The sequence below is a fragment of the Streptomyces sp. NPDC002476 genome (genome assembly GCF_042889785.1).
In the GTDB taxonomy this organism is placed as follows: domain Bacteria; phylum Actinomycetota; class Actinomycetes; order Streptomycetales; family Streptomycetaceae; genus Streptomyces.
In genome coordinates this window covers 1-57387 of sequence record NZ_JBIARH010000043.1, presented here as the reverse complement: position 1 = coordinate 57387, position 57387 = coordinate 1, and the positions used below count along the sequence as shown (strand labels likewise).

Genomic DNA, 57387 nt, shown 5'->3' with positions numbered 1-57387 from the left:
CCGCCGAGCCGAAGAAACTCCGCTACCGGCTGCTGCACGCAGCCGCTCGCATCACCCGGGGCGGTCGCCGCCTCCATCTGCGCATCTCCGCAACCCGGCCCTGGCGAAACGAGCTGACCAGCGCATTCGTACGCCTCGCGGCACTGCCCCGGCCAGCCACCTGAAGCACGACAGCCCCCCTGCCCGCCCACGACCCGAGGAACCCTGGAGCACCCGACCCGCGCGTCGGGCCACGGCCATGCCCGCAGACAAGGAGCAACCGAACCACCACTGCACACCAACTCAGACAGGCTCAGCCACTCGAAGCGAAACAGGGAGGCTTGTAGCAGGTCAGTGCGGCGGCGAGACCAAGGAAGGCGAGGAAGTGGGAGCCTTTTCGCTCGTATCGGACGGTGAGGCGGCGGTAGCCGAAGAGCCAGGCGATGGACCGCTCGATCTTCCAGCGGTGCCGGCCGAGCCGTTCGCCGGACTCGATGCCGGGCCGGGCGATTCGTGGGGTGAGGCCCCGCTCACGCAGCCAGGCGAGGTGCTCGGCGGAGAAGTACGCCTTGTCGGCGCGGAGTTTGACCGATCGGCGCCGCCGTGGCCCGCGCCGGGAGCGGATGGCGGGTATGCCGCGGATCAGCGGCTTGAGGGCGAGGCTGTCGTGCATGTTCGCGCCGGACACTGCGACTGCGAGCGGGATGCCCTGGGCATCGGACAGCACGTGCAGCTTGCTGCCCTTCTTGCCGCGATCGACCGGATTCGGCCCGGTCAGCGAACCCCCCTTTTCGCCCGCACCGACGCGGCGTCCACGATCGCCGAGGCCCAGTCGATCTCACCCCTGGCGCCGAGTTCGTCCAGCACCGCCCGGTGGAGCCGACGCCACAGCCCCGCCCGGGTCCACGCGGTGAACCGGCGATGCACCGTTGCAGGCGACACCCCGAACGTCTCCGGCAGATGCCGCCAGGCACACCCGCTGGTCAGCACGTACACGACCGCCGTGAGCACAGCCCGCTCGTCACACGGAGCAGTCCCGTCGCCCTGCGGACGGGAGTTGAACGACGGCAGCAACGGAGCGACCAGTTCCCACAACCCGTCAGGAACCAGCCGCTGCGACAGATCAGCACTCACGAACAGACATCATGCCGCAGCTCACGCCATCACCACGTGAGACAACCTTTTAGTACGCGACTTCCGGTTCGCGCTTCATCCAGATGTTGCCGGTGGGGGTCTCCGTTGTTGCGTTGTCGGACCATCCGGCCTGTTTCCGCTGCGCTCTTCGATATGCACGACGAATGAAACGCCTTACCTCGCCCCCCCGAAGGCGCTATGGGTGATATCTACCGTAAACTCTCTTTTAGTTCCTCCGCGCCACCCAACGCACCGAAATGCAACCGCCATTTGATCCCCAACACCATGACGAGGGACACTACCTGGCGGATGCGTGTTCCCGACCGAGCGGGACTCACTTCGGCATCCTCCCGTGCAGGTCATCGGAGGCCATTCACCCAACGACTACTGGGCAGTTGACCTCAGGGTTTCGTGGTAGCGTCCTCGTTCGGAGGGACAGAGCAACCTGAAAGGGAAATCGTGAACACGGAGAAGATCGCCGCTCGCCGCCTCTCATTGGAAGAGGTGACGAAGCTCGACATGAAGGACAGGCTCTTCGTTTCCGCCGACACGGCAGAACTCAAGCTTCCCGGCTGCTATGTCCCTGCTTTTCTGACCAAGTCCGGTGAGGATTTCGAGGGTGGCTCGATCACGGCGAGAACCGTATTCCAGGAAGAGGTCTCCTGCCTTCCCGACGACGAGAATGAAGCCGGAATCTACTTGGCCGACGAGAACGGCTCGGTGACCATCGAGGTCCTCCAGTCCGCCGGCGTCGTGCTGGACCTGGCACTTTTCGTCCCTAGTGGGGACAAGGGGGCCCTCACGGCCCTTTACGCTGCGGCCCGGCAGGCGTTCGGCGCCGACATCGTGCAGATCTGGCGCCAGGGCCTCAAGGAGGTTCCCGACGTGAAGGTCGACATCTTCGAGGAGCAGATTCCCCGGGGGCGCAAGGGGAGCGACAGCCCCAAGCGTGACCGTCGCGCGATCGACACCTACCCCACCCGTGCGGACTTCATCGAGTTCACCGCGGGGTGGAAGCCGGTCGTTGAGATTCACAGGCCGATTGTTGACGACACCCCGACCATCTGAGGCGGCGTTGCCTCTCGTTCTCGGCCTGAGAGAACGCCGAGAACGCATGCGCCGCACCCGGTCGACCCCTGAGCGGCCCAGGGAGTCGTCGAAAAATAACTCACGAACGCCGAAGCGCCGTTCCACTCGATGACCTCGCGAGACAGCCCGCCTGACCAAGATCAAAGCCTCAAGTTATTCTGCGACAGCCCTCAGGGCTTCGGTGTAGTCGAGTGACGTCCACTTCGTGCTCAGGCAAGGCCGAGGAGCGTGAGGGGTCGGCGGGCGCCACGCGCATTGCGGCGACGGCCGGAGGCGATGTTCTTCGCGCCGTTCAGTCGCAGGGGGGCGACCGCGAGGTTGCGTCAGGTCGCCATAGCGCGGGGTGCCCTGTCGGTCCACCACCGCGCACGCGGTCAGGTCGAGGACGACGGCCGGCGCGTGCCGCACTCCTCGCAGCCGGATCATCTGCTATCAGCCCGAACGCCCAGCCCAGCCGCTCATCCCAGGCACGGGGAGCAACGGCGCAGGTGGTGCGAGTGGTACGGCCTCCCGGGACCCTCCCCGCGCGCGGGGAGGGTCCGCGGACCACCCGGCGCTCTGGCCTCGGAAGGACCGCTTTCTGCATGTGCGGGGGTGGTCCGATGGGTGCCCCCGCGGGCGCGGGGGCGTCATGGCATGAGTTCCTGGGGCTTCGCGCTGCTCCGATCCTCAGCGCGGCCAGGCGGCCGGAGTGTTCGGCGGCAGCGAGATCTCGTCCAGTCGCAGCCACTGTTCCTGGCCGCTCTGATCCGACAGGCGGAACCGCACGTCCTGTTCCTCGTCCGACTCGTACGGGGCGTCTCCGACTGCCTGCAGCAGGGCGTGCAGCCTCGGGTGAGGGGCCTGCATCGCCCGGTCGCGTACGCTCTCGGCGCGCAGGGCAGCCAGCGTGAGGGAGGCGGTGTTCACGCCGGTACGCCGGTGACCGTCGGCGTGGGCGATCGCTTCCGGGTGTTCCACGATGGAGGCCAGGGCCTCGGGGCCGACGACGGTGTACGTCAGCACCAGGTCTCCGCGCTGCAGCATCACCTGCGCTCCCGGCTCTACCAGCGAGCCGTCCTCGCGCGTCGACATGGCCACCTTGCCGACCATCGGGCCCATGCCGATCGTCCGGACCTCGTCGAACTGCTCGATCGTCGGGTCCACGAACCGCTCGGAGTCGGGGAGCACCAGGGCGCAGTGCCCGTTCCACGAGGTTCCGGTCCAGGTCGGTGTGAGCGAGCCGTAGAGGGTTCCGGTGCCGTTCTTCTTCCGGATGGCCACGGTGACCGGCAGGAGTTCGGCCCGCACTCCCAGCTGGCCGTAGGCGTTGCGCAGCGTCAGGCACGCATCGACGCAGATGTTCGCCGGCGCGCGGCCGTCGGAGAGGGCCGCCCACAGGAAGGGCAGCACCAGTTCCACGATCTGGTCCGGCTTCGCGTGCTCCAGCATCCGTGCCATGTGATCGATGCTCCCCGGCAGTGCCGGAGCTGCCCTGTGTGGACGCGGTACAGAGGGACGGGAGACCCGTTTCTGCGGTGTCCGGGCGAGGCGAGTGCCGGCAACGGAACTGGCGGTGCTCACCTCGCGTGAGACCGGCTCGATATTCACTGTCGGACCCCTTGCTATATCGGTTCCCCCAGTTACCGGCCCCGCACAGCAATCCCGGCGCCCCAGCTACGCTCGTCACGAGTATCCGGCGCTGCCGATCCCGACCACCGACATCACGATCAACCCAGCCGACCAGAGCGCGCGCAACATGCCCCAGACGATTCTGGTGGCTGAGGGCGCCCCGTCGTTCCCAGATCCCATCAGCGCCTGGCGCGGGACGACCAGCCGGATCGTCGCTCCCTTCAAGTCGCCTGCCACTCCTGCGCCGAGCGACCTGACCACTCGACCCAGTCTGGATCATCGAGCACCAGCTCGGGGTCGGTGATGCCGGCGGCCTCAAGGAAAACGACCAGATCGTGGTCCGAGTAGGCCGTGCCGAGGACTTCGTCGCACCCGCGAGTGCATACGGTGACGCGTCGGCCACCAACCGCCGAAGGCTGGTGCACGACGATCGGAGCAGTATGTCCACCCGCCACCCCTTCAGGGTGCCCTCGACCGCACACCAGGACCACTTGGGGGCGAAGGAGCGGGCCAGGGAGCCGCATGAGTCGATCCCCCTCACCGGCCGTCCGATCCGCCGTGAGCGTGACTCTCGATCGCCGCACGAGATCATCAACGGCGCGGCGCTCCCGACGCAGTCGGCAATCTGTCTGACGGTGGGGGGATGGAGGCCGAGCAGGCGATCGATGAGCTGTATCAGGTGTGGCCGGGCGAATTCGTGGCCGCCCGTACGGACCGCGCGTCCGAAGCCCAGATGGCGAAGGATGCGGCCCTGGCACGACGGATCGCCAAGCTTCACCGGCCGACGCTCCTCCCCCTGATCGCCCAGCCGGCCGCCATGGGCGCCCTGCCCACCCTGCGTGCCGCCACCGACCCCACCGTCACCGGGGGCCAGTACTACGGCCCCGGCGGCATGGGCGGAACCCGCGGACACCCGCGGCTCGTGACCTCCAGCAAGAAGTCCCACGACACCGCCCTCCAGCAGCGCCTGTGGGCGGCGTCCGAGCAGCTCACCGACGTCAACCTGCCCGACAAGACGCCTGACACCCCATCAGAACGAGCGTCACGAGCGTCATTCCAGCGTCAAGATATCGCCCGTAACGCCCACACCGCACATAATGCGCACGCACAAAACCGCAGGTCAGGAGCCCTTCACGGCCGGTTCAAGGATCGCGACGCACTCCACATGGTGCGTCATCGGAAAAGCATCATCCGGAAGGGGAGCTGACATACCCGCAGCTCAGGCATTGCTTTCGGTGCACCTAGCGGGCTCTGCAGGCACCGACAGCGTCAAACGAGCGTCACGCCTCATCCCGACTCCGACTGCGGGACAGGTCAACGAGCGCCAGCGTTGGAAGGCATTGCCGACGGTCCCTGGGGGAGAGTCTGCACCAGAGGCTTGAACGTGGCGCCACGACCAAGATCCGTCCCTGATCCTCTGCAGGCTCCCCTCCGTTTACACCGCGAGGCTGCGGACTCGTGCCCTGGTGAGTGCGACGTAGAGCGAGCGGTGGGCTTCGTCGGCGGGGTCGAGACCCTTCCGGAGCACAGCCGCGTCGGACTCTTCCAGCCTGACCCCGACCCTGTCCCACTCCTTGCCCTTCGCCTGGTGGCATGTCAGGCCGGGAACGAGTCGCTTATGCGCGTCCTCCAGCCGTATGCGCAGATTGCCGAGAGCCTTGCGCGGTGTCCGCTTCTGGCTCTCAGGCCGCTCGATGTGCGTCTTGGTGACCACGCTGTCCGCCAAGGCGGTCCAGATTTCGCTGAGGTCATCCTGGCTCGCCAGGCGCTGAAGAGCAGCCTGTAGGTCCGGACGCAGCTGCTCGAACGTTTCGGCTTCTTCAATGCCCAGGGTGGTCCGGGCGTCGGTGAGGAACGCGGCAGGCAGGCCGAAGGAGCTCTGGGTGAGTTCGTTGAGAAGCAAGGTGCACACGGCTTCCTGGAACGGTCCTGACGGCTGCTTGACGGCCAGCGGGAGGACATGGGGGTCTCCGTCCCACAGCGTCTTCCACCGCCGTGCGAGGACGATATCGACGTCGCGTGCCACCCCTACGGGAAGGACCACGCGCTCTCTACGGCGCAGTAGACGTGCCAGTGACGCCTGGTCACTGCTGTCGTGCCACCTGAACGATGTCTGAAGTTCGCCGCGTTCGAATCCCAGTAGCTCGATGAGCCGGCGCACGCTCTCCGGGCGTGCGCCACGAAAGGCGTAGAGGGCCTGCCAAGGGTCTCCCACCAGAGTGACGGCGAGTCCCGCTTCCGCCGCGGTGCGGATGATCTCCACGTCCAGGTCGTTCGCGTCGTAGACCTCGTCGACAAGCAGGGACCTGATCGTCCTGGCGAAGTAGGTCGACACGTGGGCGCGGATATCGTCAATGCCGAGGGCCCCGTGCAGGACCTCACGTACGTTCTCGTGTGTGCACCATCCTCTGTTGACCGCAGCGGCGAAGTCCGCTGGCCTTATGTGGTTGTCCGGCTTCGCCTCTGGCAGGTAGGTGGTGCTGACCTGGGTGCCCGCCAGGCAGAGAGCGGGCTTCGCGATAGTGCGGATGGTGGGAAAGTGAGTCCGCCATGTGTCCAGCACCTCCAGTTCCTCGTGGCCGCCTGGCCACTGGAGGAACCCAGACCGCAGGAGGTGGGTGAGTAGGTCGTTCAGGATGGTGTCGAGCGTGACGATGCGATGGGGCCATGCCAGGGCCGAAGGACCCCACTGCCGAACCACGCGGCTGCGTATCTCCTCGGTGGCCGAGCGAGTGAAGCTGACCGCCACGACCGCTCGGTGATCGATTGTGCGCGCGAAGCGGTGCAGGCCGAAACGCTGGTGCGAGACGGTCGTCTTCCCGGAGCCGGGAAGTGCCTCTACGTAGACAAGGCGGTCAGGGCTTGCGGCAGTGAGGAGTTGTTCCGGCGTGAGAGCGCGGGTGCCAGGCCAGCGACTACTCATCGGCAACCGTCATCCGACGTGTGACTGTCGGCCAGCCCCCGCGGGAGGGCTGCCAGTATCGGAGTTCCTCCCATGGCGGTGCATCCGGATCCGGCGCGTCAGAGTCCGGAGGGTCCGGGATCGGTTCGTCTCCGGTTGTTTCCGCCCACTCCCTCTCTTCCTTCTGCCAATCGTCCGGCCAGTGCAATTCCTCAGCATCATCGGCCTGTTGCTCGCCTGTGTTCCGTTCGCCGTCCAGCACGAGCCAGTCCGGCTCATCAATGGACTCATGGGGGTCGGTCTCATCGGCCGGGTCGGGCGGGTACAGAAACTCGAACAGCCGCCGGATGTGGTCGGGCACGATCGGAAGGCTCGACGCCTGCTCGGGACCTGCTTCGTTGGCCTCTGCCAGGAGGCCGGCGAAGGCAAGCGCGAAGTCGCCCTTCTTGCTGGAACCCCGCCCTGCCGGGACGCCGGGCTGCCCGTCCTTGCCCTTCCGCGCACTGCGGAACAGTTCGTACACCGTCCGAGCCGTCACGAGCGGCTCGTCCAGGTCAGCCTCGCGCAGGGCGGCCGCGATCAAGTGCTCGTTACCCTCGGTGATCGATGGTTCCAAGGTCGGATGGCTGACGAAGGCATCGACGACCGAGGGGTCGTGCTCAGGAAGCCAAGTCGGCTTCCTGAGCTCCTTGTTCTCGAACGGTAGGTCGCTGTCGACGAGGATCGCCAGTTTGGTACACAGTTCCTTGCCCCGAGTTGCCAAGAGATGCACCGGCCACTGCCCGACCTTCCACCCCATGTGCACAATGCTGAGTGCGTCGATGAATGCGTGCTTGCCCGCGTCCCCTCCGGCCCAGGTCCTGCCGAACTCCCTTAGGACGGCGGCGTCGGTGACCCCCTCAACCAGGACGAGGCGGTCGGCGAAGAGGGCGGCGGACCGACTCGCGTCCAGATGGAGCCGCGTCTTCCGCAGCGTGATGTCGCGGTGCTTCGCCGGCACGACGTCGGCGACGGTGCGGCACACTCTCCCCTGCGCCGTCTGGCGCACGACGATGAGTTCCTCGGGGGCGCAGGATGTGATGACGTCCGTCGCGTGGCTGGAAAGGATGACCTGCAGCTCCGGCCTCTTCTTGACGGTTCTACGCAAGTACCGGACGAGAGCGTGCTGCAGCTGCGGGTGGAGGTGCGCCTCAGGCTCCTCAATGACGACCGTCGCGTGGAAGGGCTTCGTACCGAAGAAGGAGTCCTCCTCCGACTCGGCATCAGCCTGTGCCTGTTGGAGGTTCAGGGTCGCCTGCTGGATCTGCTCAATCTCTGTGGGGGGCGGCTGGTCGGGAGCATCCTGGTGAGACCGGGCGGTGTCCTGGGGAAGTTCGGTGGAGTCCGGTATTGCTGCCAGGATCACGGCGATATGCAGCAGGTTGACGTACCCCAGCCCGGACACTTCAAGAGGCCGAGCGAATCTGCGTCCCTCCATGACAGCGAGCATGACTTCCAGCACGCGAGCCAAGTAGGTATCGTCGATGACCTGCCCACGTATGTACGACCACTGGCGACTCACCCCAGCCGACAGGTCCGTGAGGTAGCCGCCGATCCTCTTCTCGACGGCGTCGATGATGCTCTCCTTGGCCAGCTCCTCGAGCAGCTGGGAGGCCCGCGCCCGGAGCCCCACGAGGTTCCGGGTCCCGTTCAGGCGCTGCTGTTCAGCACGGAGCAGCTCAACCAGGATCCGTGCCTCGCGGCGCGCCAGTTCGTCCAGAGGATGACGCCAGGCTGGCAGGTAGATCAGCTTGTACGGGTCCAGGTCCAAGGACCTGCCGTGGGCCGTGTCAATCTTCGGGGTGACGCTGCCGAGCCTGCGACTCAGCGTGACACCCCAGGTCTGAGCGACATCCCCAAGGCGCTGGTGGCTGACCTCGTGCAACTGACGTCCGAGACGACCTTCCCCGGTGAGGCTATCACCCAGCCGGTACTCCACCTTGATGGTGCGGGTGGATCTCTCGGGTGCGAGCGTGGCGGAACCGTACCTCGGCAGGGCTGGGAAGCGAGAGCCAGGATGAGATAGGTAGAGCGCATCCGTGAGCGTTGTCTTTCCGGCGCCGTTGGCTCCGATCAGCACGCTGAAACGGCCAGGTATATGGCAGACCATCTCGCCGTCTGCGCTCGCCCGAAACCCGCTCACTGCGATACGACTCAGGTGCACCATGCCCCCCATGGACAAGAAGTACGTGAGTAGTCATCATCGCCCCGAGCACTGACAACGCTCTTTCTCTTGCGATCACTTACGGTCTGGACGTGCCTGAGCTCCATCGAACGCAGGATGGCTCCACGCGCCCCCTGCGAGATGATCTTCCTTACAGTCCATCCAAGGACACTCGACACAGGCCGACTGTGAGCGTCCACCTGAGCAGGCAAACGCCTCTGCCCCGTCCGTGCCGGACGGGGCAGAGGCTCGCTCATGCGGCGCCGGTCAGCGGAACATCCATGCGCTCCCAGGCCCCGAGCACAGCCTTGTGGGCGTCCGGCTGCAGGTGGGCGTAGCGCTGGGTGGTCTGGAAGCTTTCGTGGCCCAGGAGGTGCTGGACCTCGTAGAGGGAGACTCCCTTCTGAACGAGCCACGAGGCGCAGGTGTGGCGCATGGAGTGGGGCGGATAGTGCGGGACGGGGATCTGCTCCCCGTCGGTGTCGAAGTAGTGGGCGCTCTCGATCGCCGGCCACCAGGTCTGGCGGCGCCAGTTGCCGTCGTCGAGCCGACGGCCGGCGCGCCCCTTGGTGACAGTGGTGAAGACCAGGGCGTCACGGTCGAGCGGGTGGACGTGTCGCTCGAGGGCGTCCAGGACGTGGGACGGGAGCGGGACTTCCCGGCGGCTCCTCGAACTTTTGGGGTACTCCTTGATGCCGCTCTTGGTATTGACCTCCACCACGAACAGGCGGGAACGGCGCTGGTCGATCCGATGACGGTGCAGGCCGGCGAGTTCGCCCCAGCGCAGGCCCGTGTAGAAGCCGAGCAGGCACATGGTGCGCCACGGGGCCGGGAGCTCGTCGACAATGCTCTGCGCCTGGTCGAGGGTGAACCACTGCGGCGGCTTGACCGCGATCTGCGGCAGGTCGATGTTCCGGCAGGGGCTGACCGCGATGACATCGTCGTCGACGGCCGCCCGCATGATGGACGACAGCAGGTTGTACGCCCTCTTGATCGCGGATGCCCCGACCCCCTTCTCCACCAGTCCGCGGATCCAGCTCTGGACGTCCATGCGGGTGACGGCCCGCATCTCCCAGTCGGCCCAGTGGGGCAGCACGTGGTCCTTGATGCTGGAGGCATCACCGCGCAGCGTGTGGGGCTCGACGACGCGGGCCTGCCACCAGCGGTCGTGCCACTCACGGAACGCCGTCTCGCCCGCTCGGGGATCCCGCATGCTTCCGCGGGCGGACTGGGTCTCCATCTCGGTACCCCAGGCGCGGGCCTGTGCCTTGAGGGGAAACGACTCGCTGAACCGGTCTCCAGCCCGGTTGCGAACGGTCGCCTGCCATTTGCCGGACTTCAACTTCCGGAGGTACGTGGTTCCGTTCCTTCCTGTTTCGCGTGCGGAGGGACTTCGTCCTGGTCAACGGCGGCGCACGGGCGGCGCGACTGCCCGGCTGTTGATGAAGTCATCCAGGCTCGCGGCGGGGACACGGACGCGAGAGCGAGCCGGTCCCGTGCGCAGGTCGACGACGGGCAGCTCGCCAGCGGCGATGAAGCGGTAGACCGTTCGGCGGTCGACGTCCAGGGCTGCGGCGACGGCGGGTATGGACAGCAGGCGCAGGGCCATGGGCGGTTCCTTTGCGTGAGAAAGAGCGACGGGAATTGAGAGATCCAGCCGGGGCGGGAGGCAACAAGCCCGGGCGATGCTGCGAGATCTTCGAGTAGGGCTTTTACGTACGGCCGAGATCTCCGAGCGGAGCAGAAGAGGAAGCGAGCGGAGTTACGTGTGCGCGGCGGGGAATCCGAGAATGGCACGTATGCCAATCGAGCAAGGTGTCCTCTGGGGAGGTGGGCAGTCTTCTGGCAGGGCCGGTACGACGGGCGTTCCGGGACCCACAATCATCCGAAGAATCGCCGGTTAGGCTAACCGCCGATCGTCGGCTATGTTCCGCCCGCGCCGACCGCTTCCAAGTGCGTGCGACGGCCGGCGAGAAGGGCCTGCGGGAGCGATTCCGAGGGCTGTGGCAATGGCGACGAGGTCGTCGATGTCGCAGCGGCGGACGGTGCGTTCGATGCGGGAGAGGGCGGTGAAGGTCATGGGCTGGCCGAGGGCGGTGACTCTGGCGGCGAGCTGGCGCTGGGAGTAGCCGCAGGCGGTGCGGGCGCGTTCGATGGCGTGGGCGGCGGCGTGTCCGGCGGGTCCGATTTCGAGGGGGCGTGGCGGCATGGGTGGTGTTGTAGCTTGCGCGTCGGCCCCTCTGGAAGGGTATTCATGTCTGCCGTGAGCGATGCGGATCGCACGGTGTTTTCCGGCGGCTATTTCGTCAACCGGGATTTCGGGTCTACATCCACCGGGCCATGGGCGAAACGACTTGTGCATGATTCCAGAACCAAGTCTGGACTTTCGCACACCGGGTGTGGCTGTGTTGTCCATGCACCCTGGCGTCGCCGGATTCCCTGCCCCTCTCCCTGATTTCGAATGGTGGTCGATCGACATCGCCCGTATCCGCACCATCAAGCCCGAGGCGTTCGCGTCGGAGTCCCTCGCATCCGTGTCCCTGTCCGCCGAGCGGACCTTCTTCGGCCTGCTCACCCAGGCCGACGACCAGGGCCGCTGCCGCGACCAGGCCGCGGTCATCGCCGGCCAGTTGTGGTCGCTGCGCCGCGAGCACGGCCCGGTGGAGGTCGAGGACGACCTCACCCAGCTCGGTGGGGCCGGGCTGATCTGCCGCTACGAGGGCGACGACGGCAAGCGGTACCTGCACATCGTCACCTTTGCCAAGCACCAGAAGATCAACCGCCCGAGCGGAGTGCGCAATCCGCCGTGCCCGCACCACGATCTCGGTGTTCCGCGTGAGCCCTCACCGCGGGTGCCCGGAGCGGTCACGGAGCCCTCCGTGACTCGGGCGGGAGGACTCACGGAGACCTCCATGAGCGGCGAATCCGCAGGTCAGGGCGGATTCCGTGAGTCCTCGCCGCAGACGCGGGGAGGACTCACGGAGCCTGCAGTGAGCCCTCACGGTCCGGATCTAGGACCTAGGAACAGGGATCTAGGAACTACCCCGTTGGGGGGCGCGAGCGCCCCCGCGCCGCAGACCGTCTCGGCGAAGGACCTGATAGGCGAGTACGCCGCCGCGTGTGCCCACCACCCGCCCCGGGACGTCCTGGGCCAGCTCGGCGTGCAGGTGCGCAGGCTCCTCGGCGAGGGCATCGACCCCACTCACATACGGTCGGGTCTCGCACGGCATCGTGCCAAGGGCCTGCACCCGAGCACTCTGCCCAGCCTGGTGCACGAGGCCATGAACTCCACCGCCTCCGCGCCCGCCGCCCACCGGCCGTGGACCAACCCCGCCGATGTCGCCGCCGCCTACGGAGGTGACCTGTGACCGCCACCCTCACCCGGGACCCGCACCAGGTCGGCCGGATCACCGACCGCCTCGGCGCCATCCTGACCCAGCGGGGCATCGGCCCCGCCGCCACCGCGCACGAGCCGCCGTCGGAGCCCGTCACCGCGCTGGAGCTGGCCGATGCCCGCATCCCCGCCCGCTACCGGCGCGCCCTGACCGACCACCCCCACGTCACCGCCTGGGTGGACGAGATCGCCCGCGCCGGCCGCCCCGGACCGGCAGGCGCACCGGGAATCTCGGAGGGCTCGTCCCTGCTGATCGCCGGCCCCACCGGCACCGGCAAGACCCACCAGGCGTACGGCGCCATCCGCGCTCTCCTCGCCGCCGGGGTCCGCCTGCGCTGGGAGGCTGTCACCGCCGCCGACCTGTACGCCCGCCTGCGTCCACGCTCCGGCTTCGACAGCGAACGCGAGCTGCAGACCCTGGCCAAGTGCCCGCTGCTGCTCCTGGACGACCTCGGAGCGGCCAAGACGAGCGAGTGGACCGAGGAGCTCACCTACCGGCTGATCAACCACCGGTACGAGCACCTGCGCCCCACCCTGATCACTACCAATCTCCCCACCGCCGAACTACGCACCGCCCTCGGGGACCGCGTCGCCTCCCGCCTCGCCGAGATGACCGAACGCGTCATCCTCGACGGCCCCGACCGCAGACGCCACCCCGCAGCCTGACCTCCCGGGCCGCCCTCCTGCCTGCACCCGGGGCACTGGAACACCGTGCTCGCCCCGGTCCCCGGCCTGCGGGGTCCCGACAGGTCCAGCGGAGACCGTATGCGGGGACCGAACCCGTCGAAAACGGGGACCGTCCCCCTGACGACCTGTCGGTCCCCGGTCCCTGTCGGGGACCGGCCCCGACGCATGTTGGGGACCGGGCTCCAGCCAGAGGCCGCGACAGAAGCGGGACCGGGGACCGTGAGGACCTGCACCAGGGAACCGCCGAGGCCCGAGGAACGGGGCCCAACCCGCCCGTCACAGGCACGAAACTGCTACTCAGGGCGCCACAAGGCTGGTCCTCGCGCCCGTCCCCTACATCGGTCCCTGGGGATTTCGCACGCCGGGACCGCCCTGCTCGGTACTCGACGGAGCGAGGTGTCACCGAGGCAGGGGCACCGACCCGGGGACCGAGCAAGGCGGAGACCGCCCCCACTACAAGACGGTTCCCGATACGGGACCGGCCGCTGGGGACCGAAGCCTCGTGGGGACCGGTCCCCAGGGGACCGGGGACCGCGGCGGGGACGAGGGGTCAAAGGGTCAGGAACGGGGACCGAGCACGGCGCCCTGCGCAGGCGACGGCGGAACCTGCAGATGTCCAACTCAGCTGCGCTTCTTCACCGCGTGCACACCCTCACCAACCATCCGCAAAACGACGAAAAACACGGAGACCAGACATGCATAACCCGCACCACGAAGTCCCCTCCACGCAGCAGGAGATGACCACCCCAGCCCCAGGCGGAGCAAGGTATGGCGTTGGACCGTCCAAGGGCCGGTCCCACGCGGAAGCCTCCGCCCCAGGAGTGGCGGAGACGGGTCCCCGGCGCGAGGGCGCACCGGGGGCAGGGGGTGTGCGTGCGGCCGACGAGGCCGCGCTGCACCGAGTCGCCCGCCGCCGGGCCCGCCAGGACGTGCAGCGCATAGAGCGTGTCGACGTCCGCTACAGCGTCGACGAGAAGCAGGCGATCCTCGCCGAGGCCCGCCGCCACAACCTGGCCGGCGCCCATCTTGTCGGTGCCATCGTCATGGCCCACCTGCACGGTGACCTCGCCCTGCCCGAGCAGCGCACCGCCATCGACGACCTGATCGACGAGTACGCCGCGCTGCGTATCCAGCTCGCCAGGATCGGCACGAACGCGAACCAGATCGCCCACCGCCTCAACGCCGGCGGTGAGGCACACCCTGTGGACGCTGCCGTGCTCGCCGAGGCCCGCCAACTCGTGGCAGCAGTGAGGCAGACGGTCACGGCGGTCGACACCGCCGCCGATGTGGCCGCCACAAACTGCCGGGCGGCCTGATTGATCGCGAACATCGTCAAGCCCGGCCACAAGACCCGAGGCGTCCTGAACTACCTCTATGGCCCCGGCCGCGCCAACGAGCACACCGACCCGCACCTCGTCGCCTCCTTCGACGGCTTCGCCCCCGACCCTGGCCGCAGCCCCGCCGCCACCCTCGCCCAGCTCGCCGACGTCCTCGACCTGCGGGTCAAGCAGGCCGGTCCGAAGGCGCCGGAGAACCACGTCTGGCACTGCTCGATCCGCGCCGCTCCCGAAGACCGCCGCCTGACCGACGACGAGTGGGCCACCATCGCCCGCCGCGTCCTCGACGCCACCGGCATCGCCCCCGTCGGCGACTCCGACGCCTGCCGCTGGGTCGCCGTCCGCCACGCCGACGACCACATCCACATCGTCGCCACCAAGGTCCGAGGCGACCTCCGCTCGCCCCGCAACTGGAACGACTTCCTGCGCGCCGACAAGGAACTCGTCGCCATCGAGAAGAAATATGGCCTACGCCAGGTCCCGCGCGGCGACCGTACCGCCGCCAAGCGCCCCACCCGCGCCGAGCAGGAGAAGGCCCGCCATACCGGGAACGCCCGGACCTCCCGTGAGCACCTGCGCACCATCGTCCGCACCGCCGTCTCGGCGGCCACGACCACCGAGGAGTTCTTCCGGATCGTCGAGGGGACCGGCGCCCTTGTCGATGTCCAGTACTTCCCGTCCGGGGACGTCCGCGGCTACAAGGTCGCCCTCGACGACGACACCAACGCCCAGGGCGAGCCGGTGTGGTTCTCCGGCTCCACCCTCGCCGCCGACCTCTCCTACCCCAAGATCGCCGAACGCCTCGCGACCACGGAAGCACGATCTGCCAACCAGACCGAAACCCCGGCCTGGCGACGACTCTCCGTCGCCCTCGACCGGACGCCCGACCACCTTGCCCACGGCGAGGACGAGGCCGGACAGGCCCACATCGCCGTCCTCGCCGAAGCCCTCGACGCACTCCCCCTGGTCGCGCCCGCCGGTCTCCAGGCCCAGCTGATGCAAGCAGCAGCAGCGTTCGAGCGCGCCGGCCGCTCCCGTATCCGCGCCCATCACCAGCAGGCCCAGGCCACACGACAGGCGGTGAAGGCCATGCTGCGCGTGCCCCCACCCGGGGACGGAGCCCTTCTCGCGACCGTCCTCGACGCCCTCCTGCTGGCGGTCATCGCCACCCAGCACTGGCACCGCACCCGCAACCACACCCAGCAGGCCGAAGCCGCCCGACAGGCAGCCGAGCACCTCCGTGTCGTCTGCCGGGCCGCAGCCGCAGAGCCGCTGGCCGTGATCCACCACCGGGGTCGGCGCCTTGCCCGGCCACTTCTGGAGCGGCAGGCCGCCGTGGTGCGCCAGGCGCTCCCCGACCTGGCCGAGCGGATCCTCGCCGAACCCACCTGGCCCGCCCTCGCTGCCACCCTCGACGACGCCACCACGGCTGGCCACGGCCCCGCCGCGCTCCTCACCCAAGCCGCCCGCCACCGAGAACTCGACACCGCCGCCAACCTCGCCGAAGTCCTCACTTGGCGTCTGAAGCGCCTTCCGGACCTGGCAGTCGGGAAGCCTCCGCACGACAGGACAGCAGGCAGAGTTCAGCCTGGTCCTGCCACACCCACGCCAAGGTCGACGCGGGCAGACTCCCTCCCAAAGAGCCGTTGACACGGGCACTGCCCCGAGCAGTGCATCCGCACGTTCACCGAGTGAACAGGCTGCGGCTCGCTCTCAGGAATACCGCTCCGCGTCGGAGCAGCGACCTCATTCCAGCGCGGAACACCCCCCCTGTTCCACCTCAGAGCACCGGCGGACCGCTGTTCAGACACTGAACGGCGGTGATGTTCAGTAACTGAACGGCCGTCCTGTTCAGACACTGAACAAGGCAGCCACCACCCGGTCCCGCAGCACGCCCCCCAGTACTGGCGTACGGAAGCGGGCCCGTTCCTCCAGGGAACGCCGAACGCGTTCCCTGGAGGAACAGCGCTCGCGCTCCGATCCGGAACATGCTCGCCACGATGGTGAGAGGGTAGGCCGGATCCCGTTCAGTCGATCTCGCCCTCCAGCAGCTCCAACGCCTCCTCCCACCGGAAACGCTTCGCCCCCGCCCTCCTTCGGCCGGTGCGGCTCGCACGACCCGACCAGCACGCCCGTCTCCCCCAGCCGCTCCAGGCTCCGGCCGTACACCGGGTGCATGGCCATGGCTGCGTTCACGTACGGCAGGACGACCGTCGGGATGACCATCCCCTACGCCTCGCACAGGATGCCCAGCGCGAGAGTGTCTGCGATGCCGACGACCCACTTGTTGATCGTGTTGAACGCGGCCGGCGCGACGGCGATGGCGTCGGCAGGCGGGAGGAGGCGCGGGTCGCCGGGGCTACGCCAGGCCGAGCGGATCGGGTAACCCGTCCGGGCCTCGAACGCCTTGGTGTCGAGGAGGCCGAGCCCTGTGGTGTGACTATGACGCCAACGTCCCAGTCCTGCTCTTGCGTGGCAATGATCGGCTTGTGGGCGTCGCCCGCGATGCCGACGGCGCAGTCGACGTAAAGGAAGGACTTCCTCGGCTGGTCGTTCACCGCCCGTCTCCCCGTCGGCGGTCAGGAGACTCGCAGCTTCTTCGGCGCAGCCCCACGAGAGCGTGACGCCGGCGCCTCCGTACCCGTAGTTATGCAAGACCACGGTGCCGCCCTCCGCCCTCTCTGCTTCCACGCGGCCTCAGGTCTGGGTCGTCCTGGCACCGATCCGATGCTCCAGGACGCGGGCCTCAGCGAGACACGGCTCGGCCTCGGCGCAGAGGGCCCGGATGTTGGCCGCCGCCGTGTCGTCCGGGACGAGATCGCCTTCGCCGTCGATGGCGGTGTCGCCGTGGGGGTAGAAGCACAGCAGGTCCGGCGAGATGCCAGTGTCCTCGGAGAAGAACTCGGTCAACCCGGGGTTGGTGACGACGTGCTGGCCGCGGATGGGCCGGAGGTCATGGTCTGGGACCAGTTCCTGAGCACCCAGGCCCGTGCAGTTGACGATCACGGGAGCAGGCGCGGCGTCCGCAAGCGAGGCCAGGCGCCGCCGCTCGACCGTTCCTCCAGCAGCGTCGAGCCTGCGCAGGAGGTAAGCGAGGTAGGTGGGCATGTCGATCAGCGGCACCGTGAACCGGTAGCCGGCCGAAAACCCGGTCGGCAGTTCGGCCAGCTCGCACGGCCGGAAGCCGGGCAGAGTGGTGGCCCAGTCCGGCGGGGCCTCGGCCGTGCCGGACGCCTCGATGCCGCTGGTGAGCCGGACACCCGTGGACGGGTCCTCCGCCAGCTCGCGGAAGATCTTCAGGGACCGCTGCCCCCACTGGTCGACCTTGTCCTTCGGCTCGACCAGGTACGGCCCCCCGCATCGCCCCGGCCGCCAGCGACGCGATGCCCGGCACCTGCTCGGCGATCACGTGCACCGAGGCTCCGGCCTCAGCGAGAACGACGGCGGTGGTGAGCCCCGCCACCCCAGCCCCGGCAACGACAACGTGCCCCTCACGTCGCAAGGGCGTCACCCCGAAGGAGCTCACGAGAGCAGAGCTGCATCAAGGTAGTCCTGCACCGGCTCGAACAGCCCGTACGGCATGTACTACGGGATCTCGCCGTGCGTGGCCCAGGTCAGCCCGGCCACCTCATCAGCACTCGCCACGATCGCTTGACCGACGACGGGGCGGCATGCGATGTAGTGGATCTCCCGGCCTGTCATGGGGTGAATCCGCTGTCCGAGCACACTCTGCGGCACCGCCAGGAGCCCTGTCTCTTCCTCGGTCTCACGTGCTGCGGCTTGCCCGGGGGTCTCCTCGGGTTCAATCTTCCCGGCCGGGAATTGTCACGAGAGTGCGCCTTCCGCCACACGTCGCCGCATGAGCAGGATTCGCTCGCCCTGAACGACGACGGCAGCGGCTACTGCTCTCTGGGCCTCGGTCGGCACGAAGATCCCCTACCGTCGCACCTGAATCAGCGCGTGCGTTCCACTCGTACGCCAGGCAGCCCTGGATCGTTCGAGCGCGTCCAGCGCTTCCTGCTCCAAACCGACGATGACGTCAGACTTCAGAGTCCGGAGCGCCGCGACGGTCCCAGGGAAGTACGCGGTGAGATCGGCGAAGGACACTGTGGCGTCCCACAGCTGGTCACCCACCAGGCGTCGGTAGTTGAGGTCGCCCTTCAGGATGGTGAGCGTGGCGCTCTCGAAATCGCCGCGAAGGTCCTCGGGCATCTCCTCGTACGGCAGGGGAGCGCAGAAGAACGGGTGGGTGCTGACCTCCAGGCTCCCTGCCGCCATGGCCTTCCACAGCCGACTGCCGATCGCGCCGGCTTCGCCGGGTGCCTCGGTGAGGCGGCGGAGGCAGTCGACGACGTCGGCCGTCATCGCGTCGGAGACGTAGTAGGGGTGCGGTTTGAGGTGAAGCACAACCTGTTCGGCATGCCGCTGTTCGAGGAGGTGGTCGATGAGGATCAGGTCCGGGATCAGCTCGCGTCCTGCATTGTCCGCAACCACGGCAACGGTCGAGGAACCTCCGGCAGGCAGCAGCTGCCACAACAAGGCGCTGTCGTCGGCAACCAGGGCGGAGGCAGCAGCGTCACCGGCCGCCGGCTCCCCCGCCGAGACACGGAAGCCGAGGTCCGCGCGGTTGCCCCAGAGCGACGCGTGAAGCAGGGCCGTAGCCCGCTCGTCCGCCGGAACGCTCGCGAGCGCGTCCAGGGCCCGCAGCTCCTCTTCCACGGCCTCGCCGCGCAGCTCGGCCCGTTTGAACGGCGCGAACGGATCGACTCCCTGCCACGGCCCGCTGCCGAAGTACCCGACCGCGCCGAGGAGCCTGCGGTAGAAGTAGCTCTCCGCCCACAAGAACGGGGCGTCGTACCAGGAGCGCCCGAAGTGCTCCTGCCCCCAGTCCGCCCAGATCTCACGGTCGTGTTCCCCAGGGGAGAGCGGCTGGATGACGCCATTGGTGATCTCGTCCAACAGGGCGTCGAGAGCCTCGTGCTGCCGGCGGCCGTACGGGAAGGCGTCTCGTACCTGCTGGATGAGGGCGGGGTGGCGCTTGGCCAGCACGCCCCAGGCGAACGAGCCGGGCTCGTTGCTCAGGATGACCGGCGCTCCATCAGCATCAGCCGAGACGTGGGAGGTCTTCGCTGTCATCTTGTCCAAACCCTTCGCTTCTCGCTCACGTGTCCAAGATCCCCAGGGCCACGACGCCAGCCGCACTCCCTACCAGCACCTCGCCCGTCGCCGGAGTGAGGCGTCCATCCACCCTGACCTTAGATCTGCCGCTGAAGTGGGAAGTGAACCGGTCCGTCCCAAGATGCCGTACCTCGATATCTCCTGCTCCCGCCCGATCGTCACCTCGGCCTCACTGATCGCGGAGCTTCCCTTCTGAGTGCCGTCGTGGCCGCATCCCGCCGACGTGGTCTCAGCCCTTGGCGAGAAGTTCCCTGGCCGCATAGTAAGCGTGCAGTGCAGCCTCGCTGCCGGAGCCCAAGGCAGTCATGATCCGCTGAAAGCGGGCGGAACGGAGGTCGCCGGCCACGATGACACGAGGGTGCTGGTCGGTGGGCGGGCAGTATCCGTCCGCGCCACGAGTCAGGTCTCCGGACGGGGCGGTGGGCGCGTTTCCGATGCTGAGGTAGGCGGCGTCCGCCGTGACCGTCCGCCGGGCACCGTCCTGGCCCACCGCTTCCGCTGACACCGAGGCGCCTTCTCCGCAGCTCAGTGTCAGGTGCTCGACGGGGAGGAGGGTGACGCGGGGGTCCTCGCGAATCTCCTCGATCTTGTATTCGTCCGCCGCCGGGTACGCCACGAGCAGACGCGTGTCGGTGGTCGGGTTGGCGCGCAGGAAGGTGCCGATCGGGCGGTCGCCGCCGAGGACGAGGAGGGTGTGGCCTTCGGCGTCGTCCGCCTCGGCCTGCCAGAGCGGGGGCAGGGTCAGGCCGTCGGGGGCGGTGATCCAAGTGGTGTCGCGGGGCTGGAGGGGGCCGACGCCGGTGGCGACGATGGCGTACGGGGCGGTGAGGTGGGCGCCGGTGTCGACCGTGGCGGTCACCTGGTCGTCGTCGGCGCGGAGTTCGGTGACGTGCCGACCGAGTTCGAGACGGCACAGCTCTGTGCTCTTCAGCTCCGCAACGACGGAGTCGGCGAGTTCGGGGCCGCTGGTGTAGCCGCCGAGGACGTTGTTCAGGGCCGAGATCCGGTAGAGGTTGCGGCACAGCCGGTCCGGCTCGACCAGGATCGAGCGCATGCCGACGCTGGCGGCCATGCGGGCAGCGGCGCAGCCAGCCGGGCCTCCACCAATGATGATCAGGTCGGTGTCGTACAGCGTGTCGGCCATGGGGCTATTCCAACACTGGGGCCCCGGCGTACGCAGTGAGTTGGCCGATCACGTGGTCGGTGGTGACGAGTTGGCCGGTTCCGATCAGGCGGCGGGCGACGACGAGGCCGGCGTCGTGGACGTCGGGGCCGGCGTCGCTGGCGCAGGCGTCGGTGACGATCCAGGGGGCGTAGCCGTGCTCGAAGGCGTCGGCGGCGGACTTCAGGACGCAGCTCTCGGTGGCGATCCCGCAGAAGACGAGGTCAGTCCAGCCGGCCCGGCGCATCAGTTCGGAAGCCTCCGGGGTGAGGAGCGTGTACCCGGTCTTGTCAACGACCGTGTGTGCGTGGGCGGCAGCCTCGGCGAGTTCGAGGACGATGTCGGTCTCGGGCGCCTTCTGGAGCCGGTGCCACTGGAAGAAGCGCTCGTAAGGGCTGTCCGGATAGTTGAAGTACCGGGTGAAGATCACGGGTCGGCCGGCGGCGGACCACTGGGCGACCAGACTGGAGACTGCGGGCACGGCGTGGCGGCTGTGGTGGTTCACGAAGCCGTTCTGCATGTCGATCACGACCAGCGCGGCGCTGCTGATGTCCATCCGGTATCTCTCCTGCCCAGGGTTCTCAGCCGACGCTCTCGCGCAGAGCGTCCTGTGCGGCGCGCAGCCGTTCGGCCAGTCCGCTGGTCTTCATGATGGCCTCCCGCATGAGGACATGCTGTGCGGTCTCCTGGGCGCGGGCGGTGGTGAGCCGGGAGGTGGCGGCGCGCAGGAAGCGCCAGCCGTACTGCTCGGGCATGGAGGGGTCCTGGCCGTCCTCGATCATCTGCTGGACCTGGCGGGTGAAGCACCACAGGGCCTGGACGGTCAGCTCGCAGGCGACCAGCTCGTCGATGGTGAGGCCGCGCTCGCGGGAGTGGGAGGCGTAGGCGACGCCGGACCAGCCTGCGTAGCCGGTGGAGACTCCCCGTACGCCGAAGGACACGATGTCCGGGTGGTCGAAGCCGGTGGCGAGGAGCGATGCCTCGACCGTGCCGTCCAGGGGTGCGGGCCCGCCCGGGGCTCCGCGGTCGACCAGGACCGAGGGTGTGGACAGCAGGCGCAGGGCGGTGTCGTAGGCGTCTCCGGTCCAGGGTGTGGAGGTGAGCCAGTACAGGGAAAGGACGTACTCGGGGTTGGGGATGCGGTCGTGGGCCTCGTCCAGGAGGTCGCGGAGCTTGTTCCGTGCCCAGGGCAGGTCGGAGGCGTACGAGCGGTAGCGCCAGACGGCGAGGTCGGTGAGTGTGGGAGGCTCGTGCGGTTGGACGAGGTGGAAGACGGCGGCTCCGCACGCGAAGACGTGCAGGACGCAGTCCTGCGCTTCGGGGTGGTCCACGCGGGCCGAGGAGGACTCCAGCCACTGGCTGCCCGCGCTCGGCGTCATGTGCGCGCGGAGCCGGTCGGCGCGCTCGGCGCCGATGAAGACTGGCAGGAACTTGTGGGAGTCGACTCCGATCCGGCCTGTGACGGGTGGAGCGGCGGCGTTCGCTCCGAATGCTGCGGCGAACCGCGCCTTCGCGTCGTCCGGCGCGCGGCCGAGCGCGGTGTCGAGGACGGCCTGGGATTCACCACGGGGCTGGTAACTGGCCCCGCCACCTTCCCAGTTCGATACGGTCCGGTCGCTCACGCCCAGGTAGGCGGCGAAGTCCCGCAGGCTCATGCGCAGGGCGTCGCGTAACAGCCGGGCTTCCCGGCCGGACCATCGCTGCACCGTGACCACCGTCGTACCCCCTGTCCGTCACCCGGTGGAATACCGAAACGCCCAGCGTAGCCAGCCTTGTTCAGCAGCGCTGCGGCATTGCTGCAGCACGTCTACGTCACACCCCGTCACCGACCTGCACCATGCTGAGTTCACCGAGCCGGGGAGGTGCCGACCGCGACCAGGCGGCCCTCCGCCCGTTCTCTCCAGTACCACCACCTGAAGGAGCAAACGGCATGACCGACATCGTCAAGCGCAACGCCCGAGCCATCCTCCTCGACGGCGACGAGCTGATCCTGATCAAGCGCACCAAGCCCGGAAGGGAGCCGTACTGTGTGTCGGTCGGCGGAGGCGTCGAGGAAGACGACGCAACCATCGAGGCAGCCCTCCGCCGGGAAGTGTTCGAGGAACTGGGCGGCAAGCTGGAGCGCACCGAACTGGTCCACCTCATCACCGATGAGCTGGAGGGCGGCGTCGGCATCCAGCACATCTTCGCCGCACGCCTGGAGTCGATGGACCTGGCCGCGCGTACGGGGACGGAGTTCTCCAAGCCGGAGCGGGGCGGGTACGAGGTGGTCCGCGTGCCGTTCACCGCCGAGGCCGTCCGCGAGCTGAACCTGATGCCGCCGCAGCTCGCCGACTTCATCGCCGCGAACACAGACGCGATCGTCTCCGTCCTCGACACCCCGATTCGCGAGGCGTGAGCAATGGCGCAGGTCCCGGACTTCGTCAGCCTCAACGGCCCCGACAACGTAGGTAAGACGACCCACCTGGTGCGGCTGGCCGAGCGGTGGGACTGCTTCCAGCCGCTGGGCGCGGTCCACGAGCACGACCCCGAGCCGTGGGCGCGGGTGGCATCCGACGACTACGCCCGGTGGTGGTTCGATACTTCCACGACCGTCGAACTGACCGAAATGCTGCTCGTCGGCCACGCCAAGCGGGCCGCCGCCCGCGAGGCCGAGCGCACGGGGCTGCTGGACAGGGGCCTGCCCATGCTCCTCGCCGTGGCCACCGCGACCTGCGTGGTCAAGGACGGGCTGACGGTCGGCGAGGCGTTCAAGACCGTGACGGGCATCGCCGGTTCGCGAGCCACCGCACCGGAGACCGCGATCCTCCTGCTGCCGTCCCTCGATGCCGAACGTGGCTACGCCATCACCAGCGCCCGCGAGGGCCGCCCTTGGACCGGGGTGTACCCGGCCTATCAGAAGACGCTGCACGCGGTCCTGCTTCACCAGGTCGACCACGGCGCATACACCGCGGTCGTGGACTGCGAGGGCCGCTCGCTGGACGACATCCACGCCGACGTACTCGGCCATGTCGGCCTTCCACGACTCACCGACGGGAGTCCCCGATGACCCAGAACTCCCCGCCCCTGGTCCTGCCACCTGGTCTGTCACGGGCCATAGTCACGCTCCAGAACAAGGACCGGCATCGCCTGGACGACACCGTCACCCGGCTCCACACCGTCAACGGACGCCTGTGGAACGCCGAGGACCGGGTGCGCAGCGCCTTACTCTCCGCCGCCCAGGTCGCCGACTGCAAGCGGGAGATCGACCAGCTCAACGCCGAACGCAACGCGCTCGCCGAGCGGGCCGACGAGGTCCTCGGCTCGCTGGCGGACGCGGGCCGCGCCGACGCGCCGCTGCACACCGAGACGCTCGCCTCCGTCGTCGACCGCCTGTCGGTCCTGACGTTGCGGATCTGGCACAGCGAGCGGGCGGCGGCCCGGGACGAGCTGGCCCGTCGGCGCGTCCCCGCCCTCCACGGCCAGCGGGAGGAGCTGTGCGCCGCCCTCGACTCACTGGTCGCCGATGTCGTGGCCGGCCGCCGTCGGCTTCCCGTACCAGCCCGCTTCAAGCTGTACGGGCGGGACGACGCCGCCCCCGCGGAGATCAAGCCGAGTCGGCACCTGCGCCGGGTCCTCGCCTTCGGCGGATTGAGCGAGTGCGGCAAGAGCACCAGTGCCGAGTTCGTCCAGCGCACGTGCGGTGCCCAGCGTCTCAAGATCGGCTTCCTGCTGCGGCAGGCGGCCCACCGGGAGGGCTTCGCGGACCCGTACGCGCTGTCGGCCCGTCGGCAGGCCGAGCTGCTGCTCGGCGAGCTGAACCGCTTCGCGGACGCGCACGTCGACATGAGGCTGTTCACCATCGAGTCCGTCCACGACGACGCGTCGATCGCCGAGCTCAAGCAGCTCATGGGCGACACGCTCCAGATCGTCTACCTGGACGCCTCCTTCGCCGTACGCGTCGAGCGGTCCGGCACTACGGCCCAGGCCGTCGCAGCGAAGGACGAAATCAAGATGAGCCGCGGCGCCCACCAGGTCGCCGCACTCGCCGACCACTTGATCGACAACACCGGCAGTATCGCCTCCCTCCGCGCCCGGCTCCTGCGCATTGCCGCCCCGCCCGCCGCCACAGCGCTGCGCGTGGCCACCCCGTACGGGCTCGGCCTGTCGGCCGCCGTCGCCTCGGCGACGGCCGACTTCACCGACGCGGTACGGGCATACGGCCCCGGCGTACGGCTCGCCGCCCTGACCGGCAGCCCCGGCGAGGGCAACTGGATCGCCGGCTGGTCCGATCTGGACCTCCTCGTGATCGCTGAACACGAGGCCATCGGACGGGTCCACGAGGCCCTGGAGCAGTACCGGACCGCCCTGGGCAGTACGGCCTCCCTCGGCCCCACCCTCGTCACCCCCGGCGAACTGACCGCCCGGCGCCTCACCCCGCGCCTGGCGTTCGTCCTCCACCAGCTCCAGCAGGGCAGCCCCGTCCTGCACACCGCGCCCGACCTCGAACTACCGACGATCGGCCGAGACGAGCTCGCGTTCGCCGCCGTCCGCGAACTCCCCCAGGTCGTCCTGACCATGCGCCGCCTGCGCGCCAACGCGGGACCGGCCACCCTGCGGCAGCTCTACAAGCACCTCGCGCTCGCCTGCCGCCTCCTCCTGCGCGAGCACAACCAGTGGGAGTCCGGCCCCGACCAAATCCTCGCAGCGGCCTCCCGCATGCCGGGTCTGGCCGCCATGTCAGTGCCCTCCCTGGCCGAGATCGCCAGTGCCTGGCGCGACGGCGACACCGAGCTCGTCCTCAAGCCCATCACCTCGGCCGTCGACCAGCTCCTCACCTGGTACGCCGCCCAGCTCGCAGCCTGAACGGCCTCTCCCTCCTTCCTCCTTCTCCACCGACAGGAGCTTCGTCATGCCCGAAACCATCGCCATGCCTTCCTTCTCCGCCCGGATCGTCGAACGCCTCAGCGTCGGAGCCACAAGCCGCCGCGAGCGCGTCATCCACTCCCTCGACGGCCTGGAGAACCCGGTCCACCCCGACACCCTGGCCCGCACCGGAGCCGACCTGTGGCGTCTGCTCCAGGAGCAGGTGCCGGGCGGACTGGACTCCGTGGACTTCCTCCTCGGCCTGGACGCCGGCGGCATCCTGCCGACCGTTTCCCTCGCCGGCGCCGCCCACCTCCCGTACAAGATCGCCTGGAAGCTCCACCTCCCCCTCGACGGCGCGGTCCGCTTCAGCGAGCCCCACGCGATGCGCACCGACGTCTTCGCGTACGGCATCGCCCCCGGCCAGCGGATCGTCATCGTGGACGACGAGATCACCACCGGCCGGACCCTGGCCGACCTCACCCGCCGCCTCCGCGAGGCCGGCGCCGTCCCACTGGCGGCGGCCTGCCTGGTGGAGGACACCACCCGCGGAGCCCGCGACCTGCTCACCGACCTCGGTCTGCCGCTGGTCTCGCTCACCACGATCGAGGGCCCGGCATGACCACGGCCGCCCCGGCGGAGATCCGGTTCCACCCCGGTTCCCAGGTCGTCCCCGCCGAGGCCGTCCACACCACCCCACTCGGGTACGACCGGGACGGCATTCCCATCGGCGCACCGCTCCCACTTGCCGCCTCCACCGAGCTCGTCCACCGCCTGAGCGGGTGTGGTGAGGTCGTGGTGGCTTTCGAGGGGAAGCTCGGCGACACCCTCCTCGCGCTCTCGGGGGTACGCGCGGTCCTCGACTGGCTGCGGCTGCGCTCGGTTCGCGTGACCGTCCGGGCGGCGGGGCCGTACGCGGGGCTGATCGCCCGCACCGGGCTGCTCACGCGGCCCCAGGCCACCGCGCCCAGCGGCTGGCGGGCCGTGATCGGAGACCGCGCAGGGGTCGAGGCACAGGGCTCGACGGCAACGGTGAGCCTGGTGCTCGACCCGGCCACCCCTCCCTGCTGGTCGACCGACGGCCACGCCCACCCGGACCTGCCCGCCCGCCACTACCTGGCGATGGAACGCCGCCTCGGCATCCGCCTGCCCGCCATGGCCCCCTTCACTCCCACCCTCGCGACCGGGCCGAACAACCTCGTGGAGGAACTGCGCTCGGTGGGCTGGCTGGGCGACCTGAACATCGCCGCCATCACCGCCACCAGCTGGCCAGCGCGCAAGGACTACACCGCCCAGCGCTACATCACCCTGGCCGAGCACATCGCCGAGGCCCAGCAGACCCAGACCCGGCTGCTGCTCATCGGCGGCAACCCGGGCGACGGCCTCCGCATCACCGCGGAGGCTCCCAGGCGCCACGTACAAGTGCTCCGCCTCAACGGGATGCTGGCCGACCACCTCGCCGACCTCTTCCCTCACTGCCACCTGATCGTCGGCAACGACACCGGCCTCACCCACCTCGCCGCAATCACACGCGGCAGGGAGTGCAGCGGCCCGCCGACCATCGGTCTGTACGCGCGCCACAGCCACAGCAAGTGGCGCACCGGCCTGCCGCACCACCACGCCATCGCCACCGACCTGTCCAACCGCATGCACCAGGGCGACCTCTGCCCCGTCCGCGATGCCATCGCCCCAGACACCGACGTTCACATGGACGCCTTCCCACCCACCGCACTGGCCCAGGTCGGCCTGGAACTCCTCGACGGGGTGAAGCCATGACCATCCGACCTCTCCTCCGGATCGGTCCGGTACGGCGCTTCACCCGCAACCTGCTCTGCCCCATCGACCTCCTCGGCCGCCCGCTGCTCCTGAAGTACACCCGGGACCCGGCCGAGGCCCGCGACGAGATCCGCGGCCATGCCCGCCTGGCCCGGCACTACCGCGTCCCCACCCTCCACACCCACTTGCGCGTACCGGGCGGGCACCTCCTCGCGTACGAACGCCTCCCCGGCGGCACCGACAAGGGCCTCCTGCTCGACCTCCTCAACGCAGACAAACCGAGCAGTGACCTCCACACCTACATGGACCGGCTCACGACCACGTACCGCGAGACCATCCTCGCGACGGCGTGGTTGGCCGATCCGGCGCACGTCGTCCACAAGCTGTACTGGGACCGCGCGGCACCCGGCGGCCGACTCGACACGTACTACGCCGGGAGGGACTTCCTGATCGCCGACGGACTCATTGCCGCCCCGGTCTCCCGCCTCGACACGTACACCCTGAGCATCAACGGCCGTCGGCGCCACCTGGACTGGGCGGCCACCCTCCGCTGGCTCCGCGCCCATTTCGCCAAGGCCGAACCGGTCTGGGCCGCCCTCACCCAGGGCGACCCCACCGACGTCAACCTCGCCAACCCGCTCGCCTGGTTCGACTACGACACCGCCGGGATGAACAGCATCCCCGGCGAGTTCGCCAACTTCCTCTGGTACGCCTCCGCCCTCGGCGGCTGGCTCGTCCCCACGTACAACCCGGCCGCCTTCGCCGACCACCCGGCCGCCTTCGCCCACGTCCCGGCCAACACCCCCGAGCTCCGGCGAGCGGACATCGACCACACCACAAGTACCGTCCACATCGACTACACCCCGCGCCTCTCGGCTCCCCGACGAACCGCCGTGACCGCGTACTGGAACCAGCTCGTGCGGCCGGTCGCCGACCGCCTCTGGCCCGGCGCGGATCTGGCGAACCTGCTCCGCCCGTACCTGGCCATGCGCATCCTCGGCGTCTACAACCTGGCCGACCTGGCCCCCAAGGACCGGCTCGTCCTCCTTGCCCGGCTCGCCGAGGCCATGAGCCCCACCTTCGACCCGACCACCTACTTCTGCCCGCTGGAGTCGCCATGCCCGGCCCCCTGAACGGCCGCACCGCCCTGGTCACCGGAGCCACCGGCGGCCTCGGCTCGGCCATCGCCCGCCGCCTCGCCGCCGACGGCGCCACCATCGCTCTCGCCCACCTCAACGACGACCAGGCCGCAGCCGAACTCACCGCCCACATCACCGACAGCGGAGGCACCGCCGTCCCCCTGAGAGCCGACCTCCGCGAGGACGAGGCCGTAAGCGCCCTCTGCCACCAAGCCCACGACGCACTCGGCCCGGTCGACATCCTGGTCAGCAACGCCGGCGCCTACCCCCGCCGCCCGTGGCCGGAGACGACGCCAGCCCACTGGGACGAGGCCCTGGCCACCAACCTGACCAGCCACTACCTCCTCGCCCACGAGCTCACCCCCTCCATGACGGCCGTCGGCTGGGGCCGGATCATCACCATCGGCTCCGTCCTTGCTACCGCGGGCCGCCACGACCTCGTCGGCTACATCAGCGCCAAGGCCGGCCTCGAAGGACTCACCCGCGCCCTCGCCCGTGAACTCGGCCCCGCCAGCATCACCGCCAACTGCGTCGCCCCGGGCTCCATCCGCGTCCCAGCCGAGGACACCGTCGTCGACGACCCGGAAGCCATGACCGCCCGCCAGCTCGCCCGCCAATGCGTCCAGCGCCGAGGCCGCCCAGACGACGTCGCAGCCGCCGTCTCCTTCCTCGCCACCAACGAGGCCGACTTCATCACCGGCCAGACCCTGCGCGTCGACGGAGGCTGGATCCTTGGCTGACATCTGGCTCATGCGCCACGGCGCCTACGAAGGCCACCGCCCCGGCCACCACGCCCCGCACGAGGCCACCCTCACGCAGGAGGGCCGCGACCAGGTACGCCGCTCTCTCCCCCTCCCCGAGGGCATCACCGCGATCGTCACCAGCCCGATCCCCCGTGCCCGTCAGACCGCAACCCTCGTCTCGCACCTCACGGGCCTGCCGATCGTGGCCACCTCCGGCCTCCTCGCCGAATGGCGCGCTCCAAGCATCGTCCTCGGCCGCACCGCCGAAACCTACCCACCGGCCTACCGCGCCTGGCGAGCCCGCCGCCTCGCCAACCCCTCCCTACGCTGCGAAGACGGCGAAAGCCTCACCGACCTCCACACCCGCGCCCGCCACTGCGCCACCTTCCTCCACCACAGCGCCCAACGCCACGGCCCACTCCTAGCCGTCTCCCACAACCTCCTCCTCGGCGTCCTCACCCGCCTCCACGAAGGCCCCGCCGCCTTCACGACAGCCGCGAAAACGCCCTGGCAGTTTGCCGAGCGCCGACTTCTGCCCACGCGTCAGCGAGTAACGTCCAGCCTTCAGCGACCTGCCCAGTAGATGGCCGACGGCGCCTCAAGTCGTAACTCCTCGCGAAACTACCGGCGTTCGGCGGTCAGCCCGCCTCCTTGTGGATACCACCGCACGGGCGACGAACAGCCAGCTCCCACGACCCCACGATTTCAACCTCAGTAATTGGAAGACGGCGATGGACTGCCACGCCCCTTTCACAATTCTCAAACTCAATTATTTTGCGGGAAAATAGCACTTGTGTGCAGTCTTCCTCAACCTTCCTTCGATTAGGTGACGGAACCCTCGGCGAATCGGTACTGCATCTCTCGGCTGGCGCGAGCGGCCCTAACTTGTCCGCATGATCACGGACATGCTCCCCGAGTTCGTCAAGCGAGGCAGTCCTGAACGCGATTCCGAGCTGATTCTCAGCCTCGTGGCTTCCGGCCTCGTCGGGATGGCCCATTGGCGCGGTGACGTCGATCGGCGTCGCCCATACGACGGGCGACTCCAGTTGGGGCTGGATCGTCTGGCCGTGGCGTGTGCCCGAGAAGGGCTGAAGCCCCCGATCGGCGTTGCCGACCTGGTGTGGGACTGGAGCGCCGAAAGGCCAGTACGACAGTGGCCGTTGCGCTTGGACGAGGATGCCGAGGTCGGTGACGAACGACTCCTGGTAGCGGGCGAGCCCAGCGAGTTCTGCCGTGAGTGGGTCTGCGCTGCATCCGATGTGATGGCCGAGATCCACGAGAGTGCACTCGTCGAGCACGTGAAGGACGTCGCTCGGGCCCTGGGGAGACCTGAGTTGTATGCGCAGTGGCGGCTGATCCTCACGGAGCACTCAGTGCTCTCTGTGACGGAGCTCCTTCAGTGGAAAAACGTCCACCTGGATGTAGCCCCCTGGCCCCTGTGGCTGGACGAATCGTACGAGCAGGTCCCTGTAGAGGCAACAGTGGACGGACAGAACGCCATCTGCCGCGGCTGTCACCAGTCGATGACGCCGAATATCGCCACGCGGCGTTGGCGTTGTCCGAGCTGGCGGTGCGACGTACGGCAGGACTTGCGCGACCCGGTCTTCAAGCCTTCGGAGGGGATGTTCAGGTTGCGGTCGGACCTGGTGCGCTTCGTGGCTCTACCGGGCCAGCCCGAGCTCGGGCTGGCGAGGGCCCTGGCCCTCCGGGGCGCCCGCGTCGTGCTCTATCCGGAGCTCGATGCATTGGATCTGCTGGCCACATGGCCTGACGGCTACGCGATCGGCGTGGACCTCAAGGACTGGCGCTTCTCCTCGCTCCTCGCCAAGAAGATCAAGCAGTTTCCAAGGTGGCCCAAGGGCCACCCTTATGCGTACAGCGAGGGCTTCGTAGCTATCCCCCGCGATCGGACGCGGGGTCACCCGGAGTACCTGAAGACCCTTCGCAAAAGGAGCATGGCGCTCAGGGCACAACCGCATGTCCACGCCATCACAGATGCACAACTGATCAGCCAGTGTCCGAACGTTGCACCCCCGGGTGAGGTGACCTGTGGCCCGTAGCCGCGTCGATTGGCGGCGCTCACTGATCAAGCAGCTGAAGAAGCCGGCACGTCAGGCCGGGATCAGCTTGGAGTCGCTGCGCCGAGCCATCGCGGTGGAGTTCGGGCTTTATGCCTTGTCGATGTGGGCTCCCGAGACCGCCGCACGGGATGGTTGGGCGCTGCTCAAGGGGTACGACTTCCGTCCTCACAGTGCTCTGGGGCTCCGGACCAACAGTTCGGTCCGCTGGCTCATCGGCGAGCTCAAGAAGGACCAGGACTGGCACGAGGCCCTGGAACAATACGAGGCGTTCCCCGAGCACCTGCGTCTGTACACGGTCAAGGATCCCGCACGGCCTGCAGTGCGTCGTGAACTCACACACGCGCGAGACCGAGTCGATGCTTATGCTAAGGCCCTCTCGGGGCCGCCGAAGCACCAGCTCCAGTCGATCGACCTCGCTGAACCAGAGGTCGTCTACCGGTTCACGGTCAACGGGGAGGAACACCGACTGCAGATTCCCCGATGGCTCGTCCCTGAAGTCCAACAGGGGCACGGCAAGGTCCGCAAGCGCCGCAGGATCACGCTCATGTGGTCCGCACTGTTGAAGACCGCGGCCTCCATGGACAGCTCGGACGCGTCCCAGGGGCGGAGCAACAACTGGCACAGTCGCATCTGCGACCTTCAACTGCACCTGCGCAAGTCGGGAAGACTACGGCCGGCTCGACGGCTGACGGTCGAAGACATGGTCCATCTGGTCGGCATGCCTGCGGTCGGCAAGACAACTCTGTTGACTGTGTTCGCGGTCTGGGCCGCCAGGCGACGCCACACGCTGACGCTGGTACTCGGCGATGTCATCGCAGTACTGAACATGGTCGAGGACCTGAACCGCTACGTCGCGGACTCGGCAGCGCCAATCCTGGGAGCCTCCACCCGGGGCCAGCACCTCCGCCAGTTGCACCGGCCGCCGGACGTTCGAACACGTGGGCTCCAGCTGTTGCAAGACGATCGGTTGCGCTGGGTATCGACGGCTTGCCCCGCACAAGGGCTACTCGCCGACCTTTCCTCCCCGCTACCGCTGGGGGCTGCGCCGTGCCACGGGCAACTGGAGCTCGTGGCACAACCGAAGGACAAGCACGACTCGGGCCAGCCCAAAGAGCCGACCAAGAGCGGCTGCCCGCTGTTCTTCTCCTGTGGTCGGCATGAAGCGGCACGATCCCTGGTCAAAGCCCCCATCTGGGTCGCGACCGCGCAGAGCCTGCTTCACTGTCGCGTGCCTCCCCAGTTGACGGACAAGTCACAGCGCTACCTCGAACTGGCCTGGGGACGCAGCGATGCTTTCGCCTTCGACGAAGCGGACTGGGTACAGATCCAACTCGACCAAATCTTCAGCCCTTCGCAGACCCTTGCCGGGCCGAGCAAGGACGCATGGTTGGACGAGGTCCGACCGCTGTTCGAACAACACAACCGGTCCACGCACGGCAAGCACCTGACGACGAGTGCCACGGTTCGTGGGTGGTCGATCGACATCAACTCTGCCGGGATGCTGGTGGCTCGGCTGCGCAACCTCCTGGCCGAATACCGCCACGTACGGGAATGGCTACGCGAGGGCTACTTCAACGAGTGGCAGCTCTCCATCCGCCTGGCCAGCGAGATCGCGAAGCGCCCACGCAACAACAACGGCGAGGCCGCGTCGCAGGACGGAGCATCTCGCTGGAGGCGGGACGAGGACGTCTATACCCGCTGGCGCGAAGTGTTCCGGGAGTGGCTTCAAGACCCCGCTGGCCGATACAAGGGCGACAAGACGCAGGTGGCCTTCTTGCGAGACGTCGCAGCTCGCGGATACGACGACCCCACCAGGATCAACCGTGATCTCATGCACTGGCTGGAGGACGAGCCGGACGTCATCGCCAAAGACACCGAAGTCCGTCGACGCATGGCCGTTCGGCTTCAAGTCACCATCACCGTGGCCCTGCTGGCGCAGAACCTTGCGCGTCTGACCAGGTACTGCTGGGAGGTCGAAAGCGAGATCGGCGCGGAGTCCATGTCCTCCAGCCTCGTTCACCGTCCCCCGACCGAATACCTGCCGCTCGTACCTGAGAGCCCCATGGGCAATCTCCTGGGATTTCAGTACCGCGAGGACGACAACGGGCCGGCCGACCGCATTGGTGCCCTGAGCTTCTTCCGGTGCTCCGGCATCGGAAGGTGGCTTCTCCTCGACCTCCCGAATCTGTACGCAGGTTCGGGGCAGAAACAACAGCCGGGCCCCGGAGTCCTGTTGCTGTCGGCCACGAGCTGGGCGGGCAACTCGCCACGCTACGACGTGCAGGTTCCCGTGGCAGGAATCCTCTCGTCCCGAGCTGCCGACAAGGTTCCCATCGACCAGCGCATCGTCTGCGAGTATCTGCCGTCCAGGGTCGTGGGGCCCGACGGCAAGACTCACGACCGGATCGTCTCCGGCCTGTACGGCGACCGAAGGTCCGAAGCGTTGTCTGACGTGCTCGCTGACCTCTGCACTGCCCAACCGGGCCTGCGCGGGGCACGGCCCAGCACCTTGGAGCGTATTCGGGACGGTCTCGAACCGGGCCGTAGGCGTCTGCTGCTGCTGGTGGGCAACTACCAGGAGGCGAAACTGGCGCATCGCAAGCTGGTCGAGCTGCGCCCTGAGTGGGCCGATCAGATCCTTCACATGGTGCCCGACGACGAGCGCGGCACTCATCACTGGGCATCCGGCTCGCTAGCCCGCAGCCGTGTCTCGACCTTGGCCCAACACGAGGACGTCTGGATCCTGATCACCCCGATGCTGGCCATCGAGCGCGGGCACAACATCCTCAACGACGACCACGTGGCCGCGCTCGGTGCCGCCTTGTACCTCGTGCGACCGCACCTGCACCCCGAAGACCTCAGCTACCACATCGAGAACATGAACCGCTGGGCCGTCGAGCAGATCCTCGCCGGCCTCCCGACGGCGGGACTTCCTGACACACCTCTCGGTGAACGAGCCGGAATGTTCTCCCGGATCGCCCACCGCCGCTGGACGGACCTGCTCGAAGACCCGTTGCGGTACGCGTACACCGATCCTGACTCAGCCGAACGCCGGGCCATGGACTGGACGAACATCGCTCCGCTGAACCAGATCGTCGGCCGTCTGCTGCGCGGAGCGGCAACCGCACGCATCTACTTCTGCGACGGCGCCTTCGCTCCTGCCAGTGACGACAGCACGCTCCTCGGCATGTACCGGGCGATGGACGAGGCCATGGCCGGTCGGCAATCCGATATCGCGACCCCTCTATACGAACCCCTCAAGTACGGCCTGCACACCCTCTTGGAGAAGTTCCGTGGCGACGTATGACCGCCTTCAGCGCCTGTCCCTCACCATGAGGGCCACCGGCACGACACCCCTGTGCACCTACAGGGCGTACGAATTCCCGCGAACGTGGGCCCAAGCGCTCAAGCAAGTCTTCTGCCGCAAGAATCAGGACGGCGAAGACACAGATGAGCCCTACGGCCTGCCGCTCTGGGCAGTGAGCACCGCCATCGCGGCGCTCCTGCCGCAGTTGCTCGTCTCCAACAGCTCGGGCCGCGCCGATACCGTGTGGCTGGCCTGGAACACAGAGGAGGGGACGCCTGAACCCGACGAGGAAGTCCTCCTCGAGCTCGTTCGCTCCGGTCTGATCGTCGCGGCCCAGTCCAGGAACGACAAGGCGCGGCGGCGTAATCGCCCTGAGCCCGTTGACATGCAGCAACTCGCCTCCATCCTCAAGTGCTTCAGGACGGACCACCTGCGCAGCGAAATCCGCCAGTTGCACATCACGGCAGGCGAGCCACTCTGCCCGGAGGGTTACCGGCTCCTTCCCCACGTCATCGCCAACCACCTGGTCTCCACGGGCTGGAAGGTCCTGCACGCTGGCAAGTCGTGGGTGTGGAACGAAAAGGCACAGGAGAAGGAAGAAGAGCCCGGTAAGGACATCACCGTCTACGGCATCTCCCGCTGGCGTCGTTGTGTGAGTGATGAAGGAGTCGAACTCCTCTCCTGGCCGCCGCACCGGTACGTGAGCAGCAATGGAACGGTCTATCCGTGGTCGTACACCATGCGTCTCACCGCGCAAAACCACGGGCACGACAGTGCTCCCCTGATCCACGTCACGCTCGGTACACGTCGCTGGGCACGGGGGAACGTCTGGGACGGAAAGCGCGGCATCACCGCTTATCTCTTCGCTGCATCGTCTTGGTGCGACGACACCTGCCCGTTCGGCAAGGCCCGGATGAAGTGGCGCCCGGGGCCGAAGGGAAAGAAGGAGGGGAAGATGGTCTGGGACGACGTGCTCGCCGAAACCCTTGCCCGGGTCACCTCCCACAATGCGCTACCGTCCGCTCCCGCCCTCGCGGCCGACCCCCGTGCTTTTCTGGAGCCGGATGAGGGCATGCCACAGGCAGGCGTGCCCTTCCGGGACGGCCTAGGTGAATACGCCAACCACTCAGTCGGCAAGGGCATCTCGGCGCGCGACCGTTGGCAGATCTTTCACCAACTCCAGGAAGCTGTGAAGGACTTCGCCGAACCGGAGCAACCGCTCGAACGCCTCTACGTTCCGCTACGTCCTCGCCCCTCCGCCTCGGACCTGCTGAAGATCGACCAGGCCGCACTCGCCCAGGCAACAGCACAACGTATCGCAGTGGACGTGGCCTGGGACACCACGGTCATCCGTGATGAACTCGTCGGTGCTCTGCACGAGATGCTCGATCTGTGCCCGCCCACCCCCACCGAGAGAGAATCCTCTCCTCGATTGAGGGAGACCGTTCTCCGAGGCACGGACATCGAGATCCTGCTACGGAGTTACCCGGTGGGCGAGCTGGCCTCACCCCTGCCCGTCAACAGCTCGATCAGCAAGCGTAAGGACCGTCTCGCTGACGCGTCTGAGTCGCGGCGCACCAAGGTGGTGCAGAAGCTGCGGGCACCGGAGCTCTGGAACGTGCCGCGCTTCGCGCTTGTCGAAATGGCCAACGTCGGTACGTTCGCCAGTGCCGAGCACGACCCCAAGCAGACAGTGAAAGGAGCCGCCGGGTCCGTCGGAGTTCTCGTCCAGAACATCACCCCTCCGAAGGAGACCGGAGAGGGATCTGGGAAGGAAAGCACAACGACGCGTCGAGAGCGCGCTCGTAAGTCCGCCATGGACCTTTTGACTCGGCAGAGCGGAATGCTGTCGCGTCCCGACCATCTAGGATCGAAGGACAACCCGCTGAACGAAGTGACAACCGTCGGCCTGTGGGTCGTGCGCCGCACGGGCGACCAGCGAGCAACGCTGCCACTCGCCGTTGCGCAATTGCCCGACGAACCCTTCGCCCGGCTGCGGATGCCTCACACGAATACCTGGCTTCCCTTCCGTGAAGGGCTGCTCACGCTCACCGACTACGAGACGGAGCGCCACTTCGATCACTCGTACGTCCAGCAGTTCTTCGGGGAGGTCGTCCAGGAGGTGTGCGACGGCAGCGACGTAGTACTGCTGACATTGGCCCAGAACCTCCGATCCTGCTGCCCGGGGCTGAGCAACGCGCATCTCATGCCCAATGTGCTTGCCTTCGATCCCAGGACCCCCATCCAGCCGGAGGCTCGAAAAGGGCTGCGGCACGTCCGCCTCCGGACCAATCTGCGTGATGAGACCAGCCAACACTTCGCCTTCAAGGAAGGAGCCGATGCCGGCGATGTCGGTGTCGGCTCCAGCCTCTGGCAGGACCCGCTGCGCCCGTGCCACTTTTTCAGCACGGCCAGGAAGCCCGCCACTGCCGGCAGCGGATCGCCTCAGGGCTCTCGCATCGAGAAGCACTGGGCCAGCATGGGCAAGGATGAGCAGGGGCGAAAAAAGTACGGCATGAGGCACGACGTCCTTCAGGACGTCTGGAACCCCCGACTACTGGAGATCCTCGTCAACTGCCACGATGAAAGCGACGACCCACGCTCATGGGCCGCTATCCCACACCAACAGCGTTACGCAGCAGCGCACTTCGCTGATCCGCTGGCCCTGCCCGCCGTGCTTCATCTCGCCCAAGGTGTGGGCGAACAGATCCTCCCGCCGTACCTGCTCGCTCCGATCGACCAGACCGACGGCTAGTCGTGGCTGGCGCCGATGGACTGCCGGAGGACCCTACTGGAAAGGGGGTCTCCGGCTTGGGACTTCAGCGGTGGCAAGAGCTCAACGAGCGTCAACGCCGCTACCTGAGCATCTTCTACGACCTTGACCAAGAAGCCCAGCGGGAACAAGGTCGGCGCTGGCGACTAGGTCTCACACGGGATCCCGCAGATATCTGGCGCTGGATCCCATACGACACCCGCCACCCTCGCGCCGCGCCAACTCCTGCACAGGAACGACTGGACGCGACGGGACTGAGGGACTCCGGCACAGGGGCAACTCTCGGAGCGCTCGCTCGGCGCGGACTCGTCGAGACTCGTCAGCAGCCCATCGAGACTCCGTCCGGAGCCGCGGTGCAGATCCAACTGAGGCTTACCCCGCTGGGGCGGGCAAGTGCACGCAGTGGCGCACCTGACCCGACGCCCGCGCCTCAGCGAGCTCTGCCCGATTGGCTTTACGATGCCCTGATTGAAGTCGACCGAGCAGGTAGTCACGGGCTGCCCAAGTACGAACTCGGACGCTCCGCAGTGCGTCGGCTCGGCCCGCGCGGCGACCGATTCATCGAGGAGGCACACCCCTGGTCCTATCGACTCACCGCGGCAGGACGAGCTGAGCTGGAGCGGCGGCGCAACGGGGCTTGAAGGGGAAGTTACTGACGGGGATCGCACCGACTCACGACGGCCAGGAAGCGAGAGAACAGACACCACGGTCGCGGCCATTCCTTGGCCTCGGTCACCCACTCGAAATCTCGCTGCCCGTCCTCCAGCTCAAAAACACCAACCCCGCCACTTGGGCCCTCTACGCACACGTCCACCGCGCCGCCCACCTGCACACCACCGTCGCCACCCGCCCAGCTACACCCCCTACTGATCTTTTCGTAAGTTCGGTGGGTGTGGTGGGTGGATGGTCAGGCCGGTATGGGCGAGGAATGACCATGGAAGTCGGGGGTTGGCGTTGATGCGGTGGATGCCTTGCTCGGTGGCGCCGGCGACATCGGCCAGGTGCTCGCCGGCGAGGTTGGCGAGTTCACGCTTCTTGAGCGAAGACCACAGCAGTTCCACCGGGCTCGGCTCGGGAGCGTAGGCGAGTAGTCGTTCCGGAATGAGCCAGTCCTGTTCGGCGGCCCGGGCCCGCATCGCCCGGCTCCAGTGGGCGGACAGCTTGTCCCGGACCAGGACCACTCGCTCGCCGCCGTAGAACACCTTCATCTGCTCCAGGACCTCGATGAGTCCTGCGGTGTCGTAGCTGCCGGGCTTGAGGTGAAAACACAGGCGCGGACCGCGATCGGGGTCGGTGGCGTGACAGCCGAGGGCCGCGGCCATCGACGCCCGCTTCCAGTTCAGCCGGTGCCGCAGGAGCGGAGTCCGGCCCCGGGGTGCGTCGGTGCGGCGGATCCGAGGCAGCAGCCAGACGCCTGATTCATCGAGGAACACGATCCAGGCACGTGTGCTCACCGCCCCTTTTTGATGCGCGGCCACTCATGCGCGATCCAGCGGGCGATCTCGGAGTCGTCCCGCTCCACCGCCCGACGCTCCGGCCTCTACAGACTCCACCCCAGCCGACCGGTCAGCAGCCGCCACACCGTCGCCCGCGACAAGGGCACCCCCGTCACGCGCTCCACGACCAGACCAACCCGATCCAGCGTCCACAGATCAGCCTCGAAACCATGAGCCTGAGCCCCCCGCTCCAAAGCCGCCCGCACCTCCTCGACCCGGGCATCGTCCAACTTCGGCCGACGGCCGGGCGCAGGACGCCGCCGCAGCGCTTGGGCTCCGCCGTCCTCCCACGCGCGTCTCCACCGCCGCACACTCTCCGCATGGACCCCCACCATCCCCACGATCTCGGCGTTCGAGCGGCCCTGCCCGAACAGCTCAGCCGCACGAACACGCCGGGCCTCCGCCAACTGCGGCCGTGGCAAAGGAGGAACAGACGAACCGGAGACAACGGAAGAAGGCTGGTACAACACGTCAACAGAGTCCCACCCGCAGACCCGCCACACCCACCGAACTTACGAAAAGATCAGCAGGAAGGCACCCGGTCCACCAGTGCCTCGTGCAGGGTGGAGGCACCCTTCTCCGGCGCCGCTTCAGACAGCCTGCGAAGGTCCTCATCGGTCAAGTACCTGTAGCTCTGAGGCGGGTGAAAGGGTCCTGCGGCACGCAGGGCAGACAGCGGCACGGGGTCCTGGAAGGTGACAGGTGCCTCTAGCGAGAGGCCGCTGGCGCGGGTCGCCCCGCTCATGTATTCGTCGTACTCTCGACGGCTGATACCTGCACTCGTACGACTGGCTGACCAAACCTCACGTGGTGAGGCAACCTGCACCGAGGCGATCCGCGCCATGCCCACGATGGCCATCGTGGGCGCGGTCGCGTAGAGGAGCACCGGAGTTCCAGGTGGGGCTGCGACGCGCTGACGACGCACCTCGACTGTCTTGGTTCCAGCCAGGATCGCCGTGGCGAACCGAGGATGGACGGACAGCAGCATCGCACGCTCCGGATCGCTCACGTCTTTCGGTGCCCCTCTTCGTACACGGCCTGGAACAGCGCGTTGTCGATCTTCATCATCGACATCGGCGTCTTCCACGTTAGCCCCAAGCCCTTGGCCAACGAGGTCAATCGCGAGCGCGTCACCTGCGCAGGAAAGATCTCTGTGTCCGAGAACCTCAACGCCATTACCCTGCCGGTTGGTTCGGCTTGCGCACATACGTCAGCACGACCATATACGCCCAGGTGTTCGAATCGCGAGAAGAGGGAGTCAGGGTCATCGACGATCACCTCGTCCAGCCGCGAGCAGCCAACGGCCATCATCCCTTGTTGCCCAGCGGTCCCATGACTGACGTACCAAAGGACTCTGCCGGGAACGCTCTCCCCGCGATGGCCAGCGGACCGGTAGTAGACGTGCTCACGGCTGATCCCGAGTACGTCGTCACGAGGTACGAGCATGGCTGGCACGTTGAACAGCTCGGTGGACCAAAGAGGCCGAACAGGAACGACGAAGGAAGGAAGGGCAGTGTCGACGAGCTTCGCTGGCCACCAGACTCGCTCAGCTACGCTCACTACTTCCGGTGAGGCACGAGCATCCAGGCGCGGCGCCGTACGTCCGGCACGTGCCGCAATCTCTCCTGCCGCCTCCGAAACGGCCTCGGCCGGCCCGCGGAGGTCGACGATGAGTGCCGTGAAGCCGTTCTCGTCCTCAGCGAATCCGTCGGCACCCAGAGCAGACCTGGCGGTTGTGGAGAGATAGGGGTCAGAGATGTGCACGATCTGCGCGCCTCGGTCTCGCCCCAGCCGCTTGAGCATGAAGAGCAGCTGCCGGGCGAGTGTCTCCTCCAATGGATGGGAAGCGGTGCGCAGGATGGCGACGTTCAACGTGCGACCGTCCATCGCCCAGACATAGAGGGCCACCGGATGCCCGTCACCGTCCCGCAGCAGCTCTCTGCGCCACAGCACGCCATCCGCGCCGAGCGCCTTCAATCGCTCCGCGAAGGCGGTGCCTGTGTCGCCGCCCGTCTGCTCGAAGAAGGCGACCAGCTCACCTTCACTCCCGGACGCGACTTCCTCCATAGAGAACGCCGTCCCCATGAGATCCGCTGGACGGTACACCTGGGCTTGGCGGAGTTCGTCCACATGAAGGGTCACCATGGCCGGTGACACCACCCTGACGCGCGCTACGTCCCAGGCGATATCAGCCAGCCGCTCCAACTCGGGATCGCGCGTCACCAACACCTGCAGCCCCGCGCAGGAAGTCTCGGCCACGTAGCGCAGTCGAGCACGCGCCTTGCCGTCGATCAGCAATTCCGGCAGTTCTTTGCCCAGGGCCGTGAGCAGCTCCTGCTGGCGAACCGATACCGCCGCCCCGTCAGGCGACGCCGCTCGAAACTGGGGAAGGCCGTTGCGCTGATGCTGTCTCGCATCACGATTCTCGATCTCGTGCACATCGAGAAGGAGCTGCGGTGTGTATGTCAGCTCGATCAGGTCCGCCAGCCAGCCGGCTTCAAGGGCCTTCGACTCCTCGACGGCCCGCTCAGCACCCACGCCCCGAAGCCCGGAGAAGACGCTGTAGTCGACAGCCACGACCAGCAGGGCGTCGCTTCGCACCTCGGTGAACAGGTCATCATGGCCAAGGTCGAGCCACCAGGTATCAAGGGGTTCTTTGTCCTCTCCACGGCCAATCCCCTCGCCCTTCGGAACGAAACCGAGGCCGCTCCACATGGGGCTGAGCCCGTAGTCCCGTCGACACCTGGCCCGAATGCCGAGCCGATGCCCTTGCCTGCTGCGCAGCTCCGCGATCAATCGCCGTGCGATGCCCTTCCCTCGGTGCTCCTCGGCCACGCAGAGATGCACGAGACGGACATGCTGGCTGCGTTTGGGCAACCCGAAGAGCGCATAACCGACAAGTTCATCACCCTCCAGCGCGACCAGCAGTCCACCGTCCTGGGCGTACTTGCGGTACGCGGGTGGGGTGAGCAGACCCAGGCGCTTCGTGTATCGGTCACCCAGGGCAATGGCGGCACCGAGTAAATCCGACTGCTCTCCCGTCGCCGGCAGCACCTTGATTGCCATCTGTGTCCCCTCCAGTTCGATCACGCCCCAAGCGCATACTGCCCAAACCGGAAAGGCCAAGCCACCGGTTGAGCAAAACCGGCCGATGGCAGGAACCTTGCTGCACCCCTGCTGACGCTACACACCTTGGCTTCGACGGTGGCCCCCACGTCTCCGCCCTGGGTGGCAGGATCCGGGGGCTGGGGGCCCTTTACCGGCTGCGTGTACGTGAGGGCTGAGACAGTGAAGGTGGCGTCGTCGGTCGTGACCTTCGCGGTCTCGCCAAGCTTGTACGTGGTGTCTCTCGCAGTGGGGCTGGGGGAGCTGCTACTGGTCGTGGCCACCGGTTCGAGGCTGCTGCTCGTCTTGCTGACGGTCGGAGCAGCCGGATCGTTGCTGCACGCTGTGAGCGCGAGGAGTAAGCCAGCAGCGAGCGTGGTGATTGTGGGTCTGCATATCAGACCAGCCTGCCGGATTGCACACAAGCAGTGGCAAGGCGTGATCATCTCGTGATGGTCGGACTGCCTCTCGGCATCCCCGCATTCGTGCAGCTCCGGCAGGCATTGGCGAAGCGCGGCCGTCTGGTACGGATTGAGGCATGGCGGCTGATGACAGCAGGTGAGCAGCCGTGCGTCTCGCCAGCGGACACTCCTTTAGCCGGGTGACCTCTACGCTTTGGTATCACGACAGTGCCGTGAAGTTCGCTGTCGTGGGGAGTCCGTCAGAGGGCGACCTTTCCTGCATCAGTCCGGATCCACGATCAACGCGCACTTACAGTAGAAACGTCCATCGTGCTCGCTGCCCCGTTGCGTTGCACGTGGAAGGAGGGGATGAGCGAGGATGCCGAAGCGCATTCGACGCGCAGCCGCGCTCGCTGCTGAACAGTGTGCGGTTGACCATGCGTATTCCTGTCTGGAGCGGGCCCGGCAGGAGGTGTCGGAGCTGAGCTGCCTCAATGTCGCAGCCAGCGGCAAGGACTCCATTGACGCCCGGCGGACCTGGGAGCGGGAGCTGGCGTCCCTCGACATCGGAGGCAAGTCCCTCGTCTTCATGAGGGCCGATGTCGACGAGGGTGAGGGCCGCGAGACGTTCTACGTTGGGCGGCGCGTGGTACGCGACGAGCAGCGGAATCCCGTCGTGGTCTCCTGGAGTTCGCAGGCCGCGGTGAACTGGCGGCTGACCAGCGAGCGGGATCCGGGGCAGGTACGGCTGTTGCGCCAGATCATCTGTGATCAGCAGGTGGTCAAGCGCTATCTCGATCTCCACGGGTCGGAAGCGGGACCACCGGCGGTACCAGAGATACCGGCGGCGGCACCGGTCGCCGTCGACGCGCCGGATACAGCGACCGAGGAACCGGCGTGGCGTGATCCGCTCCTCGACGAGATGGACCGTGCGCGTGATGGCTCGATGCACGACATCGTCGAGACCATCCAGCGGGAACAGCTCCGGCTCGTGGCGGAGGAGCCTGCGGGCGCGCTCGTGATCCAGGGCGGTCCGGGCACAGGCAAGACAGCGGTCGGCCTGCACCGCGTGACCTGGCTGCTGGACAACAAGCACCGGACCGCCAAGGAAATCCTCGTCATCGGCCCCAATCGGGGATTCCTCGACTACGTGGGCGTCACCCTGTCCGAACTCGGCAGCGACGACGTGTCGATGCTCGAACTTCCCGTGCTTTGGTCGGCGGCAGCGTCGCCCCGAGATCACCGTCCGATCGCTGCGGTGAAGGCCGATCCGAGGATGGCTGCGGTGCTGCGCAGGGCCGTCGACTGCGAGACGACGAGCTCGGTGGACCGGCTGACCGCACTCGTGGGCGGGCCGGTCTTCACCCTCGAGCTGAACCGCCGCGAAGTCGTTGTCCCTGTAGAGGAGATAGCGGAGATCGCTGCTGCGGCGCTGGCCGGCGACAGTCCGTACCAGGTGCGTCGGGAGCGCTGCACACAGCGGATCACGCAGCACCTGACCGATGTCTACGTCGGGCTGCTGCCAGGCCCTGCCGACATCGACTACCTGGCCGAGACTGCCAGGGCCCGCCCCGTCGTACGCCTCCTCAAGCGGATCTGCCCCAGCCTTGCGGCCCAGGACATTCTGCGGGGCCTGTTCTCCGGCGGGGCCAGCCTCAGCCGGGCCGCCGAGGGCATTCTGTCGGTAGCCGAACAGGATCTGCTCACCGCACCCCGCCCGGGAGCCGGTCCGGGGAGCCGTGCGGCGCGCTCGCGGACGGAACTAAGCCGTGAAGACATGGTCCTTCTCGATGAGTTGGAGTATGTACTAGGCGGACGCCCCCAGAAGGTGTACGGACACCTGGTCATCGACGAAGCACAGGACGTCACGCCGATGGAGGCCAGGGCCCTGGCACGGCGCTGTCCCAGCGGTTCGATGACGGTGCTCGGCGACCTCGCGCAGTCGACCGGGCCCTACCTCCACCAGGACTGGGACGGGCTCGGGATGGTGCTCGCCGGCCAGGACGGATGGCGGGTCACCCAGCTGCTCACGGGGTTCCGCGTACCGGGAGAGGTCATGGCCTTCGTGGCCCGGCTGGGCGAGCACTGCGCGCCCGGCGTGACAGTGCCCGACTCGGTGCGCGACACGGGCGCGGGCGTCGCCGTGATCCAGGGGGCGGAGGTAGGCACTCTGGCCGCCGAGGCCGTGGCACGGCTACGGGCGAGCGCGCCTGCCGGAGCGGATGAACGCTCGATCGGCGTGATCGTGCCACCGGGCGGCGAGTGGGCCAGCGACATCGCGCGCGCGCTCGGTTCGGAGAGTCTCGGGAACCTTGCCGTCCTCACCCCGGCTGAGGCGAAGGGTCTCGAGTTCGACCACGTCGTCGTGGTGGAGCCTGCCGGGATCGTCACAGACGAGGCTGTAGGCCCGAGGCATTTGTATGTCGCGCTGACGCGGTGTACCCAGTCGCTGACCGTCGTCCACGCCCTGCCCCTGCCCCCGCAGATCGGAGGCCCGGACCGCCTTCCCGCACCCACTGCCGCATCCGCTCCTTCGCCGTCCCCTCGTGACGCGGAGGGCTCGGTCGCGGATCCTGCGGCGAGCCTGTGCAGCCGGTACTTCGCTGACGGGACTCCGTGCACCCATTCCACTCACCACCCAGACAAGTGGTGCAGGACGGCCCCCTGCGGAGGCTTCCGCACAGCTGAACCGGTGGTCGTGGCCCAGCCCCGGCGGCTTGCTCCAATCGTCGGTGCGCAGGACCAGGGCCGTCTCAACCTCGATGCGCGGCAGCGTGCCGCCGTGCGGGTCAGCTCGGGGGCGTGCGGGGCCTTTGTCGTACGGCACCGGGGCGGCCTCCGCGAAGCGACGGTGGAATTGCACGCCATGCTGGCCTCGTTCGTCGAGCGGGCCCGGCACCTGCGCGCCGCGGACGGCACCTGGGTGCTAGACCTCGCGGGATTCCGCATCGTGCTCAGTCCCGAGGCCGACACGATCACGGGCTACGATGCGGTTCACGCGGAGCGGAGCTTCGCGCAGTTCGAGGAGGGCGTCGCGTCCCGGGTGGGCAAGGACGCCCGGGCCGCGCGGAGATCGGCGCTGACCGCGCCGGTGATGGAGAGTGGCCCATTGCTCGGTGCCGAGGAACCGGTCCGCCTGCTCGACGCAGAAGCGGTGCACGCCACCGCCTCGGCCTGCGCCGGATACGAGCGGGTGGGGCAGATTCGCGGTATGACCGATGAAACCTTCGTACGTGCGATGCGTGGAGCGCTCGCCGATGATCTACTGACCGCGGACATCGAGTTGTTCGACACCTGTGTCATCGTCAAGGGCAGCCACTTCCAGTGGCGTCTCTCGCCCGACGGCCGCTCCCTGTTGACCGTGCGCGAACCCGGTACGGACTACCGCAGACCGCCGGCCGTCACCGACTCCCTCCCCGAGCCCCGAAGGACAACCGTGTCCCCCACCGACCTGGCACCCCTGCTCGTCGAAGAGGAGCAGGCGAAGGAGGATCAGCCGACCGCAGCGAGCAGCAACCTGGAACACCTGGTGGCCGCCCGCACAGTGGCGGCGCGGTCGGACCGGTCCCACGAAGCGCTCCGGCACCGCTTGCTCGCCGACCTCTACGACAGTGCGTCAGAGGTCGGGGAGAGCGTCTTCGTGGACGCCTGGTGCACGCGGGCTGACGGCACCGTGCTCTTCGACGTGCTGGGCAGCAAGGACAGCACATACCCGTCCATCCGAGAGTCAGTGCTCCACCTCATGGAGGTGTCCCACCTGCGTACGGAGGGCCAGGCGGAGTTCCTCGTCGTCGTGTTGGGCGGCGAACCGGCGGAGCCATGGGTGGTTGACGTGGTCGACGGCGCTTTCAGCGTGCTCCTCACCTGGCGAGCCGACGGGGCCTGGGCTGGGCCGGGCGCGCGGCACATCGCGCCCTGGTAAGGGCCCTGCCGCCACCGAGAGAAGACCTGTCAAAATACGACGCAGGTTTCGAACGCGGGAGACGAGCGGGGCGCATGGGGAACGAGGACGCTTCGGCCGATCGGATCGGTGGATTCGGAGCGGGGGCACCACCGTTTACGGAGTCGATGACGCGCGCTGAGATGGTCGAGGCGTGGCGGGCGCGGCGGTCCGCCCGACGCTCCGCCGCGATCACCAGTTCCGGGGGCGTGGTCGACGGATTCGCGTTGCGCAAGTGGCGCAGGGCCGGGGTCTTCGGTGCGGAGGCGGTGGCGCGTGTCGAGGATGTGCTGCGCGGGCTGCTGGAGTCCACGAACGCCGAGGACGAAACCCTGCGGTGGGGCGCCGACACCATTCGTGCCTGTCTGGACGGACAGCCGACGCCCCAACTTCTCCCCGCCGTTAAGGCCCTGCTCGAAGCCGTCGAACCGGGCCGGGCCGTCGAACAGACCGCCGCCGTGCTCTCCGCCGTCTACGAAGTCGGCCTGCCCTGGCTCTCCCCAGCTGGTGAGCGCCGACTCGCGGTGATCATGGAAGCGGTCCCGGCGGCCGACCTCGGCACGGACAACATCCCCCGCGGTGCCGAGGCGGACCCCACCGGGGCCTTCGCGCTTCAGCAGGCCCTTGCCCGGAGGAACCTGAAAGAGCTGTCCACGCACCATCTGGGGGCCATCGTCCCCTGGGCGCCCCTCGGCATCATCGACGACCTGATCGAGGCAGGCGTATTGGACCGCAGCCATCAGCCGTGGACCCTGCGGGCGGACGCCAGCGAACAGCGTTACCTGCTTGCCAGGCTCGCACCGGAGAAGACGGATGCCGCCCTTGCCCGCTCGCTCGGCTGGGACGAGCCCGGCGAGCGGGAGGCGTTCCTAGCGGGCGACCCGGTCCAGCCGGCACCGGGCAGCCTCTACGACCTGCTCCTGCGTGTCGCGGATGGTGAGAAGGACGTCCTCAAGGAACTCGAGAGGCTGCTGCCTCGCGAGCTGGTGCTTCGCCTGCGCAGGGTGCGCGATGGCGCTGTCACGGGCTCCTGGGACCCGAACATCCCCGCCGACCGCGGGCTGTGGCGGCTGATGTGCTCCCTGTGGGAGCCAAGGGCTGCGGTAAATCCGGCGCGCGGGCCGTTCTACGCCCTCGTGGCGCTGCGGCACGCCTACGACCTGATCTGCCAGGGCGAGAGGAAGAAAGCCCAGGCACAGGTAGACAAGCTCGTCGATCACGAAGGCGCGTCAGCCGAGCACGCGGCCGAGGCGTGGAACATGTTCGCCTACCTTGCTCTGCTCAATGACGATCTCGACCTCGCCTACGTCTCGCTGGCGCGTGTCGCCCGAACCGACCGGCGGGTCGAGGAGAACCTGGCTCTGCTGGACCGTCGGCGGGGGACCAGGCGCAACGATCGGGACCAGCCCGCCAATCCGTATCTGGAGCTGGGGCTGCCGCACAAGAGTGAGCAGTGGAAGCACCAGTGGCGCGAGCGCAGACGGGCCGACCGGGACGACCTCGACCTGGCGGCGCAGGCCAACTGGGCGAAGCGCCGGATTGAGCAGGCCGAGCGGACCGAGGACTGGTCCGACTTCTTCGTGCTGCCGCTGGATCCTGCGTCCCTGCGACTGCCCACGGTGCGGCCGAGGTCCCTGACGCCGGGACCCGCCGCGATGCCGCGCCGGACCACGCACCGGACCGACGCTGACCTCGCGGCGATGCGCAACCGCGCGATCGCCGATCTTCTCCCCACCCTGCTGACCGCGCCCCGGCGCCCCGATCACGACCACAGGACGACTTCATGAGCAGCAAGTCCGCACGCCGCAAGAGCAGCCCGAACGCGGCCGGACAGGCCAAGAAGCCCACGGGGCGGACCCGCCGCAAGGAGAACCAGGAGTTCGCGGCGGACATGAAACTGCGCACCCTCAGGCCGGAGGAACTCCTTCATCCGGCGCAGCTCCTCGCCCGATTCACCGAGCGAGCTTCAGAGCTGATCGCGCAGCTTCCGCAGGACGCCCGTCCAACCCCCGCCACAGTCAACGCGGCGCTGCGTCAGGGGGTGCTGGAGGCATTCAGGACGCGGGACGAGCACATCGCGCGGCTGGTCGAGACCGACGTCCTCGCGAGCACGCCCGAACAGGGAGCGAAGGCCATCCGCCGGGCGGTGCGCGCCTCCCTCATCGACATGGGGGTCCGTGTGGTCGAGGAGGCCGACGAGCAGGAGCTCTTCGTCGTCGTCGAGGGCGAAGGCGAGGGATTCGAGCTGCTCCGGCCAGCCTACGTGGACCAGGCGACGGACAAGCTGCTGCTCGCCGGCCAACTCCGCCGCATCCCAGCCCCGAGGACCCTGGCGGAGCGTGACGGGACCAGTGCGGCGGACGTGCGGGGAGACGATGCCAAGTGACCTCGACAGGAATCGACTTCGGTACGACCAATTCCGTCGTGGCCCAGTGGCAGGGCGACGACGCCGAGGTACTACCACTCGACGCCCACCACATCGATGCCGACTGGCGGCGGCCCGGGTTTGAGCAGCTCTTCCCCTCGGTCGTGGGTGTCAGCTCGCTTCGGCGCGGCCCCTTGTTCGGCTGGGAGGCCAAGCTCCGCTCCGAGGAGGCGGCCGAAGCCTGCAAGCGTCTCCTCAAGAGCGACGAGTACGTGACCATCCAGGGCAGGCGCTTCGCGGCGACCACCGTCGCGGCGGGTGTATTCACCGCCATGCGCGACGGCGCCCAGCACAACCTCACCGACATCGATCGCGCCGTCATTACTGTGCCCGCCAACGCGACGGGCGCCGCCCGGTATCGGACCAGGGCAGCGGCGCGGTTCGCCGACATCGAGGTCCAGGCTCTGCTCAACGAGCCGACAGCGGCTGCCATCTCGTACGTCCACGACTTCCGCGAGGACTCCCAGATCCTGGTCTTCGACTGGGGCGGCGGCACCATCGATGTGACCGTGCTCGACTACTCGGACGGGTTCTTCGAGGAGCGCGCGTCACGCGGAGTGACAGAGCTCGGCGGCCTGGAGATCGACCGGCGGCTGCGTGAACTCGTGCTCGAGCGAGCGCCTGCGCGCAGGGCCTGGACTCCGGCACAGGAGCGCCAGTTCCGGCTGGACGTGGAGCGGAACAAGATCCTGCTTTCCTCCCAGCCGTCCGTCACGGTGGTCACCCCCGACGGTGTCGGCGTCGAGATCCACCAGGGCGAACTGGAGGAGGCGATCGGCGACCTCGTCGACCGCGCCCTCGGGCCTGTGGAGCAGTGCCTGAAGGACCTGCACATGGCCCCGCTCGACGTGGACGAGATCCTCATGATCGGCGGTACGAGCCAGATCCCCAGCGTGCGGGCCGCAGTCGCCGAGGCACTCCAGACGGAGCCCGTGCCCACCGAACTGTGCGATCCGATGACAGCGGTCGCGCGCGGCGCGTCGATCGCGGCGGCTGTGCTCGCCGGTGAGACCGAAGGAGTCATCCAGGTCGCCACCAGCCATGCGCTCGGCACGATGGTCAAGGACTCCTCCGGGCGCAAGCGGTTCAGCCAGATCATCCCCAGGAACTCGCCGCTGCCCTGGAAGGAGCGCAAGAGCTACACGCCGCAGAAGGACCACGCGCGGAAGCTGTCCGTGGAGATCTGGGAGGGTGACCCGGACAAGGAGCTCTCCCACCGCGACAACGTGCAGCTCACCGAACTCACCCTCACGTACCCCGCGCCGCGGGTCCGCGACGAGTCCCGCTTCGACCTGGAGTACACGTACGACGCCAACGGCCTGCTCCACGTCAAGGCCACCCTGGAGCACACCGGCGAGGTCGTGGTCGACCAAGAGGTCGAGAGCTTCGGTTCGGGTGGCCCCACGCCCGAGGTCCGGGAAGAGCTGGACCGCCTGCTGAAGGGCAACTCGAATCCGGACCCCCTCGGGACGGCCGCCTCGGCCGCAGGCGTCCGCCCCGTTCCCGCACCTCCGAAGGTGCGGCCGGTGACGTTCAACGACGGCCCGCGCACTCTGGTCGTCGACGGCTCCAACCTCGCCTGGATCGGTCATTCACCGGTCCGCCCGGGGGCCTACGAAGACGACGATCATCCGAGTTTCTCTCAGCTTCAGGCCGCGCGGGCGGCGCTGGCCAAGAAGTACCCGCAGGCCGACATTCATGTCGTGGTCGACGCCAGCTTCCGGCACAAGGTCGCGGACGCGGAACGTGAGGCCGTGGAGGCCGCCCTCAGCAAGGGGGACATCATCCAGCCGCCAGCCGGTACCGAGGGCAAGGGTGATGCCCTCGTGGCGGTCATCGCGGACGACTCCGGTGCGACGGTCGTGACGAACGACAACTTCGCGGAACTGCAAGGCCGCTATCCGTGGCTTCGGGAGAAGGGCAGGGTTCTGGGCGCCACCTGCTCCAAGGGGGTCTGGTTCTTCACCGAACGTACCTGCGTGCCACCTCGCGGGCGAGGGTAAGGGGGCAACCGCAGCCAGTGCGTCCGTCCCGGAGATACCCGCGGCGCTGCGCGCGGGCCGTCTAGGGTGTGGGGGAGGCTTGGCACACACCTCAGTCTCTCCAGCAGGCCCGCCGCTCCCCGGCCTTCGCCCTCCGCGGTCTCGCCGTCCCGAGAACGCCCGAAGTTTGTCGGGACGGCCGACTCCCAGGTGCGTCCGCGCAGGTCAGAGCCACCCCACACCCGCACCCACCAAGTGCCTTCTAAGCACCTGCTGCACAAGGTGACCCACACCGCGTCCCGAGATACAGAGCCGTTGCCAGTGTTGGCAGCCACGCTTAGAAGTCATCTCATTTGGTGAGTCTGCGATAGCAGATGAGGGTGCAGGCGATGCTGGTGAAGGCGAGGAAGTGTTCGGCCTTGCGTTCGTAGCGGCGGTGGAGTCGGCGGCAGCCGGTGAGCCAGGCCATGGTCCGCTCGATAATCCAGCGGTGCCGTCCGAGCCGCTGCGAGCTCTCGATGCCCTTGCGGGAGATGCGGTGCCGGATGCCTCGAGATGAGAGCCATTTTCGCAGGTGGCGGTAGTCGTAGCCTTTGTCGGCGTGAAGCTTTGCGGGCTTGCGCCGACGTGGGCCCCGGCGGGATCGGATGGGCGGTATGCCCTTCACGAGAGGGATCAACGCCTGGCTGTCGTGGACGTTGGCACCGGAGATTCCGACGGAGATGGGCAGACCGGTCCGCTCGGTGATCAGATGGATCTTCGACCCGTACTTGCCCCGGTCGACAGGATTCGGACCTGTCAGGTCCCCCTTTTCAGGGCCCGCATGTTCACCGAGTCGATCGCGCACCTCGACCAGTCCAGGTCGCCGCGGGAGCCGAGTTCGTCGAGGACCAGGCGGTGGAGCCTGGCCCATACGCGGGCCTTGGTCCACTCGGTGAACCGGCGGTGGGCCGTCGCACCGGACGGGCCGAACGACGCCGCGGGCAGCTGCTGCCACGTGCAGCCCGACGTGGCCACGAACACGATCGCCGCCAGGACCTCCCGATCACCGTGACGGCGCCGACCGCCACCCTGCGGCCGCGACGGCGCCTCCGGCACCACCCGCTGGAACAACTCCCACAACTCGTCCGGCACCAGCCGCTCAACGATCCCCACCATGACCAGCAGCTTACCCAGCCAATTGAGATGACTTCTTAGTACTCCAGCAGCGGTTCGTGTCCTGAACTGGTGGTTGTCGTTGTCCTGGTATGGAGGGAATGGCTGAAGTCGCTTTCTGGACTGCCGAGTTGGATTCAGTGTTCGCCCGGGTGGCGGGCCGGTTCGCTCGGGCGGATCTGCGCTGGCGGATGCGGGACTATGTCCGCGGCCTGCTGGGGCGGGCGACCCGCAAGAACGGCTGGCAGCTCGCGGAATGGGCGGGCCACCGCACTCCGGACGGTTTCCAGCGGCTGTTGAACAGCAGCGCCTGGGACGCAGACGCCCTGCGCGACGACGTCCGTGCCTACGTCGGCGAGTCCCTTGGTCCCGGTGGTGTGCTGATCATCGACGACACCGGGTTCATCAAGAAGGGCACCACCTCTGCCGGGGTGGGCCGGCAGTACACCGGCACCTCAGGAAAGATCGACAATTGTCAGATCGGCGTGTTCGCCGCCTACGCCACCGGTTCGGGCCGGGCCCTGGTCGACCGGGAGCTCTACCTGCCGAAGGCCTGGACTTCCGACCGCGAGCGGTGCCGGACAGCGAAAATCCCTGACGAACGCGGCTTTGCCACCAAGGGCGAGCTGGCCCGGGACCTCGTGCGCCGCTGTCTGGCCGCCGGTCTGCCGGCCGCCTGGGTCACCGCGGACGAGGCATACGGGCAGGACTGGAACTTCCGCCGCCTGCTCGAGCAACTCGGCCTGGGCTACGTCGTCGCGGTGCCCAAGTCCCAGCAGGTCAAGTCACTGGCCGGTGCCTGGCGCATCGACCAGCTCATCGACGAAGCCCCCGTCGATGCCTGGCAGCGGCTGTCCTGCGGCAACGGGGCCAAGGGCCCGCGCGTCTACGACTGGGCCGCGGCAAAACTGCCCGCCAACATCGTCTTCGACCCGGAGCCGCCGTCCCACCACCGCTGGGTGCTGGCCCGGCGCAGCCTGTCCGACCCCGACGAGATCGCCTACTACCTCGCCCACGCGCCCGTCGGCGTCGAGACCGGCGAACTGGCCCGGATCGCCGGCACCCGATGGGCGATCGAGGAGTGTTTCCAGGCCGCGAAGAACGAGTGCGGCCTGGACGAGTACGAGGTCCGCCGCTATCCGGGCTGGTACCGGCACATCACCCTGGCCATGCTCGCCCACGCCGTCCTGGCCGCACTCGCCGCCCGGGCCGGCGGCGAGGCCGCAAAGGGGGCTGCAGAAACGGATCAGCCCTCGTCCCGCTCACCGTGGCAGAGATCCGACGGCTCCTGGACACTCTCCTGCCCCGCCCAAGAGCCGACCGCGACCCCGTCACCCACGCACTGAACTGGTCGGCCTGGAGAAGACGTCGCCAGGCCATCGCCCGCAGCTGCCACTACCGAAAACGCAGTTCAGGACACGAACCGCTGCTGGAGTATTAGACCGTGTCCTATGTGGTGATCACTCGTTGAGCTGTTCATGGGGCGGGATACGTGGAGTTGGATTGTTCCGGACGGGCTGTGGGAGATCGCGAAGCCGCTGATCCCGCCATCGAGGGTGCGTCCGCAGGGCGGCGGGACGCAGGACACGCCTGATGAGACCCTGTTCGCCGCGATCGTCTACGTGCTGGTGAGCGGGTGTGCCTGGCGGGCCCTGCCGCCGTGCTTCGGGATCTCGAAGTCGACCGCCTGTCTGCGTACTCCTTTAAGTGCTCCGCGGAGTACGGAGTTGTGTGCACCACTCTTGGTGCGAAGGACAGTGCAGGCGATCGGTTGAGATGGGGCCGGGCTGGCAGGCTGCGCTTGTGGCCCTCAACATGCCTGGACGCCGGTTGGGCCGAAACCACCCCCGCGCAGACCAGGGAGGCTGCCGTTCTCCAGTGCTGGCGGCCTCGGAACCGGCCCCATCTCGCCGAACTCTAAACGCAGGGTCTGACAAGGGCCGTGCGAACCAAGCTCAGGCTGCGTCGTCTCGCTCTCGTTCGATCGCGGCGAGCCGGTTCTTGAGGCGGTAACTTGGGCCGTTGATGGAGATGACTCCGCAGTGGTGGAGGAGGCGGTCGAGGATGGCGGTGGCGAGGACTTCGTCGCCGAACACCTGTCCCCATTCGCTGAAGGTCTTGTTCGAGGTCAGGATGATCGAGCCCTTTTCGTATCGCTTTGAGATGACCTGAAAGACCAGGTTCGCCTCGGCGCGAGCCAGGGGCTGGTAGCCGACTTCGTCCAGGACGAGGACAGCAGGTAGCTGCCGAGCTTCCTGGTCAGGCGCCCTGCGGATTCAGCGGCGGTGAGGTTGCGGACCATGTCGTCGAGGCTGGTGAAGTAGATCGAGTAGCCGGCCCGGCAGGCCGCGACCGCGAGAGCGACGGCGATGTGTGTCTTGCCCACCCCCGGCGGACCGAGCAGGGCAGCGTTGGCCTTGGCCTCGACGAACGAGAGGGTGGCGAGGTCTTTGACCTTGCGGGGGTCGAGCTCGGGCTGGAACGAGAAATCGTAGTCATCGAGCGTTTTGTGGTGTGGCAGCTTCGATAGCCGCAGGCCTTGGCGGAAGCGTCGGTCGTCCCGGACTGCGAGTTCTTCGGACAGGACCAGGTCGATGAAGTCGAGGTAGCCCATCTTGGCCTCGTCAGCCCGCTGCGCGTACTGGGTCAGGGCCTCGGCCAGGTGGGGCAGGCCCAGCTTGCCGGCCGTGCTGCGGATGCGGGTGGAGACCAGCTCGCTCAAGACGATTCCTTCTTACTCGGATGGGTGGTGAAGGGGCGGGTGCCGGTCAGCTCGTCATAGACCGACAACGGCCGGCGGCCGACCTCGACCTGGGTGGCTGCGGCCCGGTTCAGCAGGGCCAGCAGTGATCCCGCGTGGGATCCGCCGTTCTGCTGGCGGGGTGCGGGCAGGTCTCCGCCGGCCGTGACGCGGCGGCCCGCTCCGGTGGGCAGACCGTCCCAGTGCCGTTCATCCACGACACGGGCGCCGCGGCCAACTGCCCGCGGGTGGGCTGCCAGCAGAGTCTCTCCCCGGCGGTCGGGTGTGGTGGCATGCAGGGTGACCTGGGACTTCGTGGCCCTGATCTCAACCAGCTGCCGCGGGCGGATCCGTAGAGCCGGCACCGAGTAAAGGTTCGCCTCGAAGGCGACGAGGCAGTCCTTGCCGACGTAGCGGAGGTGCCGCTGGGTGACCACATACGGAGTGGTCGGCAGTGGGCGGAGGGCCGTGTGATCGCGGACTGCCCGCAGACCGATGACCTCACCGTGGGTGCCGTGAACCTTGGCCCGCCGCAGCGGAACCCAGGCCGTGAAGGCGGCGTTCAGTTCCTCGATGGAAGAGAAGGCGCGTCCGGCCAGGACGTGGTCGCGGACGATCAGGACCTGCCGCTCGACCCGGCCCTTCCCAGTGGGCCGGTAGGCGGCCAGCACGTCGGGGTCGAAGTCGTAGTGCCCGGCGAACGCGACCGCCTCCGGATGCAGAGGAACGGCCTCCCCCGGGGCAACGTGCCGACGGACCACGGTCTTGGTCCGGTCGTAGACGATCGACATCGGGACACCGCCGAAGTGGGCAAACGCCTGACGGTGGCAGTCGAAGAACGTGGCCAGGTCCTGGCTGGTGGTGAAGCAGCAGAACGGATCACGCGAGTACGACAGCGTCATGTGGAACGAGTAGACCTTCGGGATCCCGACATGGGCGAGGACCTTGCCCTCATCTCCCCAGTCGACCTGAGCCTGAGCTCCGGGCACCACCTCGAACCGGCGGTGAAGCCCGGCAAGCTCACCCGGGCTGATGCCCAGTTCCTCCGCGATCCGCGGCCTGGCCTCCTGCAAGTACATCTTCACGCGCTGGTAGTTGCCGGTGAACCCGTACTCCGCCACCAGACGTTCGTGGATCACCGCCCCTTTGAGAAGGATCTCGGCCCGCAGCATCGCGTCGATCAGCGGGGCGACCTCATCCACCACCCGCTGGCGCGGCTGACCATTCGCAGCTCTCTTCGGCAGCGCGACCGGAACCTCACCCGACAGGTACTTAGCGACCGTGCGACGGTTCAGCCCGGTCTCTTTCGCGATCTCCCGCAGGCTCATCGCCCCGGACTCGTAAAGCCCGCGAAACCGTCTCAGCTCCAGCCACCGATGCGGGTCCAATACCACTGCCAGCCACCCTCCGCCGATCCCCAACCGACGACAGCAGCTTCCCGGCCACGGCATCTCACCGCATCAAGAACGGTGCACTCTCATTCGTACGAGGTGGTGCACGTTCACTTGTACGCCGACACCGCCCACCGGCGCTTCGTCATCTGGTCCAGGGCCGGTGTCTGGGGCCGGCTGCACGAGGCGGTGCTCGACCGCATCGACGAGTGCGGACTGCTCGACCTGACCCGGGTGGTCCTCGACTCCGCCCAGGTACGGGCCAAAAAAGGGGCGAACTCACAGGCCCGAGCCCCGTGGACCGGGGCAAACCGGGTTCCAGGATGCACATCCTGTCGGACGCGAACGGACTGCCCCTCGTCGTCGGCATCTCCGCCGCCAACACCCACGACAGCCAGGGCCTGAAGCCCATGATGGCCGGCCTCCAATCGAGACACGACCCCCACCGCGGCTGGCACTACAAACCCCGCAAGCTCCACGCGGACAAGGCATACGACATCCCTGAACTGCGGAAATGGCTCCGCGGGAAACGGATCGGCGTCCGCATCGCCCGCAAGGGAATCGAATCCAGCGAACGGCTCGGACGCCGCAGATGGGTCATCGAGCGCACCATGTCGTGGCTGACCGGCTACCGCCGACTCAACCACCGCTACGAACGCCACCCCCGCAACTACCTGGCCTTCCTCGGCCTCGCCGCCGCCATCTGCTGCTACAAACGGCTGGTCCGACTCACCACATAGGACACGGTCTTAGTCCATGACGCTTGCCCCTGCCGCTCCGACACTACGGATGGGCGCCCGGGCCCGACACTGCACGGGGTCCTTCCGAACTCTCCGGGGCTACGAGGAACCTCGACGCCTACTGATCCCCCGGGTCGAACGGAATAGCTCCACTCGTCAGTCAGCTGTAGGGGACCCCGAGTTTGTCGAAGAACGCCCGGTTGCGTTCGGTGGCGGCGTTGACGAGGCGGTCGACGCTCATTACTTCGATGAATGCCTTGCACGGCTCGCCGCGGCGACGAATCCCTCCGGTAGCAGCTCGACCGGGTCGCCACAACCGTGGTCACGCAGATCCGCCCCCGCGGTCCCCGTCAACGGCAATCAACTATCGCGGGGCTCCCATTGCCGAGCACGCCCTTCGTCGCCCTCGGCGGCCTTCGACCGCATGGGCGGTCCCGGGGCTGCGAAGCGCGCACGCCGACTGTGAAGGCGCCCCTTCAGGCGTCCCCGTGGAGGCTGTCGGAGGGCCACTGGCACGAACCTCCGACACCGCACGCATCAGCCGCAGGCGGAAGTGCCGGAGCGGGGTACACGAGCGGTCTGAAGCTTCCCCTTGATCGTGGACACCTGGAGACTGGGACCTGAGGTTCCAGAGGAAGTAGCACCAGGTGGGAAGCAAATACACGAAGCGGT

Annotated in this window: 40 protein-coding genes and 7 pseudogenes; 26 read left to right on the top strand and 21 right to left on the bottom strand. The window is 67.9% G+C overall.

What is annotated here, in order from left to right; all coding sequences use genetic code 11:
• Positions 1-164: pseudogene (locus ACFYXM_RS31800) on the top strand (IS1380 family transposase); the annotation flags it as partial.
• A 128-nt stretch (positions 165-292) separates the two neighbouring features.
• Here the strand turns inward: ACFYXM_RS31800 and ACFYXM_RS31795 are convergent.
• Positions 293-1101, bottom strand: a protein-coding gene (locus ACFYXM_RS31795; RefSeq protein WP_389294582.1) for an IS5 family transposase whose coding sequence is annotated in 2 segments (ribosomal slippage) — positions 293-763 and positions 766-1101 — 807 coding nt in all. Because the reading frame shifts where the segments join, the coding sequence is not laid out codon by codon here.
• A 471-nt stretch (positions 1102-1572) separates the two neighbouring features.
• Here ACFYXM_RS31795 and ACFYXM_RS31790 point away from each other — a divergent pair.
• Positions 1573-2181, top strand: a complete 609-nt coding sequence (locus ACFYXM_RS31790) for a hypothetical protein (RefSeq protein WP_073784969.1) — start codon at positions 1573-1575, stop codon at positions 2179-2181.
• Positions 2182-2871: 690 nt separating this feature from the next.
• On the opposite strand, the gene ACFYXM_RS31785 is transcribed toward ACFYXM_RS31790, so the two are convergent.
• Complete coding sequence (locus ACFYXM_RS31785) at positions 2872-3642, bottom strand: hypothetical protein (RefSeq protein WP_389294575.1); 771 nt, start codon at positions 3640-3642, stop codon at positions 2872-2874.
• 814 nt (positions 3643-4456) lie between these two features.
• On the opposite strand from ACFYXM_RS31785, the gene ACFYXM_RS31780 reads away from it, so the two are divergent.
• Positions 4457-5020, top strand: a complete 564-nt coding sequence (locus ACFYXM_RS31780) for a hypothetical protein (RefSeq protein ID WP_389294584.1) — start codon at positions 4457-4459, stop codon at positions 5018-5020.
• Between the two features lie 228 nt (positions 5021-5248).
• Here ACFYXM_RS31780 and ACFYXM_RS31775 read toward each other — a convergent pair whose 3' ends face one another.
• From ACFYXM_RS31775 to ACFYXM_RS31755, 5 genes are all read right to left on the bottom strand, one after another.
• The gene (locus ACFYXM_RS31775; RefSeq protein WP_389294573.1) at positions 5249-6736 is read right to left on the bottom strand and encodes a UvrD-helicase domain-containing protein; all 1488 of its coding nucleotides are present in this window, start codon (positions 6734-6736) and stop codon (positions 5249-5251) included.
• Positions 6729-8921, bottom strand: a complete 2193-nt coding sequence (locus tag ACFYXM_RS31770) for an ATP-dependent endonuclease (RefSeq protein ID WP_389294571.1) — start codon at positions 8919-8921, stop codon at positions 6729-6731. Before ACFYXM_RS31770 ends, ACFYXM_RS31775 begins: the two co-directional genes overlap by 8 nt.
• A 250-nt stretch (positions 8922-9171) precedes the next feature.
• On the bottom strand, positions 9172-10131 hold the full coding sequence (locus tag ACFYXM_RS31765) for a tyrosine-type recombinase/integrase (RefSeq protein WP_389294569.1): 960 nt from the start codon (positions 10129-10131) through the stop codon (positions 9172-9174).
• 189 nt (positions 10132-10320) lie between these two features.
• Complete coding sequence (locus ACFYXM_RS31760) at positions 10321-10527, bottom strand: helix-turn-helix domain-containing protein (protein WP_389294568.1); 207 nt, start codon at positions 10525-10527, stop codon at positions 10321-10323.
• A 291-nt stretch (positions 10528-10818) separates the two neighbouring features.
• Positions 10819-11127 (bottom strand): helix-turn-helix domain-containing protein, encoded by a 309-nt coding sequence (locus ACFYXM_RS31755; RefSeq protein WP_389294566.1) that lies wholly within the window; start codon positions 11125-11127, stop codon positions 10819-10821.
• Positions 11128-11395: 268 nt separating this feature from the next.
• Here ACFYXM_RS31755 and ACFYXM_RS31750 point away from each other — a divergent pair, with 268 nt between their 5' ends.
• The 4 genes from ACFYXM_RS31750 to ACFYXM_RS31735 all read left to right on the top strand — a co-directional run bounded on the left by ACFYXM_RS31750 (position 11396) and on the right by ACFYXM_RS31735 (position 15986).
• Positions 11396-12286 carry a hypothetical protein gene (locus ACFYXM_RS31750; RefSeq protein ID WP_389294581.1) on the top strand — a complete coding sequence of 297 codons (891 nt, stop codon included), beginning with the start codon at positions 11396-11398 and terminating at the stop codon, positions 12284-12286.
• Complete coding sequence (locus ACFYXM_RS31745) at positions 12283-12978, top strand: ATP-binding protein (protein ID WP_389294564.1); 696 nt, start codon at positions 12283-12285, stop codon at positions 12976-12978. Before ACFYXM_RS31750 ends, ACFYXM_RS31745 begins: the two co-directional genes overlap by 4 nt.
• Positions 12979-13868: 890 nt before the next feature.
• A complete protein-coding gene (gene mobC / locus ACFYXM_RS31740; RefSeq protein WP_389294562.1) occupies positions 13869-14315 on the top strand; it encodes a plasmid mobilization relaxosome protein MobC in 447 nt (148 codons plus the stop codon).
• Positions 14316-15986, top strand: a complete 1671-nt coding sequence (locus ACFYXM_RS31735) for a relaxase/mobilization nuclease domain-containing protein (RefSeq protein ID WP_389294561.1) — start codon at positions 14316-14318, stop codon at positions 15984-15986.
• Positions 15987-16363: 377 nt separating this feature from the next.
• On the opposite strand, the pseudogene ACFYXM_RS31730 reads toward ACFYXM_RS31735, so the two are convergent.
• From ACFYXM_RS31730 to ACFYXM_RS31700, 7 genes and pseudogenes are all read right to left on the bottom strand, one after another.
• Positions 16364-16894, bottom strand: a pseudogene (locus ACFYXM_RS31730) (flavoprotein).
• 19 nt (positions 16895-16913) lie between these two features.
• Positions 16914-17847 (bottom strand): annotated as a pseudogene (locus tag ACFYXM_RS31725) (FAD-dependent oxidoreductase); the annotation flags it as partial.
• A 74-nt stretch (positions 17848-17921) separates the two neighbouring features.
• A pseudogene (locus tag ACFYXM_RS31720) lies at positions 17922-18149 on the bottom strand (NUDIX domain-containing protein); the annotation flags it as partial.
• Between the two features lie 123 nt (positions 18150-18272).
• Positions 18273-19472: a damage-control phosphatase ARMT1 family protein gene (locus tag ACFYXM_RS31715; protein WP_389294578.1), complete on the bottom strand. Its 1200-nt coding sequence runs from the start codon at positions 19470-19472 to the stop codon at positions 18273-18275.
• A gap of 271 nt (positions 19473-19743) precedes the next feature.
• Positions 19744-20658: an FAD-dependent oxidoreductase gene (locus ACFYXM_RS31710; RefSeq protein WP_389294559.1), complete on the bottom strand. Its 915-nt coding sequence runs from the start codon at positions 20656-20658 to the stop codon at positions 19744-19746.
• Between the two features lie 4 nt (positions 20659-20662).
• Complete coding sequence (locus ACFYXM_RS31705) at positions 20663-21232, bottom strand: isochorismatase family cysteine hydrolase (RefSeq protein WP_389294558.1); 570 nt, start codon at positions 21230-21232, stop codon at positions 20663-20665.
• A 25-nt stretch (positions 21233-21257) separates the two neighbouring features.
• A complete protein-coding gene (locus ACFYXM_RS31700) occupies positions 21258-22331 on the bottom strand; it encodes a helix-turn-helix domain-containing protein (protein WP_389294577.1) in 1074 nt (357 codons plus the stop codon).
• 275 nt (positions 22332-22606) lie between these two features.
• Between ACFYXM_RS31700 and ACFYXM_RS31695 the strand changes: the two genes are divergently transcribed.
• The 11 genes from ACFYXM_RS31695 to ACFYXM_RS31645 all read left to right on the top strand — a co-directional run bounded on the left by ACFYXM_RS31695 (position 22607) and on the right by ACFYXM_RS31645 (position 37322).
• Positions 22607-23074: an NUDIX domain-containing protein gene (locus ACFYXM_RS31695; RefSeq protein WP_389294556.1), complete on the top strand. Its 468-nt coding sequence runs from the start codon at positions 22607-22609 to the stop codon at positions 23072-23074.
• Positions 23075-23077: 3 nt separating this feature from the next.
• Positions 23078-23725 carry a hypothetical protein gene (locus ACFYXM_RS31690; RefSeq protein WP_389294555.1) on the top strand — a complete coding sequence of 216 codons (648 nt, stop codon included), beginning with the start codon at positions 23078-23080 and terminating at the stop codon, positions 23723-23725.
• Positions 23722-25521 (top strand): DUF4254 domain-containing protein, encoded by a 1800-nt coding sequence (locus tag ACFYXM_RS31685; protein ID WP_389294554.1) that lies wholly within the window; start codon positions 23722-23724, stop codon positions 25519-25521. Before ACFYXM_RS31690 ends, ACFYXM_RS31685 begins: the two co-directional genes overlap by 4 nt.
• A gap of 46 nt (positions 25522-25567) precedes the next feature.
• A complete protein-coding gene (locus tag ACFYXM_RS31680; protein WP_389294552.1) occupies positions 25568-26143 on the top strand; it encodes a phosphoribosyltransferase family protein in 576 nt (191 codons plus the stop codon).
• Positions 26140-27297, top strand: a complete 1158-nt coding sequence (locus tag ACFYXM_RS31675; protein ID WP_389294550.1) for a glycosyltransferase family 9 protein — start codon at positions 26140-26142, stop codon at positions 27295-27297. Before ACFYXM_RS31680 ends, ACFYXM_RS31675 begins: the two co-directional genes overlap by 4 nt.
• Positions 27294-28430: a hypothetical protein gene (locus ACFYXM_RS31670; RefSeq protein WP_389294548.1), complete on the top strand. Its 1137-nt coding sequence runs from the start codon at positions 27294-27296 to the stop codon at positions 28428-28430. The genes ACFYXM_RS31675 and ACFYXM_RS31670 overlap by 4 nt, the downstream gene beginning before the upstream one ends.
• Positions 28415-29176, top strand: a complete 762-nt coding sequence (locus ACFYXM_RS31665; protein ID WP_389294546.1) for an SDR family NAD(P)-dependent oxidoreductase — start codon at positions 28415-28417, stop codon at positions 29174-29176. The genes ACFYXM_RS31670 and ACFYXM_RS31665 overlap by 16 nt, the downstream gene beginning before the upstream one ends.
• A complete protein-coding gene (locus tag ACFYXM_RS31660; protein ID WP_389294544.1) occupies positions 29169-29762 on the top strand; it encodes a histidine phosphatase family protein in 594 nt (197 codons plus the stop codon). Before ACFYXM_RS31665 ends, ACFYXM_RS31660 begins: the two co-directional genes overlap by 8 nt.
• 310 nt (positions 29763-30072) lie before the next feature.
• On the top strand, positions 30073-31239 hold the full coding sequence (locus tag ACFYXM_RS31655; RefSeq protein ID WP_389294541.1) for a hypothetical protein: 1167 nt from the start codon (positions 30073-30075) through the stop codon (positions 31237-31239).
• A complete protein-coding gene (locus ACFYXM_RS31650) occupies positions 31229-34567 on the top strand; it encodes a hypothetical protein (protein ID WP_389294539.1) in 3339 nt (1112 codons plus the stop codon). The genes ACFYXM_RS31655 and ACFYXM_RS31650 overlap by 11 nt, the downstream gene beginning before the upstream one ends.
• A complete protein-coding gene (locus ACFYXM_RS31645; protein WP_389294537.1) occupies positions 34554-37322 on the top strand; it encodes an RNaseH domain-containing protein in 2769 nt (922 codons plus the stop codon). The genes ACFYXM_RS31650 and ACFYXM_RS31645 overlap by 14 nt, the downstream gene beginning before the upstream one ends.
• 881 nt (positions 37323-38203) lie before the next feature.
• Here the strand turns inward: ACFYXM_RS31645 and ACFYXM_RS31640 are convergent.
• The 4 genes from ACFYXM_RS31640 to ACFYXM_RS31625 form a co-directional block, all read right to left on the bottom strand.
• The gene (locus ACFYXM_RS31640) at positions 38204-38794 is read right to left on the bottom strand and encodes a transposase (protein ID WP_389294535.1); all 591 of its coding nucleotides are present in this window, start codon (positions 38792-38794) and stop codon (positions 38204-38206) included.
• Between the two features lie 86 nt (positions 38795-38880).
• Positions 38881-39306, bottom strand: a complete 426-nt coding sequence (locus ACFYXM_RS31635; protein WP_389294533.1) for a helix-turn-helix domain-containing protein — start codon at positions 39304-39306, stop codon at positions 38881-38883.
• A gap of 53 nt (positions 39307-39359) precedes the next feature.
• On the bottom strand, positions 39360-39845 hold the full coding sequence (locus tag ACFYXM_RS31630; protein ID WP_389294532.1) for an ASCH domain-containing protein: 486 nt from the start codon (positions 39843-39845) through the stop codon (positions 39360-39362).
• Positions 39842-41926 carry a GNAT family N-acetyltransferase gene (locus ACFYXM_RS31625; protein WP_389294530.1) on the bottom strand — a complete coding sequence of 695 codons (2085 nt, stop codon included), beginning with the start codon at positions 41924-41926 and terminating at the stop codon, positions 39842-39844. Before ACFYXM_RS31625 ends, ACFYXM_RS31630 begins: the two co-directional genes overlap by 4 nt.
• 102 nt (positions 41927-42028) lie before the next feature.
• Here ACFYXM_RS31625 and ACFYXM_RS31620 point away from each other — a divergent pair, with 102 nt between their 5' ends.
• The 5 genes from ACFYXM_RS31620 to ACFYXM_RS31600 all read left to right on the top strand — a co-directional run bounded on the left by ACFYXM_RS31620 (position 42029) and on the right by ACFYXM_RS31600 (position 50710).
• Positions 42029-42394, top strand: coding sequence for a hypothetical protein (locus ACFYXM_RS31620; protein WP_389294528.1), 366 nt, complete (start codon positions 42029-42031; stop codon positions 42392-42394).
• 420 nt (positions 42395-42814) lie between these two features.
• Positions 42815-46264, top strand: coding sequence for a HelD family protein (locus ACFYXM_RS31615; protein ID WP_389294526.1), 3450 nt, complete (start codon positions 42815-42817; stop codon positions 46262-46264).
• Between the two features lie 146 nt (positions 46265-46410).
• Positions 46411-48069: a hypothetical protein gene (locus ACFYXM_RS31610; protein ID WP_389294524.1), complete on the top strand. Its 1659-nt coding sequence runs from the start codon at positions 46411-46413 to the stop codon at positions 48067-48069.
• Positions 48066-48668: a hypothetical protein gene (locus ACFYXM_RS31605; RefSeq protein ID WP_360818816.1), complete on the top strand. Its 603-nt coding sequence runs from the start codon at positions 48066-48068 to the stop codon at positions 48666-48668. Before ACFYXM_RS31610 ends, ACFYXM_RS31605 begins: the two co-directional genes overlap by 4 nt.
• Positions 48665-50710, top strand: coding sequence for an Hsp70 family protein (locus ACFYXM_RS31600; protein ID WP_389294522.1), 2046 nt, complete (start codon positions 48665-48667; stop codon positions 50708-50710). The genes ACFYXM_RS31605 and ACFYXM_RS31600 overlap by 4 nt, the downstream gene beginning before the upstream one ends.
• Positions 50711-51038: 328 nt before the next feature.
• On the opposite strand, the gene ACFYXM_RS31595 is transcribed toward ACFYXM_RS31600, so the two are convergent.
• Positions 51039-51847 (bottom strand): IS5 family transposase gene (locus ACFYXM_RS31595; RefSeq protein WP_389294520.1). Its coding sequence is split into 2 segments (ribosomal slippage): positions 51039-51499 and positions 51499-51847, totalling 810 coding nucleotides; the frame shifts between segments, so codons are not numbered across the junction.
• Between the two features lie 98 nt (positions 51848-51945).
• Between ACFYXM_RS31595 and ACFYXM_RS31590 the strand changes: the two genes are divergently transcribed.
• Both ACFYXM_RS31590 and ACFYXM_RS31585 read left to right on the top strand, forming a co-directional pair.
• Entirely contained in the window at positions 51946-53190 is a 1245-nt protein-coding gene (locus tag ACFYXM_RS31590; RefSeq protein WP_389294518.1) for an IS701 family transposase, read from the top strand.
• 132 nt (positions 53191-53322) lie between these two features.
• A pseudogene (locus ACFYXM_RS31585) lies at positions 53323-53532 on the top strand (transposase); the annotation flags it as partial.
• A 267-nt stretch (positions 53533-53799) separates the two neighbouring features.
• On the opposite strand, the pseudogene istB reads toward ACFYXM_RS31585, so the two are convergent.
• Together istB and istA are read right to left on the bottom strand one after the other, a co-directional pair.
• Positions 53800-54566 (bottom strand): annotated as a pseudogene (gene istB, locus ACFYXM_RS31580) (IS21-like element helper ATPase IstB).
• The gene (istA, locus tag ACFYXM_RS31575; RefSeq protein WP_389294517.1) at positions 54563-56035 is read right to left on the bottom strand and encodes an IS21 family transposase; all 1473 of its coding nucleotides are present in this window, start codon (positions 56033-56035) and stop codon (positions 54563-54565) included. Before istA ends, istB begins: the two are co-directional and overlap by 4 nt.
• A gap of 66 nt (positions 56036-56101) precedes the next feature.
• Here istA and ACFYXM_RS31570 point away from each other — a divergent pair.
• Positions 56102-56715: pseudogene (locus tag ACFYXM_RS31570) on the top strand (IS5 family transposase); the annotation flags it as partial.
• Positions 56716-57387: the final 672 nt, after the last annotated feature.

Bases quoted from the DNA above. Each gene is read 5' to 3' on its own strand.
- ACFYXM_RS31785 (WP_389294575.1), bottom strand. From the start codon at position 3,642: ATGGCACGGATGCTGGAGCACGCGAAGCCGGACCAGATCGTGGAACTG.
- ACFYXM_RS31780 (WP_389294584.1), top strand. From the start codon at position 4,457: ATGGAGGCCGAGCAGGCGATCGATGAGCTGTATCAGGTGTGGCCGGGC.
- ACFYXM_RS31775 (WP_389294573.1), bottom strand. From the start codon at position 6,736: ATGAGTAGTCGCTGGCCTGGCACCCGCGCTCTCACGCCGGAACAACTC.
- ACFYXM_RS31770 (WP_389294571.1), bottom strand. From the start codon at position 8,921: ATGGTGCACCTGAGTCGTATCGCAGTGAGCGGGTTTCGGGCGAGCGCA.
- ACFYXM_RS31765 (WP_389294569.1), bottom strand. From the start codon at position 10,131: ATGCGGGATCCCCGAGCGGGCGAGACGGCGTTCCGTGAGTGGCACGAC.
- ACFYXM_RS31760 (WP_389294568.1), bottom strand. From the start codon at position 10,527: ATGGCCCTGCGCCTGCTGTCCATACCCGCCGTCGCCGCAGCCCTGGAC.
- ACFYXM_RS31755 (WP_389294566.1), bottom strand. From the start codon at position 11,127: ATGCCGCCACGCCCCCTCGAAATCGGACCCGCCGGACACGCCGCCGCC.
- ACFYXM_RS31715 (WP_389294578.1), bottom strand. From the start codon at position 19,472: ATGACAGCGAAGACCTCCCACGTCTCGGCTGATGCTGATGGAGCGCCG.
- ACFYXM_RS31710 (WP_389294559.1), bottom strand. From the start codon at position 20,658: ATGGCCGACACGCTGTACGACACCGACCTGATCATCATTGGTGGAGGC.
- ACFYXM_RS31705 (WP_389294558.1), bottom strand. From the start codon at position 21,232: ATGGACATCAGCAGCGCCGCGCTGGTCGTGATCGACATGCAGAACGGC.
- ACFYXM_RS31700 (WP_389294577.1), bottom strand. From the start codon at position 22,331: ATGAGCCTGCGGGACTTCGCCGCCTACCTGGGCGTGAGCGACCGGACC.
- ACFYXM_RS31695 (WP_389294556.1), top strand. From the start codon at position 22,607: ATGACCGACATCGTCAAGCGCAACGCCCGAGCCATCCTCCTCGACGGC.
- ACFYXM_RS31690 (WP_389294555.1), top strand. From the start codon at position 23,078: ATGGCGCAGGTCCCGGACTTCGTCAGCCTCAACGGCCCCGACAACGTA.
- ACFYXM_RS31685 (WP_389294554.1), top strand. From the start codon at position 23,722: ATGACCCAGAACTCCCCGCCCCTGGTCCTGCCACCTGGTCTGTCACGG.
- ACFYXM_RS31680 (WP_389294552.1), top strand. From the start codon at position 25,568: ATGCCCGAAACCATCGCCATGCCTTCCTTCTCCGCCCGGATCGTCGAA.
- ACFYXM_RS31675 (WP_389294550.1), top strand. From the start codon at position 26,140: ATGACCACGGCCGCCCCGGCGGAGATCCGGTTCCACCCCGGTTCCCAG.
- ACFYXM_RS31670 (WP_389294548.1), top strand. From the start codon at position 27,294: ATGACCATCCGACCTCTCCTCCGGATCGGTCCGGTACGGCGCTTCACC.
- ACFYXM_RS31665 (WP_389294546.1), top strand. From the start codon at position 28,415: ATGCCCGGCCCCCTGAACGGCCGCACCGCCCTGGTCACCGGAGCCACC.
- ACFYXM_RS31655 (WP_389294541.1), top strand. From the start codon at position 30,073: ATGATCACGGACATGCTCCCCGAGTTCGTCAAGCGAGGCAGTCCTGAA.
- ACFYXM_RS31610 (WP_389294524.1), top strand. From the start codon at position 46,411: ATGACGCGCGCTGAGATGGTCGAGGCGTGGCGGGCGCGGCGGTCCGCC.
- ACFYXM_RS31605 (WP_360818816.1), top strand. From the start codon at position 48,066: ATGAGCAGCAAGTCCGCACGCCGCAAGAGCAGCCCGAACGCGGCCGGA.
- ACFYXM_RS31590 (WP_389294518.1), top strand. From the start codon at position 51,946: ATGGCTGAAGTCGCTTTCTGGACTGCCGAGTTGGATTCAGTGTTCGCC.
- istA (WP_389294517.1), bottom strand. From the start codon at position 56,035: ATGCCGTGGCCGGGAAGCTGCTGTCGTCGGTTGGGGATCGGCGGAGGG.